We start from the raw sequence: 55,089 nt of genomic DNA, 5'->3' as shown, positions 1-55,089 counted from the left end.
CGGCGTGGAGAGGAGGGGAGCCCCTGTCCAGGCATTCGTCCGGTTCGACGACAAGAAGATCAGGCTGCGGAGCCAGGTCTACGAGCCTGACTACATCATCGTCCAGGACAGCACGCTCATCGCCGACGTCAATGTCTTCCAGGGCCTGAAGCCCGGGGGAATCGTCATCGTGAACACCGAGAAGCCCCTGAAGACGAAAGTTCCCCCGGGAGTGAGGGTGATCACGCTGGACGCGACGAGCATCGCCCTGAAACACCTCGGCGTTCCCATCACCAACACGACCCTCATGGGTGCATTCGCCGCGGCGAGCGGCGAGATAAGCCTCGGGGCACTCGAGGAGGCTATCCGCGGGAGGTTCAAGGGGGAAATGGCCGAGAAGAACATCGCGGCAGCGCGCGAGGCGTACGAGTTCGTGAAGGGGGTGGCGTAGGAAATGGCGCTCGGGCTAGGGTGTTCCTCGCGGCCGGGGACGTCCCGCGCAAACAGGACGGGGAGCTGGCGGACGTTCCGCCCCGTCTTCTCGCGCGAAAAGTGCACGAAGTGCAGGCTCTGCGTCCAGATATGCCCGGAAGGGTGCATCGTGGAGACCGCGGAGGGGTATTTCGAGCCGGACTACGATTACTGCAAGGGATGCGGCCTGTGCGCCGAGGAGTGCGCCGGCGAGGCCATCGAGATGCAGAAGGAGGAGAAGTAGGATGATGGAGATCATGGAAGGGTCGCACGCCGTGGCCCACGCGGTCCGGATGTGCAGGCCGGACGTCGTCGCCGCGTACCCGATCACGCCGCAGACCCACATCGTGGAGGCCCTCGCCGAGATGGTCGCCAACTGCACGCTGGACGCGGAGTACATCACCGTGGAGAGCGAGTTCTCGGCCCTCTCTGCCTGCCTCGGGGCGTCCGCGGCGGGCTCGCGCGTCTACTCGGCCACGACCTCACAGGGTCTCGCGCTGATGTTCGAGGTCTGCTTCAACACCGCGGGGTTACGGTTCCCCGTCGTCATGTCCATCGCGAACAGGGCGCTCGGCGCGCCCCTCTCAATATGGAACGACCAGCAGGATTCCATCTCGCTGCGCGACTCGGGCTGGCTCCAGTTCTACGCGGAGGACTGCCAGGAGGCAACCGACCTCCACTACATCGCCTACAGGGTCGCGGAGGACAGCCGCGTCCTCCTCCCGGCGTTCGTCTGCTTCGACGGGTTCATCCTCTCCCACGTGTACGAGCCGGTGGACATGCTCACGCAGGAGCAGGTCGACAGCTACCTCCCCCGCTACAAGCCCGTCCACAAGCTGGACAGCAAGGACCCGATCTCCATCGGTCTCTTCGCCTCCCCCGATTACTACATGGAATTCAGGTACCAGATCGACAGGGCGATGAGGGAATCGGCCCGGGTGATACAGGAGGCCGGCCGCGCGTTCGGCGAGATGTTCGGGAGGGATTACTCGGGACTCGTCGAGGAGTACCGGATGGACGACGCGGACTGCGCGATCGTCGCCATGGGGTCCATCTGCGGGACGGTGAAGGACGCGATCGACGAGATGAGGAAAGAAGGGACGAGAGCGGGGCTCCTCAAGATACGGGCATTCCGGCCGTTCCCCGCCGAGGAGATCAGGAAGGCACTCTCCGGCGTCTCGGCCGTCGCCGTCCTCGACAAGAATATCTCCCTTGGGTCGAAGGGGGCAGTGGCCCTCGAGGTGAGGGATGCACTCTACGGGAGCAACATCCCCGTCCTCGACTACGTGATTGCGCTCGGGGGGAGGGACGTGGCCAAGAAGGACGTGAAATCGGTCGTCAAGATGGCAATGGAAGGGAAAGGAGACATCTTCTACGGTCTCCGCGAGGAGGTCCTGAAATGACGGGAGAAGAACAGTGTCCCCTCTTCGAGGCCGGGCACAGGGCGTGCGGGGGGTGCGCCGCGGCACTCGCGGCACGCGCCATCCTCGACGCGGCGGGGCCGGACACGATCATCGTCTCGGCGACTGGGTGCATGGAGGTATTCTCCACTCCCTACCCCGAGACTGCATGGAGAGTCCCGTGGATCCACTCGCTCTTCGAGAACAACGCGGCCGTCGCATCCGGGATATCCGCGGCGCTCAAGAAGCAGGGGAGGAAGGAGAAGGTCATCGCCCTCGGAGGGGACGGGGCGACCTTCGACATCGGGATGCTCTGCCTCTCGGGCGCGTTCGAGCGCGGCCACGACTTCGTGTACATCTGCTACGACAACGAGGCCTACATGAACACCGGGATCCAGAGGTCCGGGGCAACCCCCTACGACGCGAGCACGACGACGAGCCCGGCGGGGAGGTGCTCGACGGGGAACCGCAGGCCGAAGAAGGACCTCCCGTCAATCCTCGCGGCGCACGGCGCACCCTACGTCGCGACGGCCTCGATCGCGTACATCCCCGACCTGAAGAAGAAAGTAAAAAAAGCCCTCGACACGGAGGGGCCCTGCTACGTCCAGGTCCACGCGCCCTGCTGCACCGGCTGGGGTTTCGAGGGCGAAAAGACACTCGCGATCGCGAGGCTCGCGGTCGAGACAGGGCTCTTCGTCATCTTCGAGATGGAGAACGGGCAGCTTACCCGCGCAAAGAAGGTCGCGAGGAAACCCGTCGAGGAGTACCTCTCGCAGCAGAGGAGGTTCCGGCACCTCTTCACCCCCAAGAGGAACGACGCGGAGATCGCAAAGATACAGGCCATCGCGGACAGGAACGCGGAGAGGTTTGGAATCGACATCACTGTGAAGAAATAAAATTTTTTATTCCGGGGCACCAACCCCCTCTACGGGGGTATCCCGCACATTCCCGAGAGTGGAATGAATGCTTCGGGCGCGCGTGTTCTCTTCATGGACGACGAGGAGGGCATACGCGAGATCGTGAAAATATACCTCGCGAGGCTCGGGTACCGCGCAGAGGTCGTTGCCGACGGGGAGGCCGCGAGGGAATCCTACGAGAGGGCGCTCCGGGAAAGCGATCCCTTCGCGGTCGTCATCCTCGACCTCTCCGTGAAGTCGGGCCCGGACGGGATCGAGACGCTGCGCCTGCTGAAGGCGATCGACCCGGGCGTGAGGGCGATCATCACGACTGGTTTTACCGACGACCCGATCGTCTCGCGGTACAGGGAACTCGGGTTTTCCGCCGTGGTCCCTAAGCCATTCCAGATGCAAAGGCTGGACGAGGCTATCCGCGCGGTCCTCTCGGGGGATTCCCCCGCGTGAGGAGGAACGGGGCGAGCATCACGAGTGCGACGACGACCCAGAACTGGGCAAAGAGGAAGAGGAGCTCCTCGCGTTCCCTCTCGTAGAACCTGACTTCCGCGACCCTCGTCGCGTTCCACGAGATCGAAAGCCCCCCGTCCGGCAGGGTCGAGACGGCAGCGCCGGGGCTGACCGCGCCGAGGGCAGGGTTCCTCGCGTCGAACCCGGGCGGGAGGACAACGGAGACGCGGCGTGGCCGATCGAAGACGGCGAGGAAGTCCCGGTCGCGGACCGGCCCCTGGAAAGAGAGGGTGTAGTTCCCCCGCGGGAACCGGATCGCGGAATCTCCCTTCCACGTGAACGTGCACGGCGAACAGTCCCCCGCGAGGGTGACGTTCTGCGGCCTGAACGGGACCATCTCCCCGAGGAAGCCCGGCTCGGAGAACTCGTAGCCCGTCGCGTCGGAAAGGTCGAGGGACGCGGTGTACGCTGTCCCGTTCGGGAGGATCCGGAACTCCGCCACGTCCGCGGCGAGCGACTGGATCACGAGGAGAGTCGCAGCGCAGAGAGCAAGGAGGGCAGGTCCGCGTCGATCTCGACAGGTGCGGGACATTGGCGTATCACTGTCTCAGGGTCCTTGAGGAGGTGGCCGGTCACCACGCACACGACCGTCTCGTCCCTCCCTATCACGCCAGCCTCGGCGAGTTTCTTCACCCCCGCGACAGACGCGGCGGAGGCAGGTTCCACCCCGATCCCCTCTTTCCGCGCGAGTTCCCGCTGCATCGCGAGGATCTCGTCGTCCGTCACGGCCTCCGCGCACCCGCCCGTCTCCCTGATCGCGACGAGCGCCTTCTCGGCATTCACGGGCGCGCCGATCCGGATCGCGGTGGCTACCGTCTCGGGACGGGGTTCAGGTTCCACGGCGGGGAGACCCTCCCGGATCGCCCTCACGACCGGTGCCGAGCCCGCGGCCTGTATCCCGGTCATCATGGGGATCCTGTCGAGGAGACCGAGCGCAAGGAGCTCGCGGAACCCCTTGTAGACCGCGGAGATGTTCCCCGCGTTCCCGACGGGGAGGACGACCCTGTCAGGAACGGACCCTAGTTGGTCGAGCACCTCGAATCCTATGGTCTTCTGCCCCTCGAGCCGGAAGGGATTCACCGAGTTGAGGAGGTAGAGGCCGTGGGTGGTGCAGAGCTCCTGGACCATCTCGAGTGCCCGGTCGAAGTTTCCCCTTATGGAGAGCACGCGGGCGCCGTGCATCAGCGCCTGCGCGACCTTCCCGAGCGCCACCTTCCCGGCGGGGAGGAGGACGACGGCGGGGATCCCCGCCTTTGCGGCGTACGCCGCGAGGCTCGCCGAGGTGTTCCCCGTGCTCGCGCACGCGACGGAGTTTTTCCCCAGCTGGAGGGCCATGCTCACGCCCACCGTCATCCCCCTGTCCTTGAAGGACCCGGTGGGGTTCATGCCCTCGTGCTTCGCGTAGAGTTCCGGCACCCCGATCTCCTGCCCGATGCGGGGGAGGTGGTAGAGGGGGGTTCCCCCTTCCCGCAGGGTGACCGGGGGAATCGAGACCGGGAGGAGCTCCCTGTAGCGCCAGACGGAGAGGGGCCTCTTCTCCCACGCGCCCCTCTCGACGTCGAGCTCGTCGAGATCGTACTCCACCGAGAGGAGGTGGCCGCAACGCCCGCAGGAATAGACGACTTCGTCGGGGGGATACGTGGCCCCGCACCCGACACACACGAGACTGTACATGTACATGGAGATAGTCGCTCTCCACGGGTAAATAGGAGGCGGATTGGCGGGGAGGGCACGTGCCCACCTGCGGGCGGGGGGCCCCAAAAAAACCCGTCACCCGCGCGAGCCGCCGGCCGGGGGGAGATCGGACCGCCGGTCTCTCCCCACCGGGAGCGCGGCCCGGACCCTCTCGACGAACTCCCTGCGCAGCTCACAGGAGTAGACCCCTTCCTCCGCCCCCGCGGAGATGACGGGGGCCCCCGTCGGGTCCGCGACGATCGTCCCCCCCTTGTACACGTCCACGGGTGTTGCACCCGTCGTGTTGATCCCCGCGACGTACACCTGGTACTCGAGGGCGCGGGCCCGAACGAAGAGCTCCCAGTGGGAGAGCCGGGAGGCAGGCCAGGCTGCGGGGACGAGTATGCCGTCCACCCCCGCATCGCTGTAGAGCGAAAAGAGGGACGCGAATCGAAGGTCGTAGCAGATGGCAATCCCGAACGTCATTCCCCCGAGGGGGAACGTCGCGATCGACTTCCCGCGCTGGTAGTATCGGTCCTCGCCCGCGGGGGAGAAGAGGTGGCACTTCGAGTACTCCGCGAGGATCTCTCCCCTCGCGGAGATGGCAACGCACGTGTTCTCCGGGCGGGGTCTCGCGTTCTTCCTGAGCGACCCGAGCACCGCGATGGAATACTCCTCCGCGAGTGCCTGGAGCCTCGCGACGATCGGGCCTGACATGTCCTGGACGTGCCGGAGGGAGGAGGGATCCCACCCCGTCGCGAACTGCTCGGGGAAGCAGACGAGATCGCCCCCTTCCCGCGAGGCCCTCGCGATGCAGTGTTCTGCCTTCGCGAGGGTCGCGTCAGGGTCTTCCCACACGCTCCGGATCTGTGCGCAGCACAGGATCATAGGTGCTGAAGATCTCTCCGGAAGACACCATGAGCCTTCCCCCGCCCCGGGATACTCCGCCAGCCGGGAAGACCAACCGGGAAATGCGCTCGCCGGGAGGCGTGCGGGAGGCGTTTGGAAAAAAGGGAGATCGGGGAGCGGGCCGCGTCACTCGTAGATCGACGGCTCGTCGACCCGCCGGTACGTGACTATCTCCTCGGGCGAAAAGTGGAGCGATATCTCGCGGGCAGCGCTCGCGGGGGAGTCCGAGGCGTGGATGACGTTCCTCCCGGTATCGAGCGCGAGGTCGCCGCGTATGGTGCCGGGCGCGGCCTCCGCGGGATTCGTCGCCCCGATCATCCTCCTCACGACCGCGACCGCGTCCCTGCCCTCCCAGACCATGAGGAAGCAGGGGCCGCTCTCGATGTAGTGGCGCAGGGACGGAAAGAAAGGTTTGTCGATGTGTTCCCTGTACTGCTCGAGGATCTTCTTCTCCGGGACCTTCTCGAACCGCGCCGCGACGAGCTTCAAGCCCTTCCTCTCGAGCCTCCTGATCACCTCGCCGACGAGACCGCGCGCGACGCCGTCGGGCTTGACCATCACGAACGTCCGGTCCACGCCCGGTCACTCCTTGCCCATGGCCTTCCGCCCCGCGCGCGTCCACGGGACGTTCCTTGGGGTCCTCCCGAGGCGGAAGTTGTTCTGGCACTTCGAGCTGCAGAAGTAGAAGACAGACCCGTCCTTCCGGACGAACATCTTCCCCGTGCCCGGCTCGATGAGCTCCCCGCAGAAACTGCAGTTCTTCTGTTCGACCATGGGACTCCTCACCGCCTCGAGAGCTTCTTTGCCTCGCGCTCGGTCTCGAGGAGCATCAGGATGTCACCCTCGCGGATGGGGCCCACCGTGTTCCGCGTGATGATCCGGCCCTTGTTTGGCCCGTCGAGGATCCTGCACTTCACCTGCATGGCCTCGCCGTGCATCCCGGTGGGGCCGATCACCTCGATAACCTCTGCGGGTGTTCCTTCGTCAGCCATGGATCCATCTCACGCCTTCAGCTCGCTGACCTGCTTGATGATCTCGTCCACGAGTTCCTTCGCCTTCCCGGGCTTGACGATCGCCGCCGCGGCCGACCCCACGTCGAGCCCGCTCGCGGTCCCGATGTCGTTCTGCTTGTTGATGAAGAGGTACGGGATCTTCTTCTCCTCGCAGAGCGGCGGGAGGTGCATCACGATCTCCTCTGGCTCCACGTCCGCCCCGATGAGGACGAGCGTCGCGATACTTCGCTCGACCGCCTTCGTTGCCTCGTTCGAACCTTTCTTGATCTTCCCCGTCTCCCGTGCAATCTCGAGGGCCTCGAGTGCCTTGTTCTGTATCTCTTCAGAAACCTGGAACTTGACGTATGACTTTGCCATGACCCACCTCATTCAGGAGTCGCGTCTCCTTCATCACTCATCAGTCAGTACCGACGATGCAGCCATATGAATTCGACAGGTGCAGGCATAAATGTTTGGAGGAGGGCGGTCCACGACCGGTTTTTCGCGGGAGGATTCCCTATTCGAGGGCGTAGATCGAAACGCCGTCGCGGTCGTAGACGGCGGGGAGACCGGCATCCCCGAGCCGCACCGCGTACCTCTCCCTCTCGGGCTCACCCACGTACACGTGGGTCACGTTGTACTTGCGCATCAGGGTCGCGGTGGATGCGGGGTCCTCGTAGATCGCCCTCACGTCCGCCTGCCGCGTCCCGTACCACCCGCCCTCGTTGCCCCGCCACATGTACTCGTGGAAGGGCCACCCGATGATCGTCGGGATCCCGGTGAATGCGGAGACCCTCCCGAAGTACGTGTAGTCTCCCCCCTCGGCCTCCACGATGCCCCCGACATGGGGGAGCGATCGCAGGAAGGCGATCGCCCGCGCGTCCCCGGGGTGCGCCGAGTCAAGGTACGCGAGGCCGTCGAGGGTCCCCCCCTTGTAGGGGGGATCGAGGGAGACCGCGAGCGGGGCGGCGACGAGGAGGACGGACACCGCAACCAGCGCGAGGTTCCTCGCCCACTGGGGGACGCGCCCCTCCGGGACGTGCCTGCCGATCGCCCCGGAGAGCATGGAGAGCGAGGAGGCTCCCATCAGGATCCACGCCGCGATGTACAGCTTGAAAACCGTGTTCATCCTGTAGTACGCGTCGCCCATGTTGTCCTTCAGGTAGACGACCTCGCAGGCGATGACGATCGCAAGGCCGAGTGCCGCGAGGACCTCCCCTGCCCCGCGCCTCTCCCCCGAGACGATGCCTGCGAGGGCCCCGGCGAGGGGGACCGCCGCGATCGCCGCGGATACGTACCCGGCCAGCGCGAGGGAGACCGGGACGGCGAGGAGCAGGGGCATCCTCCTGATCTGCGGGGCGAAAAAGAGCACCATGGGGAGGAGGAAAAACCCGTGGACGAGGAGGAACTCGGGCGGTGCCGTGGGCGAGTGGACGAGGCCCACGCCCATGATCCCCTGCGATCGCATCTGCGAGATGAAGGGGAGGTACGCGATCCCCGCGACTACCGGCACGGAGAAGAGGAATGACCACGGCGAGAGGAATATTCTCCCTGCGCATTCCCGCACTGCGCCCGCGATCGGGATACGCGTGGCATTAAGGGTCGCAGGGGGGTTCCCCGGCGGGGGCGACCCGCGCGACGCAACCCCCACGAGGATCCCGAATACGACAGTGGCAGGGGCATAGACGAGGACGTCCCACGTGTTGGTGGGCGGCATCGAGCCGAGCGAGAGCCCGCTCGTGAGGACGAGGATGATCCGGCTCCCCACGCCGAGGTCCCCGTATCTTTGGAGGGTGTAGACGAGGAGGAAAACGAGGAGGACCTGGTTGAAGATGCCGACGACGTGGGGGTGGACGTCGCCCCAGAGGAAGGAAAAGAGGGGGTACTCGTTGATGGTGTTCGATATCGTCCGCGTGCTGTCCCACAGGACGGATCCCGCTGCCTTCCCCTGGATAACCTGCCAGAAGAAGGAGGGGTTCGGGAGGATCAGGACTGCGGGGAGGACCCACGGGAACCTCGGGGCGAGCAGCCGCCCGAGGGCATAGAGCACCACGGCAGAGTAACCAAAGACGGTCGGGAGCACGAGGTTGAACGCGACGTGCGACGGCACGCCGCTCGCGATCCCCATCACCCCGAACATCCAGTAGCCGAGGTAATAGTACACGTCGAGGAAGCCCCCCGCAAACCACGGGTCGAGGGGCGGGACGACGGGGGTCCTCATGACGGAGGCGAGGAAGGCGTGGTCCATGAATTTCTCCGCGTACGAGATGCTGGGGTTCGCGAACCGGACGCACAGCATCGACGAGAAGAAGATCGCAAATACAGCGAGGTACGGCCACCCCTCCCGGAGAATCTCCCGCGAGTATTTTTTCCCCCACGCGGAGAGGAGAAAGAGCGCGGCGAACGGGACGAGGGCGAGGGTTACCGGCAGGCGGAGGAGCCCGCAGTACCAGCTCGAAAGCGAGAAGAGGAGGGCGGAGAGGGGGAACGAGACCGCGCAGGCAAACCCCGGGAAAGTTCCCCGGACTGAGGGCCATAGGGAGAGCTGGAGGAAGAAGACGAGGACGAGCCACGAGAGAACATAAAGGACCTGCGTGACCGGGTCAGTCAGTCTTCATCCCCCCGAACCTCTCCGAGATCGCGGTCCGGATGCTCCCGAGCACCCACCCGCCGAAGGAGTAAATCGAGACGGCACCGCCGCCGAGCGTGACGAGGTTCTTGACGAGGTGATCGACGATCGCGATCATCAGCGCGCCCTGTGCCGGGACGCCCCCGAGGGTGAAGGTGAGCGCGAGCGCAAGTTCGTAGGTCCCCACGCCGCCGGGGGTCAGGGGGACAGCCTTGACGAGGTTTCCGATCACGATACCGAGGACGACGGTGGCAAAAGGCACGGTAATCTGGAACATCATCACCACGCAGACGCATACCAGGACGTCCATCACCCATATCACGGTGGAACCGGCGGAGAGTGAGAGGAGGGCACGGGGCGAGAGGGATGCCTCGCGCACCTGGTGGATCACCCCGAAGATCGCCTGCATCACGCGGTTCTTGGGAAAAGTTTTCCTCGTGAGGACGAGGAACAGGAAGAACGCGAACCCCCCGGCAATCGGGATCGCGACGGTCGTGTAGAACCAGCCGGGTGCATTGAGGACAAATGGGAGGGAGACTGCCCCGAGTGCCGCCACAAGCAGGATGTCAAAGACGCGCTCCACGACGATCGACGACAACCCGCGGGACGCGGACGTCCCGAACTCGTGGCGGAGGATGAATATCCGCACGAGGTCGCCGAGGCGGGCGGGGACGACGAGGTTTGCCGTCTGGCTCACGAAGATGCATGCGACCGAGAACGTCGTCCCCGCGGGCACCCCGAGGGAGGAGAGGATGCCCCTGTACCGAAGCCCCCGAAGCCACCACGACCCAAGACAGATCGCGGACGCGAGGACGAGGTAGTGCCACACGGCGTGCTCCGCGGTGACGAGGAGATCGTCCCATATCGTGGAGACCATGAAGGCCACGATCCCGACAGCGAGGAGCGTCGAGACGAGGATCGCGCTAGCCCTTCTCCACATGCAACTGCCACCACAGGCGGAAGATGGCCCGCCCCATCTCCCAGACGTCCCTCCGCCTCACGGTCGTGCCCCGCCCCTCTCTCCACCGCACGGGGAACTCCCTGACCGAGTACCCCTTCCTCTGTGCCCTGACGAGGACTTCCGTGTCCCAGAACCAGTGCGTGTCCCGCACCTCCGGCAGGAGGGCAAGCAACCTCTCCCGCCTGAACGCCTTGAAACCGCACTGGTGGTCGTGCACCCGCGACCCGAGGATACGGCGGACGAGAAAATTGTACACGCGGCTCGCGATCTCGCGGCTGCTGCTCCTCGCGATCTTGCTTTCCGGCAGGAGACGGGACCCCGTCGCGATGTCGTGGCCCTCCCTCACCGACCCGACGAGCTCGGGGATGTGCGCGAGGTCCGTCGCGAGGTCAACGTCGAAGTAGCAGACGATGTCGCCCCTCGCGGCAGAAAAGGCCCTCGAGAGGGCTCTCCCCCGGCCGAGGCGCGTGTCGCTGTGGAGGAGCCGGACGCGGTTGTCCCTCCTCTCCCACTCTTCCGCGACGGAGGCGCTCCCGTCCGTGCTCCCGTCCTCGGCCACGATGAGCTCGAAGGGATACCCGGCTGCCTCGAGGGCCGCGATCGCGGAGGGGATCGCGCGGGAGAGACTCTCCCTGTCGTTGTAGACGGGGATGACCACGCTGACGAGGTTCGCGGGGGACCCCTCCATCAGCCCGCCTCCCTCCCTACGAGTTCTGCGACCTCCGTCCCGGCAGCGACCGCGCCCTCCATGCTCCTCTCCGGGTAGTTCGGCCGGGAGAACATCCCCGCAAAGTAGAGGCCCGCGGCCCTGTACGGCAGGATCTTCTCCGCGTATCCCGTCACGTAGAGCGGGCCGGCATACTGTTCCACCGCGAACCTGTGCCAGTGGATCTCCCCCCGCGGTATCCCAAACCTCGTGCAGAAGTCCGAGAGCATCCTCTCGTCCGCTTTCTCAGGGAGCTTCCCGTGGAAGTAGGATGCGAGGTAGACGAGGTGCTCGCCGTACCTTTCCCGGGGGACGAGGTTCGTGTGGACGATCACCGCGCCGTAGGGCGCGGGATCCTTCATGTTCAGCCAGTAGACTCCCCCGGCAGGGTCCCGTCCGAGTCCCGCGAGCACGCACGCTGCCCCCTGGTACGGCACGGGTTCCACGTCCGGGACGGACATCGGGGGGAGCGCCTGGGGAGGCACGGTCGAGATGACGGCATCGTACCGGCGGTCGTTCACCCGCCAACCCCCCGCTTCCCTCGCGAGCTTCTCGACGGGGTCGCCGAGGCGGATGGTGCAGTCCCTCCCCACCCGCTCCGCAAGGGCACTGATCACCGCGTGGAAACCCCCCTTCAGGTACCCGAGGCGCTCCCCCGAGAGGCCGCGGTGGGACCGGATCGCGATCCTGCTCACGAGCCAGGCCGCGGAGATCCTGTCCCTGTAGTCCCCGAACTTGCTCGCGAGGAGCGGCTCGAAGAACGACTCGTACGTCCGTTCCCCAAGTGCTCCCACGATGAACTCGCGGGCCGTGACCCCGTCGAGCGAGGCGGCGTCGATCGACCGTGACCGGAGCGTGAGGAGGGCGAGCCTCGCCTTCTCCCAGAGCGTGAGGTAGGGGTACGAGAGTATCTGGCCTGGCGTGGTGAGGGGGTACACCTTCCCCCCCGCGAAGTACCCCGTCGACCCGCTGAACCACTCGAGCCTGTCACGGAGCCCGAGCGTGCCGAGGAGCGAGAAAAACCGGTTGTCACCCGAGAAGCAATGGTGGTAAAAAGACTCCACGTGCGTGTCCCCGACCTCGTAGGACGCGAGGCATCCCCCGAGCCTGTGGCGTTTCTCGTAGAGGTCGACCTCGTGCTCCTTTCCGAGGGAGAGGGCCGCGGTAAGACCGGTGAGCCCGCCGCCGATGATGCATACCTTCATGCAGCGTTCCTGTTACAGGTTGGGAAATTGGGATGAAAAAGGCTCCGCATTGGAAATTGTCTCTTTTAATCAGTTTTGGCGGGACCGCCCCCAAGGAAAGTATTTGAACTCCCGAGAGAAAATCATAATATTCCAAGAAATTAAACGTCCCTTCGGGATAAGCGGGCTGGTGTAGCGTTTTCATGAAAATGTTTTTCATCGGGTTCGGCCAGGCGGGCGGGAAGATCGTGGACATGTTCCTCGAGCAGGACAGGAAGCTCGGGAGGAACAGTTTCAGGGGAGTCGCGGTGAATACGGCGCGGACGGACCTCATGGGCCTCCGCCACATCGACATGAAGGACCGGATCCTCATCGGCCAGACCGTCGTGAAGGGCCACGGGGTCGGAACCGACAACGCGGCGGGTGCCCGCATCACGATGGACGAGATCGACAGTATCGTGAGCGGCATCGACAGGAGGGGAACGCACGACGTCGATGCGTTCATGATCGTCGCGGGCCTCGGGGGCGGGACGGGATCGGGGGGGACGCCGGTCCTCGCCCGCGCGTTGAAGAAGATCTACAGGGAGCCCGTGTATGTCCTCGGGATACTGCCCGCCCCGGAGGAGGGGAGACTGTACTCCTACAATGCCGCCCGGAGCCTCACGACCCTCGTCAAGGAAGCGGACAACACGTTCATCTTCGACAACAGCGCGTGGAAGAACGAGGGGGAGAGCATAAAATCCGCTTTTTCCCGCTTGAACGACGAGATCGTCCGGCGGTTCGGCGTCCTCTTCCGGGCTGGGGAGGTGGGTTCCGCGGGCGTCGGCGAGATGGTCGTGGACTCTAGCGAGATCATCAATACCCTGCGGGGCGGGGGGATCACGTCGGTGGGGTACGCGATCGCCGAGGTGGTGACAAGGAAACAGAGGCCGTCCGTGAGCACCCTCCTCGAGGGCATCAAGGGCACCCTGAGGAAGAGGGACGCGACAGAGGAGGTCCTCCTCGGGGAGGACCGGACCGCGAAGATCATCTCGCTTGTACGGCGGGCAATGCTCGGGAGGCTCACCCTCCCGTGCGACTACAGCACCGCCGAGAGGGCGCTCGTCCTCGTCGCCGGCCCGCCGGACGAGCTTGACCGGAAAGGCATCGAGAAGGCGAAGAGCTGGGTCGAGGAGAACATCGCGGGCGTGGAAGTCCGCGGCGGCGACTACCCGGTGAACAGCAACTACGTGGCCGCGGTCGTCGTCCTCGCCACGATCGGCAACGCGCCGCGGATCAGGGAGCTGATGGAGATCGCCAAGATCACGAAGGAAGACGTGGCGAAGTCACAGGAGAAAAAACCCATTACATTTGACGAAGAGATAGAACCGTTATTCGAGTGATACCATGCGATTGAAACGGGCAATACCTGCAATACTCTTCCTGTGCATCCTCGTCCCCGGCATGGCCGCCATGTCCGTGGGAAATATCGTCATTTCGCCTTCGGGCAGTCTCGTGTCGGGCCAGACACAGGTGAGGGCGACCTTCATCATCGATTTCCCGCCGAGCGGGGGCAAGACCTTCGACGATTCGAACACCCTCCAGCTTGTGAGCGAGATGGAGAAACCCGTGTGGACCTATGCCCTCGTCATCGACGGGGTAGAGAATCCCTCGATGACGGAGGTCGGGCAGCCCGTCACCATCAGCGGCTGGCTCCTCTCCTACCCTGCCAAAAGGGAGGTCTCGATGAAGGTGACGATGGAAGCGACCGCACCCGTCGTCGAGGGAACCGGGGAGAAGATAGTCTTCGGCGTGAAGGAACTGGACAGCAAGGGGAAATCGATCGCCTCGTCAGAGGTGGTGAAAAAGGCCCTCGTCATCAACCCCGCGCAGATCTCCGCGTCGATCCAGCAGGCCCGGGAGAGACTGGCAGCCCTCAAGTCGAAGGTAGATTCTGCGAGGGCAGCCGGATTAGACACCTCGGCCGTCGAGGCGAAGTACAACGAGGCAGAGGACCACGTCAAGAACGCGGAGAAGACGAGCGACTATTCCCGTGCCCAGAACTCCCTGAACAGCGCGAACGCCGCGATCGCGGACGCGGAGGTGATCCTCTCCGAGATATCCGTGAAGAAGGAGATCGATGACGCGGATGCCCGGGTCGGCCAGGTGAACGAGATCATCACGGACCTCCGCGTCAACAAGAGCATGGGATCGGACGCCCGCCTCACCCCCATCATCCTCGCGCACGATAACGCCGCCGGCCTCGTCTCCGCAGCGAGGGACGCGCTTTCGGCGAAGGATTACGACCGCGCGAGGGCGAAGGCATCCGAGGCGAGGGCGAAGGCAGACGAGGCGCTCGCGGAGGCGCTTTCCCTCAAGGAGAAGGTCGAGTCAAACCCGCTCTACGGTGTCGGTTCGGCGCTCGCGGGAGCGCTCCTCGGGGGGATAGCCATCGTGGGGATAATCGCGGTGGTCGCCGTCGTCGCCGTCGTCGGGTACCTCCTCTTCCGGCGGCGGAGGAAGTGGGACGAACTCGGCTGAGACACCCCATTTTTCGGGAAAATTTTCCGGAAATTTTTTTGGATCCCCTTTTCAGTCCGGCAGCGGGATGCCCGCCCTCTCGTAGACCGACGGTTTCGCGAAGACGTCGATGTTGATGCTCCCGAGCTTCCCGTCCCTCTTCACGTAGTACTCGGGTATCCTGTTCTCGTTGTCGTAGATGGAGAACCAGTAGCAGAGCTTGTACGTCTCCTTGGTGTACCCGGAAAGGGAGGGGTAACTGGCCTGGTCGTGGGTGATCACCATGTCGGGATCCACTCCATAGACCGTTGCCTCGTCGACGAGCCTCCCGTAGAAATGCATCTTGTTCCATTTCTCGCCCCTGTAGTACCACGGGAGCGGCCAGTAGTTCTCCGAGGCGACGACGACGGAATCGGACGCGTCGATCAGCCTCATGACGGTGCGGAGGTCCTCGGAGTTCTGGACCTGCACGATGGGCTCGTTGACGTCACCGGGCGCAAAAGAGACGTGGAACGTCATGAGGACGAGGAACGCGCAGCCCGAGAGGGCGATGACGGCCTTCTTCTTCGTCATCAGGTACACGGAGACGAGTATCGCGGGGAGGAGCTGGTGGACGATCAGCCAGGGGACCTTCTCCCCGATGTAGGCGTAGGCCGCGAGCGTGGAGGCGAACCAGAGGATGCAGAAGAGGAAGAAGAGCTCCTGCCTGTTCCAGGGTTGGCCCGGTTCCCCGCTCCACCCCGTGCTGCCCCCCCGGAGGATACCGCGGGCGCGGCCGGCGATCCACGCGAAGGGGTTGTGCCGGTCGGTGAACTGGATGATCGAGAAGATGGCGAGTGCGAAGATGGGGACCTCGTAGAGGAGGAAGAGGAGGACGTAGAAGAACCACGGGCCGCATATCCGGCACTGCCCGTGCATCGCGGTCCAGTGGGCGTATGCCTTCTGGGCCCCTGTCCAGAGGACTTCGGGGTGGGCGCCGAGGGAAGAGTAGAAGAGCGATATCACGCCGAGGGCAACGAGGGCACCGATTGCACCGTCCCTCTTCCACGCCCGCGGGAACGGGACGTCGCGCCTCAGGGCAATGTAAATCCCAAAGACCGCGAGGACGAGGAGGAAGAGCGGCATGTCCTCCTTGAGGCACATCCCCGCCCCGGCCGCGAGCCCCGCGACGATGGCATAGGCGGTTTTCCCGCGCTCGAGGTACGCGAGCAACGCGACGAGGAGGAGGAGCGAGAAGAAGAGCTGGAAAATGTCGTGCCGGAGGAACCGCGAGAAGTAGACGAGGTCAGGGGAGACGGCGACGAAGAGGGCGGCAATGAGGGCCTGCCTCCCGTCGAGGTACCCCAGGCGGTACACCGCGTAGACGAGGGGGACGATGGCGGTCCCCGCGAGGGCGGGGAGGAGCCGCCCGGCAGCGTCGGACTGCCCGAGCAGGGAGAAGATCCACGCCGTGGCATAGTAGAGGAGCGGCCCGTGGTACATCGGGTCGTAGACGTAGGTCCCCTTCGTGAGGAGCTCGTAGGAGAACCACGCGTGGATCGCCTCGTCGTGGTGGAAGAGCTTGTAATCGAGGAAGAGGAACCGGAGGATGAGGGCAACGAGGAAGACCAAAAGAAACAGGGCATCGGGTGACGTGACCGGGTGGATCTTCCGGAAAATCCCGGTCGCGGCCAAACCGCTCCCTCAGCTCTCGAGGACGATCTCGATGCCGATGTCCTTGGGGACCTGGGTGCGCATCAGCTGCCGGAGGGCCCTCTCGTCCGCGTCGATGTCGATGAGCCTCTTGTGCACCCTCATCTGCCAGCGATCCCACGTCGCGGTGCCTTCCCCGTCGGGGCTCTTCCTGATGGGGATGACGAGGCGCTTCGTCGGCAGCGGGATCGGGCCGGCGAGGTTAACACCCGTCCGCTCCGCGATCTCGCGGATGCGGTCGCAGACCATCTCGATCTTCTTGTAGTCCGTCCCCGTCAGGCGAATCCTGGCCTTCTGCATGTTACCACACCAAAAAAGTGCGAAGAATGGGCCCTATTCCTCACCGCATCTGCTTTGGAACGATCCCGATGCACATGCCGGCAGCGATGGTGGAGCCCATGTCGCGGATGGCAAACCGCCCGAGCTGCGGGATCTCCTTCACGTTCTCGATGACCATTGGTTTCGTGGGCTTGATCTGGACGATCGCCGCGTCACCGGTCTTGATGAACGAGGGGTTCTCCTCCTTGGTCTGGCCGGTCCTCGGGTCGAGCTTCTTCTTGAGCTCGATGAACGTGCACGCCGTCTGTGCCGTGTGGCAGTGGAACACCGGGGTGTATCCCACCGTGATGGCACTCGGGTGCTGGAGGACGACGATCTGGGCGGTGAACTCGTCGGCTACTGTCGGAGGTGCATCGGCCGGCCCGGTCACGTCGCCGCGGCGGAGGTCGCCCTTCGCGATACCGCGCACGTTGAACCCGACGTTGTCACCCGGCAGGGCCTGCGGGATCTCCTCGTGGTGCATCTCGATGGACTTGACCTCTCCCTCCTTGTTGGCCGGCATGAAGCTGACCTTCATTCCCTTCTTCAGGATGCCGGTCTCGACGCGGCCCACGGGGACGGTCCCGATACCGCTGATGCTGTACACGTCCTGGATGGGGAGGCGCAGTGGCTTGTCCACCGGTTTCTCGGGCTCCTTCAGTGTGTCGAGGGCCTCAAGGAGCGTGGGACCCGTGTACCACGGCGTCTCCGGCGCCTTCTTGGCGATGTTCACGCCCGCGAGTGCGCTCGTCGGGATGAAGAGGATCTCTGCGGGCTTGTACCCGACCATCTGGAGCAGTGCAGAGAGGTCCTTCTTCACCTCCTCGTACCGCTTCTGGTCGTACTTGACCGCGTCCATCTTGTTGATGGCCACGATGAGCTGCGCGATCCCAAGCGTCCTCGCGAGGAACACGTGCTCCTTCGTCTGCTCCATGATCCCGTCCGGCGCGGCGACCACGAGGATCGCGGCGTCAGCCTGGGACGCGCCCGTGATCATGTTCTTGACGAAGTCCCTGTGGCCCGGGCAGTCCACGATCGTGAAGTAGTACTTCGGCGTGTCGAACCTCTTGTGCGCGATGTCAATGGTGATACCCCTCTCGCGTTCCTCCTTGAGGTTGTCCATGACCCATGCGAACTCGAAGGTGGCCTTGCCCTTGGCCTCGGCCTCCTTGCGGTACGCCTCGATGATGTGCGCGGGCACGGTCCCGGTCTCGAACATGAGCCTCCCGACCATCGTGGACTTCCCGTGGTCGATGTGTCCGATGACCGCCAGATTCAGGTGAGGCTTTTCTGCTGCCATGTCATTCCTCCGATAAAAATGAGCCTGTCAGAGTTCAGCCCATTTATTCGAGTATAAATTATTGGAAATGGATACGTATTAATCATTTCGATTGACGGGATTTCGTGGGATTTCCCGGGAAAAGGAAGGTATTATCGACAGAATCATAATGCGGGGGAGCAAATCCCCTCCGGGATAATGAAGACCCTGCAAATGCACAAGGATGGAACGGGGAACCGCGCCACTGTGGAGTGCGCCACGGGCGAAGTCTCTGTCTACCGCTACTGTGCCTTCTGCGAGCACTGCAAGGGCATCAGGGTGGGTTCCCGGTTCTATCCAACGCCACAGGAGAAGGTGCTGCGCGACCTGAAGAGGGGGACCGTGCCGGACGAGGCCCTCCTCTCCGCGCAGCTCCAGTTCAACCAGCTCGTCAGGGACGGCGACTCCATCGACTGCGGCGACGAGAAGGGGACGGGATTCGTCCCGCGCTACAGGATCTGACGCGTCACTCCCCCGTGGAGAGGGCGGATGGCGGAAGCGCGCGGAGGATCTCCTCGCGGAGCTGGTCGAACTGGATCTCCTCGAGCTGGTCGGAGAGCAGCCTCCCGCTCCACGCCCTCCTGTAGACCCACTGGACGACCTTCTCGACCACGTCCACGACCGCCTCGGGGGTTCGCACGACCACGAGTTCGCGCCCGATCTTGGGGTGCCTCCCCCTCCGTCCCCCGACGGCGACGAGGTAGTGCTCTCCCGATGACTTGAGGAGGTGGAAGGGGCAGGACCGCACGCACGTCCCGCACTGGACGCAGCGGGACGCGTCGAGCACGGAGATACCTTTCCTGATGGAGATCGCGCCCTCCTTGCAGTACTCGACGCAGGTCCCGCACCCCGTGCAGAGCCCGGGTGTCCTCACGGGTGCGATCCGGCCGACGATCCCTATCTCGTTGAGGAGGGGACTCGTGCACGCGTTGGGGCAGCCGGAGATCGCGATCCGCACCTTGACGGGCATCTCCCGCCCAAACAGCCTCGCGTCGATCGCCTTGGCGAGGCCCACCGTGTCGATGTTCCCGAACATGCAGCGGGAGATCCCGGGGCAGGCGGTCACGTTGACGATCTCGTCCCTCTCGGAACCGAGGGGTGTACCATTCTCCTCGAGGGCCCTCGCGATCTCCTCGAGGCGGGACGGGTCGATGCCGGGAATCTCGACCGTCTGCCGTGTGGTGAGGTGGAGGGCGCGGGCACCGAACTTCTCCGCGATATCCGCGAATCCTCTCAACATGTCGGGCGTGACGACACCCGCGGGGATGCGGGTGCGGACCGTGCAGTACTGGGGATCCCGTTCGGTGATGACACCCCCGCGCATGTGGATGGCGATCTCCCTGCGCATGGAGTGGTACTCTCCCGGCCCCGGGAAAAAAGGTGCGCGTCGCGTCACCACGCGAGGGCGAGGGCCGCGAGGACGGCGGCCCGCGTGAGCTCGTGCGACGCACCGACGACGTCGCCGTTCACGCCCCCAAAGAGCCTCCCGGCGACGAGCTGGAGGATGAGGGGGCAGCCGACCATCGCCGCGGCGACCGGGAGGAACGCGGGGAGCGGCACGGGGAGGAGGAGGAGCGGGAGGCAGAGGATGCCCGCGAGGACCGGGAAGTAGGGGCGCGATCGGGACTGGATCGCGGCGTGGAGGCCGTCCCGGAACGGTTTTCCCGTCGTGGAGAGGAGCGCCATCGAGAACTTCGCGCCCACTTCCGCGACGAGGAGAGCGCAGGGGGCGCAGGCCGCCGAGGCGAGGGACGAGAACGAGACGAGGGTGACGCTCATCCCGAGCGCGAGTGCACCGGCCCCCACGTTCCTGTCCGTGAGCGCCGCGATCCTCTTCTCGCGCCCGCCGTGTGCCATGAGCCCGTCCCCGAAGTCCATGAGGCCGTCGAGGTGGTTGCACCCCGAGACGAGGAAGACGGTGCCGATCCCCAGCGAGGCCGCGAGGAGGGGGGGCGAGACGAGGAGCGCGACCGCGGCCGCAATCCCCCCGGTGACGTACCCCGCGAGGGGGTACATCCACGAGCGGGCCGCAAAAGCGTCGAAATCCCTCGGCTTCCCGAGGGGGAGGATGGTCGTGAACTGGAGGAGCGCGACGGCGGAATTCAGCCACATTCGCTGTAGAACCTCGATGTGCAGCCGGCGATGAGGCCGGCGATGGCATCGTCGAGGAACGGCCCGAGCGACCGGATCACGCCGGGTTTCTTCTGGTCGTACCGCGTGAACTCAAACCGGGCGTACGTTCCCCCGATGCACTCGGCGATGGCCATGCCGATGATCTCGTCGGAGAGGAGGAACACGGGGTCGTCCCTTATCTGCGAGCCCTCCCTGTCCTTCCAGAACAGCTCTTCCTCGAGGAGGATGGCAGCGAGCAGCAGGGACGCGACGTTGGGATCCCCCATGTACCGCTCCAGCATCCGGCCTATCCTCGGCCGGGCCTCCTCCGCGGGCACGCCGTGCGGCACGTACAGCTCCATCGCGGCGTCGAGGATGTCCCTGAGGGACACGCCCTTCCCCTCCAGCCTCCCGGCGATTCCGAACATGGATCCTCCCCGTCCCGGGCAGCCGTCCGCGTCCGCTCACCGTCGGGTGGCGTGCCTTCCCCGGGACTTTCCAAGGAGATCTGTTTCGACACCCCCCGTAATGAGGGTTGTGCAGGGCCTTTCCCCGCCCCCTTTTCCCCCTCCCATTCCCCGCCACGGCATGCCGGTATATTGAAGGAATGGCGCAGGAAACAGAAGGAGAGGGAAGGATAGCGCCCATGCCGTTCGTCACAGACACGTTCTCGCTCGCGCCAAAAAGGCCGCTCTTTGCGAGTATCCTTGCCAACACGGTCCTCTCCACCGTCCCGGGGATATCGGGCGCGGGCCCGAGCCCCGAGAAGACCCTCCTCACCCCGGTCCTCGACGCGGAACTCGTCCTCCGCGGGAAGATCACGAGCATGCCGGCCCGGCCCGACACGCCGACCGGCTGCCCCACCCCGGCATCCATCACGCGGGCGATGGTGGAGCTTTGCGGGATCATCCCCCTCTTCGTCAACGCGGGGCTCGTCCACCGGCCGACCGTGCCCTGCCTCGACGTCTACGGGGAGCCGGGGAGGGACCCGCGCGCCGGGGACGCCGTCCCGCTCGCGCGGGAACTCTTCGAGAAAGGGTGTGCCATAGGCAATTTCCTCTCGCAAGCGTTCGACCTCCTCGTCCTCGGCGAGTGCGTGCCCGGCGGGACGACGACCGCGCTCTGCGTGCTGCGTGCCCTCGGGTACCCGGCGAAGGTCAGCTCGAGCTACGTGGAGAACCCGGTCGGGATGAAGGAGGCGGTGTGGGCCGAGGTCTCCCGGAGGATCGGCCGGCCCCTCCCCCTCCCGCCCCTCGAGGCCGCGCGGTGCTGCGGGGACCCGATGATCCCCCTCACTGCAGGCATCGGGAAGGGTTTCCGGGGCACGCTCGTCCTCGCGGGCGGGACCCAGATGCTCGCGGTCGCCGCGCTCATGCATGCCCTCTCCCTCCCCCGCCCGGTCATCGCGACGACCGTCTACGTGAGAGACGATGCGTCCGCCAATTTCAGCGAGATCGCCGCGCGCATCGGTGTGCCGGTCGCTTACGTCGACCCGGCGTTCGGCGACCTCGGGCACGCGGGCCTCGCGCGGTACTGCATCGGCGAGGTGAAGGAGGGGATGGGCGCGGGGGGCGCGATGTTCCTCGCGGCGATCATGGGCCACTCTCCCGGGGAGATCAGGGACAAGATCCTCGGCACCCTCTCTTCCTACGCGTGAGGGAGGGGAGAGAGGCATTTTCACCTCCGGGGGGCCACATTCAAGGAGGAAGGATGCTCCCCATATTCGTGGTCAACAATCACGGGCAGTTCAACCACCTCATCCTCCGGATGTTCCGCGACCTCGGGATCGGCGCGCGGATGGTCCCCAACACGACGCCCCCCGAGGAGGTCGCGGGTGCCTGCCGCGGGATCGTGCTCGGCGGCGGCCCGGACATCGCCCGGTGCGGGAACTCCCCCCTCTTCCTCCACCTCGGCATCCCGGTCCTCGGGATATGCCTCGGCCTCCACGTCATCGCGAGGGAGTTCGGCGGCGCGGTCGCTCCCGGGAAGGCCGGCGGTTACGGGCCCGTGGAGGTCGAAATCGTGCAGGAATCGGAGATCCTCGAGGGATACCCCGAGAGGATGATGGTCTGGGCATCCCACGCAGACGAGGTCACCGCGATGCCCCGCGGTTTCTCGCTCCTCGCGCGGTCCGCGGTGTGCGCCCACGAGGCCATCGCGGATCCCGAAAAGAAGATCTACGGCCTCCAGTGGCACCCGGAGGTCAGCCATACCCGGGACGGGTGGAGAGTCTACCGGAATTTCGACGCGATATGCAGGGAACACGGGACATGAGCGGCGAGAACGGCCTGCCTGACGCACGGGCCCTCGCCTCGCTCATCGAGGGAATGGGTTTCGAGTGCACCCGCTGTGGGGACTGCTGCAGGGCAGGCGAGGGGGATGGAAACCTCGTGATGGTATCCCCGGAGGAGATCTCCGCCATCGCCGCGTATTCCGGGATGGATCCCGGCGAGGTCTCGGAACCGTACCCGGAGGAAATCCCGCTCCCGGGGGGCCGCACGGTCACGTTCGGCCGGGTCCTCCGGCGCCCCCGCGGTGACTGCCTGTTCTTCTCCGGCGGGGGGTGCACGGTGTACTCGGCTAGGCCCGCGATCTGCAGGACGTACCCCTTCGCGCTCGAGGGGGGGCGCCTCCGGGTGTACCCGTGCCGCGGGCTCGGGAGACCGATCGGGAGGGGAGAAGCCCTCCGGATCGCGCGCGCCCTGCTCTCGAGGGCGGCCGCGGAAGAGGAGGAGTTCTCGAGGGTCCGCGAGGCGTTCTCCCGGCTCCCCGGGGACCCGGGGAGGTACGTCGTCGATTCCGCGGGGGTGTACCCGCTGTGACGGGGGAACTGCGGATCGTGGGGACTGCCCACGTCTCCGCGAAAAGCGTGGAGGAAGTCCGCTCCGCGATACGGGAGTTTTCTCCGGACGTCGTCGCAGTCGAGCTTGACCCCGCCCGGTACGCGGTCTTGAAGAAGCAGGCGAGGGACCCGGCCGTGGACGAGATCCTCGAGGCGAGGAACTTCACGCAGGTCCTCGTCCAGTGGATCCTCGCGTACCTCCAGAGGCGCATCGGCCTCGACATGGGGGTCGAGCCCGGCGCGGAGATGAAGGCCGCGATCGAGGAGGCGGAGGCGCGGAACATCCCCGTCGCCCTGATCGACAGGGACATCGGGATCACGCTTCGGAGGTTCTGGAGATCCCTCTCGTTCCTCGAGAAGGCGAGGCTCCTCTACGCCCTCGCCGCCTCGATGGCGAGCCTCGACCCCGGGGATATCGACGTCGAGGAATTGAAGAGGGAGGACGTCCTCTCCGTCGCGATGGAGGAGTTCAGGCGCTTCTCCCCGAACGGTGCCCGTGCCCTCATCGACGAGAGGGACTCGTACCTCGCGCACAACCTCATCGCGCTCCGGGAGAGGCACCAAAGGGTGCTCGCGGTCATCGGCGCGGGCCACGTGGCCGGCGTGAAAAGGCTGATCGATTCCCCCGCCGGGATCATCCCCGTCAACGAGCTGACCGCCGACGTGAAACCGAGGCCTTGGGGGAAGATCCTCGGCGCCGGCGTGACCGCCCTCTTCGTCCTCCTCCTCCTCGCGATCGCGTTCTCGGGCGTGGGAACCGGCGTCCTCCTCTCCGCGCTCGTCTACTGGGTCCTGCTCCACGGCGTTCTCGCCGCCGCCTTCACCCTCGCTGCCCGCGGGCACCCCCTCTCCGCCCTCACGGGATTTGCGGTCTCGTGGTTCACGGCGTTGAACCCCCTCGTTGCCGCGGGCTGGTTCGCGGCGCTCGTCGAGGCGAGGGTGAGGAAACCCGCGCCGTCGGATTTCCGGAGGGTATTCGAGGCAGAGAGCATCTCGGAGATGATGCGGATACCCCTCTTCCGCGTCGTCCTCGTCGCAGCCCTCGCGAATATCGGGAGCACGCTCGGGACGGTCCTCTACTTCATCTTCATATTCCCGATGCTGGGCATAGACCCCGCGGTCCTCGTCACGCACGGATTCCAGAACATGTGGGGTGCGATCACGGGGCTCGTGCCGGGGTAAGTTCCGCCCGGCACCCTCCCGGGTCTATTCCCCGCGGGGCAGAAAGGTATTAGAAGAGACCCCGTGATCCTTCCACTGTATGAAGGGAGAGGACCTCTTTTCCATGGTCGCGGTTCTCGCCGCGCTCCTTTCCACCATCGCCGTCCACGCGGGTGCGGGGTGCGGGGAGATCCCCGCGGGGGAGTGGGTGTTCATCGGCGAGGAGGGACTCGACCTCTCGGCGGCAGGGGTGGAGGCAGGATCCGTCCTCGCGTACTACGGGCCGGGCGGGAGCACGTCGGGCGTGCCCTCGGCCCGCGTGACGGTCGCCGACCCCTCGTCGTTCTACGTCTCGCCCGCCACGTTCTCCGGGAAGACGGGCCCGTGGTTCCTTCTGCCGGACAACAGGCTCGTCTTCTACGTCGCGGAACCCACCCTCGAGGTGAGGGTCGTCGATGCCACGTCGGGATTCGTGGTGGGAAAGGACGCGTCGTGGGTCCCCAAGGGGGACGCGGTCGGGTTCCGGATCGACACGAACCTCTGGGTATTCTCGCGCCGGCCGGGCTGCCGCGGGGTCCCCCTCACCCTCGAGGTCTCCGGGCCCGGAGGCCTCTCCCTCTCGTCGCTCGGCGGCCTCTCCCTGAAAGACGTGGTCGTCGACTCGCCCACGTTCGAGACGGGACCGGTGTGGCAGACGGGCTCCCCGGAGTATCCCGTGGGCGAGTACAGGGTCACCGTCCGCTGCGAGGCGAACGGGATGCACGAGAACTACCCTTCGACCGGGAAGACCGAGAGCGGGACGGTCTCCTTCCTCCTCCAGAGGGTCAATCCCCTGATCGCGACACCGACAACGACCGCCACGGCGGGAGCAAGCCCCCCGGTGACCGTGCAGGTCCCTCCGGCGACCGTTCCCGGGACCCCTCTACCTCCCGGAACGACCCCGCCGGCCACCGGGGAGGCAGTTCCCGTTGCCCCGGCGGCAATGGTCCAGCCACAGGGATCTCCCACGCCCACGCGGGCCCAGGGGCTCCTCCCCGCGACCGCGGTGCTCGCGCTCGGCGCCGTCCTCGCGTTCCGCGCCGCGCGGAGGCAGGGGTGAGTGGACCGGGCGCGGCCGGGGGTCACTTTTTTTTCCTCCCGCACCGAATGGGAAATCCATGAACATTGGCACCACCATCATCAAGTCACGCCACAGCGTGCGGAAATACAAGCCCGAGCCCATCGCGGAGAACGTGATACGCGATGCACTCGAGTGTGCCCGCCAGGCACCGACGGCGATGAACCTCCAGCCGTGGCTCTTTGGTGTCGTCCGCGACAGGAGTCTCCTCGCGAGGATCGCGGAACTCACCGACCACGGGAAGTTCATCGCGGATGCACAGGTGTGCTTCGCCGTGTTCGGGGAGAAGGGTGCCAAGTACTACCTCGAGGACTGCTGCGCGGCAACCGAAAACCTCATCCTCGGGCTGTGGGCCTACGGTGTCGCAAGCTGCTGGGTTGCAGGCGACAAGAAGCCGTACGCGGAAGAGATCCGGAAGCTCCTCTCCGTTCCCGAGAAGTACACGCTCGTCTCGCTCGTTTCCGCCGGGTACCCCGCGGAGGTCACCGTGCAGAGGAAGAAGATCCTCGACGAGGTGACATTCTACGACACGTACTCGGAGGAGTAGGTGACCGGTTTTTCCGGAGGGTGGCAGGCGGTGAACCCACCCGGGAAGGACCGGAGTCCCGGCACCGGCGGGGAGGGGGGAAATCCCCGCGGCCGGACCATTCTCCAGGTTGCGCTCGACCTCACGGAGCTTGACCGCGCCCTCCAGATAGGCCGGGAGGCAATCGGGGGCGGGGTGGACTGGCTCGAGGCCGGGACCCCCCTCGTGAAGAGCGAGGGGATGGCGGCCGTCCGGGCGCTGCACGAGGCGTTCCCCGCGCACACCGTCGTCGCCGACCTGAAGATCGTGGACACCGGGGCGCTCGAGGTGGAGATGGCCGCAAAGGCAGGGGCTTCCGTCGTGTGCGTCCTCGCCGTGGCCGACGACGCCGTGATCGCCGAGGCGGTGAGGGCCGCAGACCTCTACGGCGTCAGGTTGATGGCCGACCTGATCAGCGTCCCCGACCCGGTGGCCCGCGCGAGGGAGCTTGAGGCGATGGGCGTCCACATCGTCAACGCCCACGTTGGGATCGACCAGCAGATGCGTGGAGAAAGCCCCCTCGGCGTCCTCTCCGCGATCCGCGACGCGGTCGGGATCCCGCTCGCCGCGGCTGGCGGCCTCAATGCACAGACCGCGCCGCTCGCGGTCGCCGCGGGCGCGGACATCGTGATCGTGGGGAGCGCCATCACGAAGTCTGCCGACGTGACGGCGTCGGCGAGGGAAGTCCGCGCCGCGATCGACAGCCCCGCCGTCCCGCGGCAGGAAAGGGAATCCCCCGAATCCGCGATCCGCAGGATCCTCTCCTCCGTCTCGACCCCCCACGTCTCTGACGCGATGCACCGGAAGGGGGCGATGATAGGGATCGTTCCCCTCTGCGGGGAGGCCCGGATGGTGGGCAGGGCCGTCACGGTGCAGGGATTCGCGGGGGACTGGGCAAAGCCCGTGGAGGCGATAGACATCGCGCAGCCGGGCGACGTGATCGTGGTGAACAACGACGGTGCCACGCACGTGGCGTGCTGGGGCGAGCTCGCGACGCTGAGCGCGATGGCGCGCGGCCTCTCGGGGGTCGTCGTCGACGGCGCGGTCAGGGACGCCGACGACATACGGCGCCTCGGTTTCCCAGTCTTTGCGAGGGCGGTGACGCCCAACGCGGGGGAACCCAAGGGATTCGGGGAGATCAACGCGGAGGTCAGGTGCGGCGGCCAGACAGTCCGGCCCGGCGACTGGATCGTGGGGGACGCAAACGGCGTGGTCGTCGTTCCCCGCGAGCGCGCGGCCGAGGTGGCGCGGAGGGCGCTCGAGGTGAAGAAGACGGAGGAGAGGATACGCGAGGAGATACGGCGGGGCAGCACGCTCTCCCGGGTATCCGACCTCGCCCGCTGGGAAAAGAAGTAGGGGTGGCCCTTTTCACCGGAAGACGGCGCTCTCGAGGAGCCGCGCGCCACCCTTCTGGAGTGCCTCAATCGCTGCCTCGACGTTGTCGACCCTGAGGATCAGGACCGCGCACTCCTTCCCGGTGTAGGCGTAGGCGTACTCGATGTTAATCCCGCCCTGGCCGAGGATCCTCGCGATCTCGTAGAGACCGCCGGGCTCGTCCCTCATCTGGACGGCGATGACATCGGTGAATGCCACGTTGAAACCGATCTTCGAGAGCTTCTCGTATGCCTTCTGCGGGTTGTCCACGAGTGCCCGCACCACCCCGAAACCGTCCGCCTCCGCGATCGAGAAGGCGAGGATGTTTATCCTCTCTTCCTGGAGTGCCTTGGCGATTGCCGCCAGCCTGCCGGGCTTGTTCTCGGAAAAGACCGATATCTGCTTGATGATGTACCTGTCGACTCCCATCTTCAGAACTTCCTCCTGTCGATGACCCTCTTTGCCTTACCCTCGAACCGGGGGAGGGAACCCGGCTCGACGAGTTCCACGGACACGCCCACGTTGAGGATGCTCTTCAACCTGTGCTCGACCTTCTTCTTGACCTGCATCAGGTCCGGGATCTTGTCAGAGAACGCCTCCGGCGAGAGCTCCACCTGGACGAGCATGTCGTCGAGCGCCCCCTTCCTGTCGACGATGATCTGGAAGTGCTTGCCGACCTCGGGGATGGTCATCAGGGCGTACTCTACCTGCGAGGGGAAGACGTTGATCCCGCGGATGATCAGCATGTCGTCCACCCTCCCGGTGATCCTCTGGACGCGGGGGTGCGTCCTCCCGCAGGGACAGATGCCCTCCTCGAGAGAGCTTATGTCCCCGATCCTGTACCTGACGAGGGGCATTGCCTCCTTCTGGAGCATGGTGAAGACGAGCTCGCCGCGTTCCCCGGGCGGGAGCGGTTCCTGCGTCTTGGGGTCGAGGACCTCGACGTACGCGAGGTCTCCCCAGACGTGGAAGCCCTTCTGCTCCGTGCACTCGCAGAACAGCGGGCCGTAGAGCTCGCTCGTCCCGTAGATGTCGTATGCCTTGATCCCGAGCCACTCCTGGATGCGCCGGCGCATGTTCTCGGACCACGGTTCGGCGCCGAGGATCCCCACCCTCAGCTTTGTGTCGTGGGGGATGCTCACCCCCATCTTCTCCGCGACCTCCCCGATGTGGAGGAGGTAGGACGGCGTGCAGGCGATCGCCGTCGCGCCGAGGTCCTGCATCAGCTCGATCTGCCGTTCCGTGTTCCCCACGCTCGTCGGGAGCACCGTCGCGCCGATCCGCTCGGCCCCGTAGTGGAGCCCGAGCCCGCCCGTGAAGAGGCCGTACCCGTAGCTCACCTGGATCACGTCACCCCGACCGAGCCCGCAGGAGACGAGGGCGCGGGCGAGCGAGATCGTCCAGTTCTCAAGGTCCCTCTCCGTGTACCCGACGACCGTGGGCTTTCCCGTCGTGCCGGACGAGACGTGGTACCTGACGAGGTCTTCCTGGGGCACGACGAAGAGCTTGTCGGGGTAATTGTCGCGGAGATCCTTCTTGTACATGAAGGGGAGTTTCCGTATGTCCTCGAGGGCCCTTATGTCGTCGGGGTGGACCCGCGCCTCCTCCATGCGGCGGTGGTAGAATGGGGAGAAACTGTAGAGCCTGTACACGAGTGTCTTCAAGAGCCGGTACTGGAGTTTCCTCAAGTCCTCCTGCGGCATGTACTCAATCCGGGGGTCCCACGCGCCCGTCACACGCTATCCCCCCTCCTGTCGATGACCCTCTTTGCCTTCCCCTCGAACCGGGGAAGCGATCCCGGTTCCACGAGTTTCACGGTCGTCCGGAGATCGAGCGCGTCGCGGAGTTCCTTCACAACCTTTCTCTGTATCCTCGCGAGGTCCTGGAGCTCACCGGAGAAGTACTCCCTGTTGACCTCCACCTCGATCGTCAGCTCGTCGAGGTGGTTGACCCTGTCCACGTACACCATGAACTGGTTCCCCACCTCCGGGATGCCGAGGAGCACATGTTCTATCTGGGATGGAAACACGTTGATCCCCCTTATCACAAGCATATCATCGCTCCTGCCCATGATACGTGCGATCTTCTGGCCCCGGCCGCACGCGCACCCGTCTCCAAGGAGCATCGTGATGTCGCCGGTCCTGTACCTGACGAGGGGCATTGCCTCTTTTACGAGCGGCGTGACGACCATCTCCCCCTTCTCGCCCTCTCCGAGGACTTCCCCCGTCGAGGGATCGACAATCTCGACGAGGTAGCAGTCGTGCCAGATGTGGAGGCCGTCGCGTTCGGTGCACTCGAATGCGACGCCCGGCCCGAACAGTTCCGAGAGCCCGTACGAGTCGTACGCCGTCACGCCCAGCTTGTTCTCGAGTTCCTTCCTCATGGACTCGGACCACGGTTCCGCCCCGAAGAGGCCTGTCCGGAGCGAGTCAAGGCCCGTTCCCATCTCCTCTGCGACCTCGGCGAGGTGGAGGGCGTAGCTAGGGGTGCAGTGGATGGCGGTCACCCCGAAGTCGTGGATCATCTCGATCTGCCTGCGGGTGTTCCCCGTGGCGCTCGGGATCACCGTCATCCCGATCAGCTCTGCCCCGTAGTGGAACCCGAGCCCCCCCGTGAACATCCCGTAATTGACCATGTTTTGGAATATGTCCCTGTCGGTGAGCCCGACCATCGTCATGTTCCTCGCGATGAGGTTCGCCCACGTCCTGAGGTCCTTCTTCGTATAACCGACGACGGTGGGCTTCCCGGTCGTCCCGGACGTGGTGTGGATGCGCACGACCTCGTGGATGGGGACCGCGAAGAACCCGAACGGGTACCCGTCGCGGAGGTCCTGTTTGCGGGTGAAGGGGAGCTTTTGCACGTCCTCGAGCGTCTTTATATCCGACGGTCTTATCCCCGCCTCCCGGAACTGCCTCCTGTAAAACTCCACGTTCTGGACATGGACGAGCGTCTTCTTGAGCCGCTTGAGCTGGAGGCGCTCGAGCTCCTTTTTCGGGAGGGTCTCGTGTTTCTCGTCCCAGTACATGTTCACCATACCCCGAGAACCGCTATTTTTGGCCATTCCCGCATTCTCTCACCAGTTATCCCGTCGTGTCATCCCGCCGGGCACCCGGAAAACATCCCGCGGGGGACGGGATTCGTCACACTCTCATAAACTCGTGCCGGGGGGTGAAAAATATTGCCAAGTCATGGCATGGCATTCCCGCCGCGCCTGAAAGACCCCGCGGGATACCGTGGTATTTATGCCCGGGAAAGGATTACAATAGGCTGGAAGCCTCGTGCGCGAGACAGGCATGGAAAAGAACGGCGACGGGGAGGTCCCGTGGTTCCTCGTGTCCGGATTCGGGGCGCACATCAAGGCAACGCCCCGTGCCCTCGTCGTCCAGAAGAAGGGCCGCGTCGACGAGATACCGATCGCCGGGATCCGGCACCTCCTCGTCATGGGAGGGCACACCCTCCACACGTCCGTGGTCCAGCGCCTCCTCTCCGCGGGGTCATGCATCTCGTTCTTCAGCGCCGACGGCGAGCCGCTCGGGTTCCTCGAGCCCTTCGGGTTCCGCCACGATGAGGTCGTGAGGGAGGCGCAGGCACAGGCATTCCCCCACTCCTACGCTCTCGCACTCGCGAAGGGGAGTGGCCACGCGCGGATCCTCTCCCTCACCCGGTTACAGGAGAGGCTCGGCCGGCCCCTCTTCTACGAGGGCGAGCTCGAGATACTCGAAAAGAGCCTCGCGGAGCTCGAGTACCTCGTCAGGCTCGAGGAGGTCCGGAGGGTGCACAGGCTGATATCCGACATGTACTACGAGGTCCTCGCGCGGACCGTCCCCCCCGGCCTCGGGTTCCGCCGCCGGCTCCCGCGGCCCCACAGGGATCCCGTCAACGCGATGCTCTCCTTCGCGCACGGTATCCTCTTCGGGAACGTGTGCGTCGCGGTCGTCGGGGCACACCTCGACCCGGACGTCGGTTTCCTCTCGAAGGGACCGGGGGCGCTCGTGCACGACCTGTGCGACCCTTTCCGGCCCGCGATGGTCGATGACCCCGTCTTCTCCATCGCGAGGGAGGGGCTCTCGGGCGACGACTACGAGTGCGGGCAGGACCGGTGCATCCTCTCCGACGACCTCATCCACGAGATCCTCGGGAGGCTCTCCCGCACGATCCGGCAGGAAACGATTGATTCCCACGTCCTCGCCCTGAAGAACTCACTCCTGAAGAAGACGGAGTTCGTCGTGAAGGTCCCGGAGGACGGGTCACTCCGCAGGGTAAACGACCGAGAAGTCGGGGAATGACCTGAAGGGGACCTCGCAGATCTCCATGTCACGGATGTGGGCCCGCGGGCACCCGTAGATCATCGAGACGAACTTGTCGAGCGTGAGAGGGTCTCCGCTCGCGGTGATCTTCACGGTCCCGTCGGGCAGGTTCATCACCTCGCCCCTGATGTTGAGCTTCCCCGCGATGTGGCGGACGCAGTTCCTGAGTCCGACCTTCTGCACCCTCCCCGCGATCCGGACCTCGATGGTCTTGCTCCGGGTCGGCTCCCACGACGCTCCCACAGGAGTGATCCCCGGTGTATCTGCCACGCGAAACGTTATCTGCATTTCCATCCGCGCCCGGCATTTGTATCGCGACATATGGTTTATGAAAGGCGGGAAAGGGAGTGCTCCTCCCGAAATTCCGGGTGCAAAAAAGGTGACGCTACCGGTGGATGAACTCCATTATCTCCCCGTACAACCGGCGCGCCGTCTCTTCCGACTCGGATTCGACCATCACGCGGACGAGCGGCTCGGTCCCCGAGGGACGGACGAGGGCCCACGAGTCGCCCCTGTTGATCCTGATGCCGTCGGTCAGGTCGAGGTTCTCGCCGGAGAAGTGCTCCCTCAGCCGGGCAATCAGCCCCTCGGGGTCCTTCTCCCTGAACTTCTCCTTTATGAGGGAGAACCGGGGCATCTTCCCGGCGAGGGTGGAGAGGGATTCGCCGGAACTTGCGAGGAGGGAGACCATCGTCACCGCGGTCATGGCCCCGTCCCTGCAGAGCTGGTGCCCGGGGAATATCAGCCCGCCGTTCCCCTCGCCCCCGAAGACGACCGGTGTGCCCTGCGCGGCGAGCGCGATCATTGTCCTCGCCACGTAGATGCTCCCCACGGGGGTGTAGACGACGCGGCAGCCGTGCCTGCGGGCCACGACCTCTGCGAGGCGGGACGTGCTCACGGGCGTGACGATGACCCCCTTCCTCCCCCTGCAGACGTGGTCCGCGACGAGCGCAAACTCGAGGTTCTCCTCGATGAAATTCCCCCTCTCGTCCACGAAGACGGCGCGGTCCCCGTCCCCGTCGTGGGCGACTCCGAAAGCCGCGCCCGTCTCGACCACGAGCCTCGCGAGGGGCTCGAGGCCCTCGGGGGAGGGTTCGGGGAGCCTCCCGGGGAATGTCCCGTCCATCTGGGAGTTGAGGGTGATGACGCGGCACCCCATCCGGCTGAGGATCTCGGGGGTCGTGGCCGCCGCGGCACCGCAGCCGGGGTCCACGACGACGGTCATACCTTCCCCGGTCCCCGGGGGGTGCGCTTTTGCGACCGCGTCCACGTACTCCTCCACGAGGTCGGGTGCGGCACGTTCGCGCCCGACCGCGTCCCACGCCACCATCCGCGCGGATTTCCCGAAGATGAGGCCCTCGAGGGCGAGGCTCCCCTCGTCGTCCATCTCGGTCCCGTCGGCTTCGACGACCTTTATCCCGTTGTACTCCGGCGGGTTGTGGGAGGCGGTGACCATCGCTCCCGCGTCGAAGTGGGCCCTGACGATGTACTGGAGGGCAGGCGTGGGCAGGATGCCGCAGTCGACCACGTCGCAGCCGGCGGCAAGGAGGCCGGACTTAAGCGCGCTCGCGAGCGCGGGGCCTGATGTACGCGTGTCCATTCCCACGGCAACTGTCCCGGGGCGCATGGTCCCGAGGGCAAGGCCGATCTCGAGTGCGAGTGCGGGGGTCATCTCGGTCCCCGCGACCCCCCTCACGCCGTTCGTCCCGAACAACCGCTTTTCGAGCTTCTTCGTCGTCACGCCCTTTCACCCCGCGCCCGCGAGGGCATCCCTCACCGCGGCGTCGATGCGCGCGGAGAGCCGCGAGACAGCCGCGGGGACCATCCCGGCGGACGGGCATCCCACCGCGAAGAGCACCACGTCTTCGCCGCCGAAGTAGAGGCCCTGGTGGAGGTGAACCCTCGTCCTCACCGCCGCCGCTCCCGGCCGCACTTCCTGCATCTCACCTATCAATGGGAAAAAGCGGTCATAAAACTCTTTTCTCCCCGCGGGGGGGAGGAGACTCGCCCGGGTGGGAAAGGACCCGGTCGCGACGACGTGGCCCTCGGCCCACACCTCGCGGGCGAGCCCCTCGGGGGAGAAGTACTCGGGGAATATCCCGAGATGGTCGAGGACGTCGCCGGGACGTGGGTTCTCGAGCACCACGTTCTCTGCGCCCGGGAACGGGCCCGTGATCACCTTCGGGAGGGGGAGCGACTTGTACCCCTCGACGAGTGCAAACCTCGTCCCGGAGAGGGAGAGCACGTCGAGGACTTGCCGGAGGGATGCGTCATTCCTGACGATGACCGCCCTCCCGCTGTCGATCCCCACCGATGCAGTCGCGCCCGCGTCGAGGAAGAGGGTCGTGTCCTTCCCCGCGGGGAGCTCGAACCGGTGGTGTCCCAGGTGCTTGACGACTGCCACCTGCCCGGTGCCCGAGAGGAGGGGGACGAGCGACCGGATGAGCGTGGTCTTCCCGGAACCCGAGGGCCCGCAGACGTGGATGACCCTCACTCTCCCTCCCTCCCCGGGGCGTCGCCGGCGCCGGGCGGGGGAGATACTCGCGGGGAATCCTTGCCGGCCGATCCTGACTCGCCATCCCCGTTCCCGGTCGCTTCGTGGCCTTTTTCGGCCGACTCCTCCTGCTCAGCCCTCGTCCTGAGGATGTGGGCCGCGGCTTTCCCGACGCTGCGCATCACCTCGGTGATGCGGTCCTCGATCTCTATCTCGTCGTCTATCTCTATCGACGTCCTCTCCACCTCGAGGAGGAAACGCGCGACCTCGCTAGCCTCAAAGAGGAGGTCGTCGAGCTCCTCGCTCGTGAAAAAGCCGCACAGCGCGCCGTAGAAGAAGGTCGCGCCAGACTTGTAGACCTTCTTCTTGAACGAGTTGCGGGCCTGGTTGACCGCCTGCGGGGTGTACGGCTCTTTCATGAAGGGCACGAGCCGGGGGAGATTCTGCCCGATGAACGTCATCTCGGCGCCATTCCTCGTCCTGAAATCCGTGCAGAGCCGCGCGATCGCCCACTCCCTCGCGGTGATGTAGGTCCTCTTCCGCAGGAACTGGTTCACCTTCTGGTAAGTCGCCCCGTCGACCTTCTTGAACTTCCTGTACTTGTTCACGTCCGCCTCTCCGAAGTGCGAGCGCATTTCAGGTTTCCGCCTCCGTGGATCCATCCATTTTTTGATCAGGCTCGGTAGACAATCTGATTTCCTAGTATATAGCATTATTTAGTTTATCTTTCGGGAGGACCCTCTCGAAGAAACCCACCCGCGCGGACGCGGTGCTCTCCGCGGGCGCGGGAGATCTCCGTTTGCTCCCGCCCCTGTCTCCCGCGATGGCGGGAACGGGGGCAGGAGTTGCAGTCCGGGAAAAGGATCCCCTCGCGTCACCTGACCACGCGGGGACGTGGCCCGGTGACCTCGCCCCCGGGGACGGCACGGGATGGGAGATGCCCACATTCCTGGATTTCATCCGCGGGAATATACTCTCAATTCGCGATCGAACCGGGTGCAGACCCCCGCGGTCGTGCACGCACGAAGGGTCGCCGCGGGTATCCTCAGTTATATCGCATTATACGGTTTATGCAGAACGGTGGGATACCCCTCTGCGGGTAACCGGATTGCGATCCCGGCGTCGGGGACACGGAGGATCCGGGGGCGTTCCGGGCGGGTGCCCTGGGAACGGGGAAAGGATACATTTCCCGGCGGGAGAGAACATCTCCCGGAGAGCAACGCAAACATCCCATTTCTTTCGGCTTTTTTCCCCGTGGGCGGGCGATCTCGCGGTCACTTTCCCCGCCCGGGGGTGAACGGAGCAGTGGTTGCGGAGCGGAGAATCGCTCCCGGACCGGGGACGTCTCCCCGACCTGCCATTCACGTCGACCCAGTTGCACGGGAAAGCAACCCCTCCCCGTAGCAACTGCAGAATTGAATTCCGGGTGACGCCGCCCCGGGGCGCAAGGCGCTTGGGTCCATTCCCTTGCGAAACACTCGCGTAAAACAATCCGTCCGCGTGGCCAGCCCCGGGGATTCTTGCGGGAATCGACCCTCTTCACGCGACCGTGAGCGCACGTATAAAACTGGAAAGGGGGAATAGACCCAGTGTCCCCTCCCCTGCATTGAAAAGCGGATGGACGCGGGGCGATGAAAGGGAAAGACCCGCGAGAATACTCCATTACCGGTAACGCGGAGGGCGAAAGGACATCGTCACAATGTTTTCAAGACGGGGTAATGCAATGCGAAGAGGGGAGATGCCCTGGCAGGTACTGCGCGGTACGGGAGAACCGGGACGACATGCATGTTCGGAACGGGACACGCCCGTGGACGCTCAAAATCCCGGCGTGGGGATTTTGGGCTCGGGAGGGCTGCCGAGAGTGCAGGGAACGAATCGCACGTTCAAGGAATATCCACGAGGGAGGAGGGAACTCTCGCCTCCACTCCCGGAATTGAAACGATCCCCTCCTCGTGCGTGCCGGCGATTGCGATGGTACTCGATGCGAGGGGTTGGAATTCCCCTCTTTTCCTGTAGAATCAGGTAAATTCCATCCTCCTGGTTGCATCGTCTTTCAAAGAAAGGGACATAATTCGATATTTGGATAAGGCATTCCTCGTGGCTGCCGGGACCGGGGGATGGCGGGATGCCGAAGATTCCTGGGTCATGGCGACGGCGAGGATGGACTCGCGCGGGAGGGCTCGTTCCCGGAGCGGGAATAAAAGTGGATTGGAACGGGGGGATCGTGTCATGTCCGGCGGCCATGGAGGTATCCGGGATGCCGTGGACATCCATCCCACGGGTGTCATTGGCAGGCATGGCACTTTCCTCCCGCCAGGCTGTGGGGAAGGAAGCATCGATGAAAGGGAAGGGTTCGTTGTCGCACTCCAGCAATGCATCCCAAAACTCGAATCGCGTGGATACTCCGCGCGCTTGCGGACACGATGGGAACGGCTCCACGGTGACGCGGTGAATCACCGGGTGTTTCCCTATCGACCACCGGGAGAGAACCCGGACTCTAAACCTCCCCGAACACGGAATAGAGGAATTAAAAAGGAGGTCTCGGTCCACCGGGACAGTCCCTCGCGATTCAATCGCTCCCGGGAGAGTCGTAAGAAGCCTCACATGTATCATTGGGGGAGTGGTTGACGGGGAGACAGTGTTCCCAAGGCGCGGGTGAGATATCCCTCGGCCACGCGGGATCTGAAATTACGGATTAATGGGAACAATACCCTAAACGGCCTCGATCCCTCTTTCCCGGCCACATGCCCGACACGCCCCTCTCTCTCGCGGAACGGTGCATTCACTCGCGGGGGACATGGGGTATCCTGCCGGGATGAAAACCGGTGCGTCCACGCGGGGCTTGCGGGAGGCACGCGCTTTTTTGAGGCGGCTTAGGCACCGTGCGACCCTCGGAAATCCTGGACGTGGCAAGGGTTTTCTCCGGGTTTCCTGTGATGTTCCACGGTTCTGAACCATCCATCCTATTTAGACTGAAATTTCGAAGAATTTCTATGTTCAATGTCCTTTCATCATTCTTCGACGAGATCGGGCGGTATCGTGGGAATAAAGGGGCAGGATTTTCGAGATTTTCCCCCACGGCTCACCCCGCAAAAACTGCGGGCATGCGGGTACCAATCGGTGCTTAACGAGCGTTCCCGGTGACCGGCACGGCCCGCCCGGGCGGGGGGAGACCAGTACCGGGGGAATGACGTCGCGGCGGGGCGGGGGAGGTGGTACCGGCAGGGGGATTCCGTGGGGAGCGGTCCTGCGGCCGGATTCCGCGAGGGAGCTTGCGCAGAATGGAGATTCTGCGCAAAAGGTTTATAATTCGAGCAAAAAAAGAATAGAACATGCCTGGGGGATTTTTCTCGGAGTGGCTCGGGAGGTACCGTCACTACCTGAGAATGCGGAATTACTCCCCCAGGACCATCCAGAGCTACGAGCAGGTCGTGAAGCACTTTGCCTACTTCGTCTGGCTCAAGCGGAACGTCGATCCCAAGAAGATCGATTTCTACTGGGAGGATCTCTCCAAGGCGCGGACCGAGACGGACGTGGAAGTGGAACCTGCACTCCTCGAGGATTACCTCTCCTTCCTCAACGCCCGGCGCACGTACAGGCCCAAGACGCTCCACAGGATAATCTCCACGCTGAGCTCTTTCTACCGTTTCCTCTACACCCAGGGGGCAGTCAGGACGAACCCCCTGATAGGCGTGGAACGCCCGAAGATAAAGGGGCAGGAACTCCGGTACCTGAAGCACAGCCAGGTCATCCGGCTCATCGAGTCCATCGAAGACCCGCGGGACAGGCTGATCGTCCGGACGATCTACGCGACGGGGGTGAGGGTCTCGGAGCTGTGCAGCATGAACATCGAGGACATCGACTTCGAGGACGGGACGATCAGGGTCCGCGGGAAGGGGGGAAAGATCCGGATAGTCTTCGTCGACCCCGAGACGCTCGCCGAGATGGACAAGTTCATCGGTTCCCGCATCGAGGGACCCCTCTTCCCCGGGCAGATGGGCCGCCACATCTCCCCCCGGTCGGTCCAGCACATCTTCCGGAAGTACGCGCCCGAGGGGATCACGCCCCACAAGATACGGCACAGCTACGCGAGCGAGCTCTATAGGCGGTCGAAGAACCTGCGCGTCGTCCAGGAGAACCTCGGGCACTCCTCCATAAAGACCACGGAGATCTACCTGCACACCGACCTCGAGGAGCGAAAGAGGGTGTACCAGGAGTACTTCCCCCTCGCGGGGAACAGCGCGAGGGAGAGGGGGAAGGAGGAGGACAGGAAGGCATCGTGAGCCGCTCGCTCCCCGAGTGGTGCCCCCCTCCCCGCGAATTCCCGCCGGTTTCCCGGAGATGCGATTTTGCACGCGCAGCGTCCCCCTTGTTGCCCCATGCCGGCATTCGGTCTCGACCTTTCCCCGCCGGGAAAGGACCCGCGTTCGCATTTCATAAACTTCATAATGCTATATCATAAGGTGGTAATCATTTCGGGCCTAGATGCGGCGTCCTTTCCCCCTCCGGGACGAGCGGGCAGAAAATTCCGCGCGAAAAATATAAAGCGACGAATGAAATTCCCTCCAAAATTTTTCGTTATTTGACTTATATCCCGGAAAAAAGCGATTTCGACAGTCCTTTTGCCCGCACGGACGTTGCCCGGCGATCAGGGTTCAGGGACGTACCACACCGAATCCCCGCATCTCGCTAGGCTCTTATGGGATGAGAGCGATATCGTTTTTGATTACACGATCCCCTGGCACACCTCTTTCAAAGGGCCAGGAGGACGTGCGACGGGAGAAGGCCGCGTGGAGCAGGGGATCACCATCCCGGGGGAATGGGAGCAGATCCTTGGGTTCGTGAAGGATCGCAAGGGTGCGACGATCTACGTGGTCGGAGCCGCCGACAGGGGGAAGACGACATTCTGCCGCTGGCTGGTCTCACGCCTCGCGCCGACCGCCCTCACGGCGTTCCTCGACTGCGACATCGGGCAGTCCACGGTCGGCCCCCCGGCGACGATCGGCCTTGCGCTCTACTCGGGGAACGCGGAGACCCCCCTTGCCACCCACCTCAGGTTCGTCGGCGCCGTGACCCCGAGCGGCCACATGGTCCAGGAGCTCGCGGGAGCGCTCCGGCTGCGCGAGAAGGCGAGGGAGGAGGGCGCGGCGTACATCGTCGCCGATTCGCCCGGATGGGTCGTCGAGCCCGCCGCACAGGAATTCCACATCCGGATGATCGACCTCCTCCTCCCCGAGATCGTCGTGGGATTCGAGAAGGGTCCGGAGCTCGAGGGAATACTCGTGAATTTCCGCCGCCACCCGAGGATGAGGATATTCGAGTGCCAGAGTCCCCCGGAGGTCGTCGAGAGGAAGAGGGAGTGGCGGAGGATGTACCGCTTCCAGAAGTTCTCCGAGTACTTCTCGGGCGCGGTGCCCCACGCGCGGTTCATATCCGGCCTCGGCGTCCACGGCAGGATACCTGATTCCTTCTGCGAGGAGGCGTGGCGCAACCTCCTCATCGCCCTCTGCGACCCGGAGATGATGGTCATCGTGCTCGGCCTCGTCGACCGGCTCGACCTCATCACGGGGACACTCTCGTTCAGGGCCCCCCCGCACGATGCCCACAGGGTCGCGTCCATTCACGTGGGCTCGATCCAGGTCGATCTCTCCCATCCTCCGGGAAGGGTTCCACAGGGTACCCGGACGACCTCACCGCATCAATCACCCTTGCTCGATGGAGGGGCCCCCTCACCTCGAGCTCCAGTGTCACCATCGTCTGGTGGAGAGCAAGCCCCGGAACGCCCCTCTCATGGTGGACCCGTGTGACGACGGCACCCTCCCGGGCCACGATCGCGAGGAGCGCGGGGAGCGAGGACCCCTCGTCCCCGAGGACGACCCGGGCCTGGACCATCCTCCCGGACTCGTAGAGCCCTTTCCTCATGACCCGTTCGAGGAGGAACGTGTCCATGTTCCCCCCGCTCACCACGACCACGACCTTCTCCCCCCTCCCCAACCGGACTGCCCCCGAGAGGAGCGCGGCGAGGGCCGCGGCACCCGCGCCCTCGGCGAGGACCTTCTTCCGCTCGAGGAGCGCGAGCACGGCTCCTACAATCGCGTCCTCCTCGACGAGGACGATCTCCTCCACGTGGTCCCTCACCACGGGAAAGGCGAGTTCCCCGACCCTCTTGACCCTTATCCCGTCCGCGACGGTGGGCCGCGCCTCGACGGTGACCGGGTGGCCTGCAACGAGGGCCTCCCTCGCCGAGGGGCACGCGGCCGCCTGGACCCCGATGACGCGGATCTCCGGGCGGAGTGCGTGCAGCGCGGTCGCGATCCCCGCGATCAGCCCGCCACCCCCGACGGGAACGACCACGCACCCGGCGTCCGGGAGGTCCTCGAGGATCTCGAGTCCTATCGTGCCCTGGCCGGCGATGACGAGGGGGTCGTCGTAGGGGTGGATGAAGGCGAGGTCCCGTTCCCTCGCCATCCGCTTCGCCACCTCGATGCTCTCCTCGAGGCTGCAGCCCGAGAGGAAGACCTCTGCACCGTACGCCCTCGTCGCCTCCTGTTTCGCGAGGGAGACCCATTCGGGCATGACGATTGTGGCCGGGATCCCCGCGATGGCCGCGGCAACGGCGACACCCTGGGCGTGGTTCCCGGCAGAGGCGGCTATTACCCCCCTCTTTACGACACCGGAGTCCCCGGAGAGTATCCGGTTGGTCGCGCCCCTCACCTTGAACGAGCCTGCCTTCTGCATGCACTCGAGCTTCAGGTACACCTCTGCCCCCGTCATCGACGAGAACGTGGGGGAGTAAACGAGGGGTGTCCGGATCACCTTTCCCTCGAGGATCCTCGCCGCGGCCCTGATGTCGGAGAGGGAGACCATGCGGGGATCTCATCCGGCAAGACCATTAACCTTGCACAATTGCCCGTGCCCGGGCCATTCCCGGGTGTCCCCTATTCCCTGTTGGAATGGGAGTCCTCTTCCCGCTCCCCCGGTCCCTATAAGATCCCCGGGAGAGAGAAATGTACCTAGGACGGAGCATGCGGTACGTGGTCACAGGCGGCGCGGGTTTCATCGGGTCGCACCTCGCCGAGGAGCTCGTCTCCTCCGGGCACGAGGTGACCGTGATCGACGACCTCTCCTCGGGCAGCGCCGACAACATCGGCAACCTGACAGGGAACACCCGGTTCAGGTTCGTGTGGGGATCGGTCCTCGATGCCGGTCTCCTGAAGAGGGAATTCGAGGGTTCCGACGGTGTCTTCCACCAGGCGGCGTACGTCTCTGTCCCGGGTTCAATCGCGGATCCCGCGAGGAGCCATGAGGTCACGCTCACGGGGACTCTCGCGGTCCTCGTCGCGGCGAGGGAGGCAGGGGTGAGGAAGGTCGTGCACGCGTCTTCTGCCGCGGTCTACGGCAACCTGCCCGGAGTCCCCAAGAGGGAGGACATGCCGCTTAACCCCCTCTCGCCCTACGCCGTCGCGAAGTGCGCGGGGGAGTACTACTGCAGAGTCTTCTCTCACCTCTACGGCCTTGAAACGGTCTCCCTGAGGTACTTCAACGTCTACGGGGAGAGGCAGGACCCCCACTCGGATTACGCCGCAGTCATCCCGCGGTTCATCGCGAACCTCCGCGCCGGGAGGCCGCCCGTCATCTACGGCGACGGGGAGCAGACGCGGGACTTCGTGTACGTGAGGGACGTGTCGAGGGCAAACGTGCGCGCCATGGAGGGCAGCGCGGAAGGGGTGTTCAACATCGGGTCCGGGAGGGGGACGCGCATCCTCGAGCTCGCGGAGATCCTCATCGCCCTCACCGGGTACAGGGGCATGCCGGTCCATGCCGCGGGCAGGCCTGGCGAGGTGCGGCACTCCGTCGCGGACATCTCGCGCGCACGGGAGTGCCTCGGGTGGGAGCCCGCGTACACCCTCGAGGAGGGCCTTTCCCGCACGCTCGCGTCGGCGCGGTGACGGGGGAGGAGCATCACGGGGGACGCCGGGAGAGGCGTGCCGCGGTGAGGAACCCGCCGGCGACCGCGAGGGCGAGCGCGAGGGGTGTCGGCCCTGCCCCCTGCGCGGGTGTCGGTGTCGCGGGGGGATGGGTTTCGCGCGTGGTCACCGTTGTCGTGGGAGGGGTCGTTTCGGGCGCAGGACTCTTCACGAGGATACCCCCGACCGGCTCGACGAGGGCGTAGATACCCCCCGTCCCTGCCGGGGCGGTGACAGAGCTCCCCGCGACCGCAGAGGGGAGGAGGGTCCAGTTGCCCCCCGAGAGGATCGCGACAACCGGGTTCCTCGCTTGGGGGGCACCGCGGAGCGCGAAGGTGATCTCGCCCGCCGGCGAAAGGACGGCCTCGTAGGGGACTATCGCGTAGGGGCCCGCGAGGACGTGGAAGTCCCCGCGCACGCCCTGTCCCGGAACGGAGAGGACGCTCACCGACGTGCCTTCCGGCACCCTCACCGAGACGACCCCGTCGGCAGAGGAGAAAGAGGCCGTCCCGTTGGTCGCCGGGGCATTCCCGGTTCCCACGGGAATTTTCTTGTGGAGGACCTCTGCCCCGTCCACGACGGCCGCGACCGTCACCGTGCCGGACGGGAGGCCATCGACCACGAACCATATCCGGGAGTTTTCCGGCCCCTTCTTCGTGCCCGTCACCTGGAAGCGCGCGACGATCGTCCGCGCCGTGGGGAGAGTCGTTCCCGAGAGCCGGAAGTAATCGTACGTTCCCGCGGTCACGTCGTGGGTCTTCGTCGTCGTGAACCTCCCATCTGTCGATTTCCCGGACACCGCCACGATGGTATCGCCCTTCCTGACCTCGAGCCGGTTCTGCGAGGTCCCTTCCAGCGTGGCCGTGATGTTCCCTTTCGCGAGAGTGAACGGCATCTCGAACTGGCTCATCTGGAAGTAAAACTCGGTGTTCGGGGAGACGCTGTACACCGATTCCACGAGGAGAGAGAACCGGGCCCCGTCGGGAAGCCCGGTGATCTCCACGGTGACGGGGTGACCATTCTGGATCGCCTCCGGCCGGGCGGTGATCGAGAGGGAGGCGGCGGGGACGGCGAGGGAGACGAGCGCGAGGGCGAAGAGGGCGAAAATCCTCGCGCTGCCCACGGCAGCGGTATCCGGTCGTTCCATACCGGATCCTTGAGGCACCACTCAAAAAAAAGTTCCCGGTTTTCCCGCCCGCCCGGTCATTCCCGGGGGGACTCCGGGGATTCTCACGGCAGCCCGTCAGTCTCTGAGGGGTTTTTCCCGCGCGCTCCCCCGCGCGATCTCATTGGGGGAAACTCCCGTGCCTGCGGCTAACTTACGGCAGGACAGGTGCGGTGGTCTTCGGAAAAACCCCCGACGATCCAGAGGCGCAGCAAAGGACGGGTACCGCGGAAAGGATGCGCAAAGAGATCCTCCCGTACCCCACCGTCCCGGTGAGGACAAGTCCGGGCGGGTTTGCGATCGGGTTTAGGAGGACCGACCCGGCGATGCCCGCGGGAACGAGCCTCCTCTCCCCCCTGCGGGCGGAGAGGTACGACCCGAGCATTGCGCCCGAGAGGACGTGGCACATCGCGTACATGGGTTGCATTCCCCTGCAGGGCACGGCGGGCCGGGACGTAACGCCTCCCCTCCATACCCGGACCGCGGGACCGGGAGGGTATTAAATGGGGGCCCGCGTATTCCTGTACGGGAGATGTCAGGATGCATGCCACCGCACTGAGGCCGAACGCGCACCTGCTGGTCATGCTCGCGTTCCTCCTCGCGGCCGCCCTCGTCCAGGCCGCGGCGGGAGAGGCGCAGGGAGGGGGCGGCGAGGCACCCGCGGGGACAGCCGCGGGGTGGAACGCCCTCGGGAGCACCTACGCGAGCCAGCTCCGCTGGGATGCTGCCGTGGATGCCTATTCCCGCGCCATCGCACTCGATCCCGGGTTCGCGCGGGCCTACTTCAACAGGGGGAAGGCGTACGCGGCGCTCGGCCACTACGACGAGGCGATCGCCGACTACGAGAGGGCGATGGCGCTCGACCGCGCGCTCTCGGCCGTCGTCGAGCCTTTCCTCGAGGCGGCCGCGAGGAACCGCGGGACAAGGGGAGCGGGCCAGGCACTCCTCAGGGGTGCCATGTACCAGGGCGGCCAGTTCCTCGCCGTCGACAACACGCGCGGCAGGTCCGACGTCGTCGTCGCCCTCGCGCCGGAGCGGCAGCGGGGAGCGGTCCTCGCGGTGTACGTGGCGAAGGGGTACGCGCAGCGGTTCGACCAGGTCGTTCCGCCGGGGATCTACGACGTCTACATCATGACCGGGGAGGGCTGGGATCCCGCGGGGAGGTCGTTTGCCACCACGACGGGCCATTTCAGGTGGACGCTCCCCGCCGTCTTCTCGGGGGCACGGCACAGGGGCTTTACGATGACGTTCATCGACTGGGAACCGCCGGCCTCGTGGTGGGTCCACGCGGTCCAGCCGATACCGCCCGAGCAGTTCCCCCTCGTGTGAGGGGGCTAAAGCCCTTTTATCCCGTCCTTTTCCGGGACCGGTCCTCCCGGATCGCCGTGTCCCCGCGCCGCGGCGGGAAAAAAAGGGAGAGTTTCTTTGGGGTTCTTACCCCCGGCGTCGCCCCGCGGCGGGAGCGAGGGCGCACGCGGCGAGCGCGAGCACGGCCAGCAGCGCGGCAAGCGGAGACTTCGTCGGCATCGCCGTGGGTGCCGCGGGGGAGAGCGTCGCGTCCAGGGGAGTCTGGACATCCCTCTGGACCTGGACACTCGCCTTCCAGTCCGCGTACCCGGGGTGGGTCAGGAGGACCGTGTGCATCCCGGGCGCGACCGAGTGGACGACGAGCGGCGTGATCCCCATGTACTCGTTGTCGATGTACACGCTCGCACCGGGCGGGCTGGACTGGACAGAGAGCGACCCCGTGCCCGCGACGGGGGAGGGCGTCGGGGTGACCGAGAGGGCCTGGGAGATCCGCGTCGTCTCCCCCGACTTGACCATCACGTTCCCCACCCAGTCCTGGAACCCGGAGAGGGATATCCGGACCTCGTGGTACCCGGGCGAGAGACCTGACGCGAGCTGGGGGGAGGGCCCGTAGTACGTCCCGTCGACGTAGACGCCCGCGCCCGAGGGAACCGAGGTGACGTAGATCGAGCCCGGCGCCGGCGCAACCGGCGAGAGCGACGCGAAGACCTGCGTGTTGCGCCCTGCCTCGACGGTCGTCGTCGTGCTCCACGCCTGGTACCCTGGCTTGGTCACCTGGACGGTGTGGGTGCCCGGGACCACGTTGTGGAACGTGCAGGGTGTCACCATCGACTGCGCACCGTCGAGGACGGCCGTCGCACCGGACGGCGACGAGGTGACCGTGATGCTGCCGTAGCTCTGGAGCGGCTGGAGGTACGCGTTCACGGCGATGGTCTCGCCCTCCCCCGGGTTCCCGGGCTGGTAGCTCGTCCACTCCTGGTACCCGGAGAGGACGAGCCTCACGGTGTGGCCGGGTGTCCCCGTGGTGGAAACCTCCACGGTGACGGGCGTCGTCCCCCTGTAGGTGTCGTCGAAGTAGACCGCTGCGCCCGAGGGGCTCGAGGTGATCCTGTAGTAACCTTTCGCGCCGCCCGGCATGGGCATAAGTGTCGCGCTGATGTGGATCGTCTCGCCCTCGAACGGGTTACCCTCGTGGACCGTGGTCCACTCCATGTACCCTGTCTTCGTGACGCGGATGGTGTGGGTGGGATTCCCCGTCGTCGAGACCGGGATGGTGACGGGTGTCGTCCCCCTGTACGTATCGTCGAAGAACACGCTCGCCCCGGAGGGGACAGAGGTGATCTCGAAGTACCCTGTCCCTCCCCCGATCATCGCGGTTCCATGGCCGGCGAGTGCGACCACCGCGAGTGCACCCACGAGAAGAAAAGGGGCTGCGCGTGCAGAAAGTGATGCCATCGGAGATCTCCTGTTGCGTTCATAACTGGATGACACGGGGGATTATAAAAATCCCCCGTAGTTTTTGAAAGGGACATCCTCCCCGCGTACCCGGGCGGGCTCCAAAGTGGGATTTAATAGCAGGGAACGTGAAAAGATGAGAGGACATACCGGCGAGGCGACCGGTATGCAACGTGCGAGAACCCCCGTGGTGTAGCGGTCAATCATGCAGGACTTTGGATCCGGCGACACCAGTTCGAATCTGGTCGGGGGTATACCCACTTTTCACCGTCCACCCGTGCCGTGCCGCTAGCCGCCGAGAACGATGAGGACCGCGCCCGCGACCATCACCGCGGCCCCGGCCCCCCGCTGCACGAGACTCTCCTCCCCGAGGAGGAAACCCCCCGCGAGGACTCCGAAGAGGACCGAGAGCCTCTTCACCGCGATGACGTAGGGGACGAGCGAGAGCGTGTACGCGGTGTTGACCGCGACCGCCTCCACGACGAGGACCATCCCGAGGAGGAGGAGCGCCCCGCACTCCCGCACGCCGCGGCGGGTGGCACGGGGCGTCCCTCTCCCGCGCCCGGCAATTGCCCGCGCGATCTCCCACGCGACGAAGATGCAGGCGAGCGACCCGTAGACGGCGGCGGAGCCGAACACGGGGTCAGAGTACGCGACGACGAGGCGGTCGTAGTTGACCGAGATGCTGTAGAGGAACGCGACGAGGAGCATGTACCGGACGCCCCTGTCCGAGGAGAGCACCCGGAACGGGGCGGTCCACGCCCTCCCCGGACTGCCGGTCCCGTGCACCCCGAGCAGGTACGAGCCGGCGACGACGAGGCAGATCCCGGCGGAACCGGCGGGACTCGGGGTCTCGCCGAGGATCGCGAATGCCGTAAAAACGAGGAAGACCGGGGTGAACGAGAGCATGGGGAGGCAGAGGGAGAGGTCGGAGATCGAGAGCGCCCTGTAGAAGAGCACTGTCGCGGCCGCGTTGATCGCAACCGTGGCGAGGACCGCGGCCGGGAACCCCGGGGCGACCGGGGGGATGCCCCTCACGAGGGAGATCGCGGCGAGGGCGAGTGCGGCCGCAAGGAAGGTCCCCCCGGCGAGCCGGGCAGGGTGGAACCGGGCGAGGAGGGACTTTGCCCCTGCCGAGTAGGCCGCCTGCGCGAGTGCACCCGCGAGCGCGAGGAGGAACCATGCCATCGGACAGTCCCTTTTCGCCCTGTCACCCGCTCGGCGGGCCCCTGTCCTCGTCCAGCGTGAAGCGCCAGGCGCAGAACATGTCACCGGGGTGGGGATCCGGCGGCGCGAAGATGCACTCGACCCTGATCCGCGGGTCTATCTCGCGGGCAAACCCCGTGAATTCTGCCCTGTGCATCTCCCTGCACGCGTACTCGCCGAGTCCCCGCCGGAGCCTCGCCTCCTGCGAGGGGCAGTGCGGGACCCGGATGGAGACCGTGCCCTCCCCCTCCTCGATGTCGTACCCGACGATGAGCGCCCACGGGAAGAGGCGCAGCGCGCGGACGAAACCCCGCAGGCCCCCCTCGCGGATCGAGAAACGCCCTTTCAGGTCGCGGGCCGCCATCCCCGCGACCCTCCCCCAGACCTTCTCGTTGATCCGTTCCGCGGCGGGCTGGCCGAACTCCTCTGCGACGTAGATGAACCAGAAGGCATCGACGACCCTGTAGTGCCAGAGGAGGAATTCGAGGTAGGAGAGGAGATCCTCTTTCTCCATCTCCCTGAGCCGGTCGAGTTCCATGTGGGAGGGTGGGACGATCCCTGCACATCAGGCTTTTCGTGGACCTTCCCCGCGCGCGACCGCGGCCCGGGGCCGTTCCCGTGCCCCGGCAGGAGAGACCGCACCCTTAATCCTCGCCGGGAGACGATATTTACGTGCAGGGATGTGCACCGAAAAGGAGGTGCTCCGGGCGAGGGCGAGGGAGGCGCGTGCGGCCCTCTCCGCGGAGGAACGGAGGGAGTTCAGCCGGGTAATATGCGAGAGGGTCGAATCGCTCCTCGACGGGCAGGAACCGGTCCTCCTCTACGCATCAAAACCGCCCGAGGTGGAGACAGGCCCGCTCATCTCTGCCCTCCTCTCGGGGGAGAAGGCCGTCGTCGTCCCTATCATCGAGAGGGAGAGAAGGACGCTCCGTCTCTCGTTCCTCCGGGACCCCGCGCACCTCTCCCCGAGCACTTTCTCGGTCCCCGAGCCGATCGGCCACGAGATCCCCGCGGATCCCCTGTGCGTGCCGGTCGCGGTGGTGCCCGTGATCGCCTTCGACAGGCGGGGGCACCGGCTCGGGTACGGCGCGGGCTACTACGACCGCTTCCTCTCAAGGAACCCCCACATGCGCAAGATCGGCATCGCGTTCTCCTGCCAGGAGGTCGAGGCGATCCCCGCCGACGAGAGGGACGTCTCCATGGACGTGATCGTGACGGAGAGGGAGATCATCCGGGTGTGAGGGGAGGGGCATCAGAGGTATTCCGCCCCGTTCATGTACGGCCGCAGGACCTCGGGGACCGCGACCCTCCCGTCCTCCTCCTGGTAGTTCTCGAGGATCGCCCGTATCGTCCGCGAGGTCGCGATCGCCGTCGAGTTGAGGGTGTGCACGTACCGCTTCGCCTCGAAGTCCCTCGGGTCTCGGACGCGGATCCGCAGCCGCACAGCCTGGTACGAGGTGCAGTTCGAGCAGGAGACGACCTCGCGGTACCTCTCCTCCCTCGGCATCCAGACCTCGATATCGTACTTCTTCGCCGCGACCGTCCCGATGTCGCCCGTGCAGATCGAGACGACCCTGTAGGGGAGACCGAGCCTCCTGTACATCTCCTCGGCGTTCGCGAGGAGCTCCTCGTGGATCTCCCACGAGTCCTCCGGGCGGCAGAACACGAACTGCTCGACCTTGTGGAACTGGTGGACCCGGAAGAGCCCCTTCGTGTCAATCCCGTGGGACCCTATCTCCCTCCGGAAGCAGGGAGAGATCCCGCACAGCCTCAGCGGGAGGTCCTTCTCCTCGAATATCTCGTCCTGGTACATCGCGCAGAGGGGGTGCTCGCTCGTCGCGATCAGGTATGCGTCGTCCCCCTCGATCTTGTACATGACGTTCTCGAAGTCCGAGAGGTCCGTCACGCCCTCGTAGGACGCGCGGTTCATCATGTAGGGGGGGATCACGGGGACGAAGCCCTTCCCGACGAGCAGGTCGACGGCGAACCTCTGGAGCGCGAGGTCGAGGAGGACGAGGTTCCCCTTCAGGTAGTAGAACCCGGCCCCCGCCACCCGGGCGGCCCTCTCGAAGTCTGCCCACCCGGACTCGGCGGCGAGCTCGCCGTGGTTCCGGAGCGAAAAGGAGAATGTGCGCGGGGTCCCCACCCTCCGGACCTCGAGGTTCTCCGAGTCGTCCTTCCCGACCGGGACGCTCTCGTGGAGGATGTTCGGGAGTCGCATGAGGATCCTCCTGATCTCGCCCGAGAGTTCATCCATGGTACCCTCGAGCTCCTTTATCTTCCCGGGCAGCTGGGAGGCCTCCTGCAGGAGGTCGCGCGTGTCCCTGCCCGCCTTGCGGGCCTCGTTGATCTCGCGGGAGATGGTGTTGCGCCTCTGCCGCAGCCTGTCGATCTCTGCCTTGAGGGTCCTCGCCCTCCTGTCCTTCTCGAGGAGGTCGTCGACCATCCACGCGTCGTCTCCCCTGCCCCTCTTCCGGAGGTCCGCGCGGACCGCCTCCGGGTTCTCCCTCACGAACCGTATGTCCAGCATGGTGCCCCTCTCGCTTCACCCGATGGGTAATCCCCACGTACTATGGTCGCGGGGGGCATTGCCTTTGCGGGTGGTGACTCGAGGGGGCCAGGGGCACCCGCGGCGGGCCAGCCCGGCAGGCATGCCCCTGCGGGTGAACCCGGCAGGCGACATGATAGAAATATTTATATATAACAATACACTAACTTTAAGTAAACTTTGGAACCGATTCTCACCAGGAGTCCTTGAACATGGCAGAATCCGATACGATAGAAGTCATCGTGAAGGAGGCGGCGAGGGACGACGCGGGGAGGGGCATTGCCCGATTGAGCATCGAGGCGATGCGGAAACTCGGCCTCGTCTCCGGCGACGCGATAGAGATCCAGGGCAAGAAGAAGGCGACCGCGATCGTCTGGCCCGGGTTTCCCCAGGACACCGGCCAGGGGATTATCCGGATCGACGGTACCATCAGGAGCAACGCGGGGACAGGCGTCGACGAGCGGGTCAAGATACGGAAGGTCGAGGTGGGGTACGCGAAGAAGGTCGTCATCAACCCCACCCAGCCGATCCGGCTCGTGGGCGGCGAGCAGTACCTCTCGAGGATCCTGCGGGGACGCGCCGTCATGGAGGGCCAGACGGTCCGGGTCGACGTGATCGGGAACCCGCTCACGCTCGTCATCTCGAAGGTCACCCCCAAGGGGATCGCCATTGTCACCGAGGATACCCAGATAGAGCTCAGGGAGACGCCCTACCAGCCCGAGGAGAAGAAGAAGGGCGAGGTGACCGACGTCCACTACGAGGACATCGGCGGCCTCTCGCGCGAGCTAGAGCTCGTGCGGGAGATGATCGAGCTGCCCCTCCGACACCCCGAGCTCTTCGAGCGCCTCGGGATAGACCCGCCGAAAGGTGTCCTCCTCTACGGCCCGCCCGGAACAGGCAAGACGCTGATCGCGAAGGCCGTGGCAAACGAGGTCGACGCGCACTTCATCTCGATATCCGGCCCCGAGATCATGAGCAAGTACTACGGGGAGAGCGAGGGGAGGCTGCGCGAGGTGTTCGAGGAGGCGCAGGAGAACGCCCCCGCGATCATCTTCATCGACGAGATAGACTCCATCGCGCCGAGGCGGGAGGAGACGAAGGGCGAGGTGGAGAGGAGGGTGGTCGCCCAGCTCCTCTCCCTGATGGACGGCCTCAAGACGAGGGGGCAGGTCATCGTCATCGCGGCGACGAACATCCCGGACGCGATCGACCCGGCGCTCCGGAGGGGCGGGAGGTTCGACCGCGAGATAGAGATCGGGATCCCCGACAAGAAGGGGAGGCTCGAGATCTTCCAGGTCCACACGCGCGGTGTCCCGCTCGCGGACGACGTCCGCCTGGAGGACTACGCGGAGACCACGCACGGCTTCGTCGGCGCGGACATCGCGCTCCTCGTGAAGGAGGCGGCGATGCACGCCCTCCGCAAGGTCCTCCCGAAGCTCGACCTCGACAAGGAGATCCCGGCAGATGTCCTCGAGCAGATCAAGGTCACGAGGGAGGACTTCGACGAGGCGCGCAGGCACGTCGAGCCTAGCGCGATGCGCGAGGTCCTCGTCGAGGTCCCGGACGTGACGTGGAACGACATCGGGGGACTCGACGACGTGAAACAGGAGCTCCGCGAGGCCGTCGAGTGGCCCCTGAAGTACCCGCAGGTCTTCGAGAAGCTCAAGACCAAGCCGCCCAAGGGCATCCTCCTCTTCGGCCCGCCGGGGACGGGCAAGACCCTCCTCGCCAAGGCCGTCGCGAACGAGAGCGAGTGCAACTTCATCTCGGTCAAGGGCCCCGAACTCCTCTCCAAGTGGGTGGGCGAGTCCGAGAAGGGCGTCCGCGAGGTCTTCAGGAAGGCGAGGCAGGCCGCGCCCTCGATCATCTTCTTCGACGAGGTGGACGCGCTCGTCCCCAAGAGGGGGATGTACGCGGGCACGTCCCACGTCACCGAGAGCGTGGTGAGCCAGATCCTCACCGAGCTCGACGGCCTCGAAGAGCTCAAGAACGTCACCGTGATAGGCGCCACGAACCGGCCCGACATGCTCGACCCCGCGCTGATGCGGCCGGGCAGGATGGAGAGGCACATCTACGTCCCCCCGCCGGACGCCGAGGGCAGGAAGAAGATCTTCGAGGTGTACCTCGGGACCGAGGGGAACCTCGTCACCGCGGACGTGAAGATCGACGAGCTCGTCGCGCAGACGGAGGGCTACGTGGGCGCGGACATCGAGGCCCTCGTCCGCGAGGCCAAGCTCTGCGCGATGCGGGAGTTCATCAGCGTGATGGGGGAAAAAAGCGAGCAGGAGATCTCCGACGCCGTCGTGAACGTGAGGATCTCGCGGAAACACTTCGACGAGGCGCTCAAGAAGGTCAAGGGCTCGATGGACAAGGAGAGCCTCGAGGCCGCGGAGCGCATGGCGTGGGAGATCCTCTACAACTCCGAGCAGAGGGCCATTCTCGAGAACGCGGTCGCCGCGCTCAGGCAGGCCGAGATAAGGACGGGGAAAACCTACGACACGGAACCGCTCCGGAAGGCGACGTTCGCGAGGAAGAAGGACTGGAACGAGATAAAGAGGCTCACGCACCAGCTCGAGCAGGAACTGAAGGCTTAAAAGACCACGGCCCGGGGGACCGGTCAATTCCCCCTTTCCCCACGGACAGGGTAGAAGGGAAGGGTGAAGGCATGGCGGAAAGGAAGGACGAACCCGGCAGGACACTCGAGGAGATCATGAAGCAGCTGTTCGCGGCCGCCCGGGAGGGGAGGATCCAGCCCGTCTTCATCGGGGTGAACGTCTTCGTCTCCCCGGGCGGGGAGTACCCGCCCCACCACCGGCACGCGCGGGGTGCGGGGACGGAGCCCGGAATAGAGGTCCACAGGCTCGGGAGGCGGGTCCTCCTCGTCACGGAGATGCCGGGCCTCTCCCCGGAGAAGATCCACGTCCTCTTCAGGGGAAACAGGGTCTTTGTCTGGGGGAAGGAGGCGGGGAGGCACTACAGGGCGACGGCGAGGGTCCCGCCGCCCCGCGCGGGCACCGAGGAGGTCACCTACCGGCACGGCGTGCTCGAGATCTCCTACGAGTCGCTCGAGGAGAGGGGCGACGGCAGGCCGCGGGCTCCCGGCAACGCCGGCTAAAAGGGGTTGCAGGGGCATCCGGTTCGCGCACATTTTTACATTCCGTGCCCTTACCTCTAGGGTGAATACCAAAAACCCTCTAGGGCGATTACCGAAAAACCCAGTGGTGTACTCATGCCGAAGACGACAATTTCCCTGATCAAGGCGGATATCGGGAGTTTCCCGGGGCATTCCCGCACGCACCCCGTCATCCTCGAGAAGGCTGCAAAGATGCTCAAAGAAGAGGAGGGGAAGGTCCTCACCGACTCGTTCGTCACCCACTGCGGGGACGACCTCGAGCTCGTGATGGTCCACACGCGCGGCGTGGACAACGAGGAGATCCACGCGCTCGCGTGGAGGGTGTTCAAGGAATGCGCGAAAATGGCAAAGGAGATGAAGCTCTACGGGGCAGGCCAGGACATCCTCTCGGACGCGTTCTCGGGGAACGTGAAGGGCATGGGACCCGGCGTCGCCGAGATGGAGTTCGAGGAGCGCGGTTCTGACCCTGTCCTCCTCTTCATGGCGGACAAGACAGAGCCCGGCGCGTGGAACTTCTACCTCTACAAGATCTTCGCGGATCCCTTCAACACGGCGGGGCTCGTCATAGACCCCGCGATGCACGAGGGGTTCGTCTTCGAGGTCCACGACGTCATCGAGAAGAGGAAGATAGAGTTCAGGACGCCGGAAGAGGCCTACAGCCTCCTCGCCTACATCGGCGCACCGTCGCGGTACGTCGTGAAGTCCGTCCGGAGGAAGGACGGCGTGATCGCGGCCGTGACGAGCACCCAGCGCCTCTCCCTCATCGCGGGCAAGTACGTCGGCAAGGACGACCCCGTCATGATCGTCCGAGGGCAGAGCGGGCTGCCGGCCGTCGGGGAGATCCTCGAGCCGTTTTCGATCCCCGTCATCGTCGCGGGGTGGATGAGGGGATCGCACCACGGGCCGCTCATGCCGGTCGGCCTGCCGGACGCGAACTGCACGCGTTTCGACGGTCCCCCGCGCGTCGTCTGCCTCGGCTTCCAGGTCTCCAACGGGAAGCTCGTGGGCCCCGCCGACATGTTCGACGACCCCGCGTTCGACAGGGTGAGGGCCCGGTGCAACGAGCTTTCCGACGTCCTCCGGGCGCATGGGCCGTTCGAGCCCCACCGGCTCTCCCTCTCCGAGATGGAGTACACGACCCTCCCCTCGGTCGAAAAGACCTTAAGAGACCGCTGGGTCCCCATCGGGGAGTGAATCGGGCGGGATTCTCCCCCCGTTTTTCCCCGCGCGCGGGGAGACGCTCGACAACCAATAAATACCGGCAGTCACCACTAAGTGGCAGATGGTGAACGGTATCGTACTGCCAATCAAGAAGGTCTTTTCTCTCGTGGACTCGAGGATAATCGTCGAGATTAAGGACGACCAGCGGAAACTCCACGGGAAACTGGTCGCCGTCGACGAGTACCTCAACATCCACATGGATGATACCACGGAGTACGTGAATAACGTGCGGGGCAGAACCCTCGGGACCGTCGTCATCCGCGGCAACAATATCCTCTCCATCCAGCCGCAGGCGTGAGCACGCGGGAACGGGCAGTCCGAGACATGACGAAGACCCCCGAAGATGCGCTCCGGGTGATCCAGTCCCACCCCGAGGGAGTCCTCCAGAGCGACCTCTGGAAGATCCTCGACGTGGACAGCCGCAAGTGCTCGCGGCTCGTCAAGAAGCTGCTCGACGAGGGACTCGTCGAGCGCGTCGAGTTCAGGAAGGAGGGGATAAAGACATTCGTCCTGCGGGCGGTCCGCTGCCCCGTTGACCCGTCCCTCCTCCTCGCGGGGGACGAGCTCGTCCCGTGCATCGCGTGCGACCTCGAGTGCCGGCCCGAGGAGTGCGCAAGGCTCCTCGACTGGATGTACGAGCTCGCGATCTCAGAGGCAGAGAAGTGAGGGGGAGGAGCCCCGGCCGGGGCAATCCCCCGGAAGCTGAACTTCAGAAGCTGAAGTGCCGGTTCACGATCTTGAGTGCGCAGTAGTCCCCGCACATCGTGCAGGCATCCGCGTCGGCGGGCATGCGCTCCTCGCGGATCCGCCGCGCCCTCTCGGGATTGAGCGCGATCTGGAACTGCCTCTCCCAGTCGAGGTCACGGCGGGCGTGGCCCATCTCGAGGTCCGCGTCCCTCTTCTTGAGCTTGATCATGTCGCCCACGTGCGCCGCGATGCGCGCGCTGATCACCCCCTCGTA

The 55,089-nt window shown here is 65.3% G+C and carries 57 protein-coding genes, 1 tRNA gene and 1 pseudogene (2 of these 59 only partly in view); 27 read left to right on the top strand and 32 right to left on the bottom strand.

What is annotated here, in order from left to right; translation table 11 throughout:
- The 5 genes from QFX32_06805 to QFX32_06785 form a co-directional block, all read left to right on the top strand.
- Positions 1 to 430 carry the 3' portion of a pyruvate ferredoxin oxidoreductase subunit gamma gene (locus QFX32_06805; GenBank protein ID MDI9633750.1) on the top strand. Its footprint begins 113 nt before the window's first position, so only the last 430 of its 543 coding nucleotides appear in the window; the start codon falls outside the window, past its left edge; its stop codon occupies positions 428 to 430.
- 3 nt (positions 431 to 433) lie between these two features.
- Positions 434 to 694: a 4Fe-4S binding protein gene (locus QFX32_06800; protein ID MDI9633749.1), complete on the top strand. Its 261-nt coding sequence runs from the start codon at positions 434 to 436 to the stop codon at positions 692 to 694.
- Position 695: 1 nt separating this feature from the next.
- Positions 696 to 1,853, top strand: a complete 1,158-nt coding sequence (locus tag QFX32_06795) for a transketolase C-terminal domain-containing protein (GenBank protein MDI9633748.1) — start codon at positions 696 to 698, stop codon at positions 1,851 to 1,853.
- Positions 1,850 to 2,746 carry a thiamine pyrophosphate-dependent enzyme gene (locus tag QFX32_06790; GenBank protein ID MDI9633747.1) on the top strand — a complete coding sequence of 299 codons (897 nt, stop codon included), beginning with the start codon at positions 1,850 to 1,852 and terminating at the stop codon, positions 2,744 to 2,746. Before QFX32_06795 ends, QFX32_06790 begins: the two co-directional genes overlap by 4 nt.
- A gap of 93 nt (positions 2,747 to 2,839) precedes the next feature.
- Positions 2,840 to 3,211, top strand: coding sequence for a response regulator (locus QFX32_06785; GenBank protein ID MDI9633746.1), 372 nt, complete (start codon positions 2,840 to 2,842; stop codon positions 3,209 to 3,211).
- Here QFX32_06785 and QFX32_06780 read toward each other — a convergent pair.
- The 11 genes from QFX32_06780 to QFX32_06730 form a co-directional block, all read right to left on the bottom strand.
- Positions 3,174 to 3,737: a DUF5803 family protein gene (locus QFX32_06780; protein ID MDI9633745.1), complete on the bottom strand. Its 564-nt coding sequence runs from the start codon at positions 3,735 to 3,737 to the stop codon at positions 3,174 to 3,176. The two genes, QFX32_06785 and QFX32_06780, sit on opposite strands and share 38 nt — an antisense overlap.
- The gene (thrC, locus tag QFX32_06775) at positions 3,734 to 4,945 is read right to left on the bottom strand and encodes a threonine synthase (protein MDI9633744.1); all 1,212 of its coding nucleotides are present in this window, start codon (positions 4,943 to 4,945) and stop codon (positions 3,734 to 3,736) included. The genes QFX32_06780 and thrC overlap by 4 nt, the downstream gene beginning before the upstream one ends.
- A gap of 96 nt (positions 4,946 to 5,041) precedes the next feature.
- A complete protein-coding gene (locus QFX32_06770; GenBank protein MDI9633743.1) occupies positions 5,042 to 5,833 on the bottom strand; it encodes a nitrilase-related carbon-nitrogen hydrolase in 792 nt (263 codons plus the stop codon).
- A 147-nt stretch (positions 5,834 to 5,980) separates the two neighbouring features.
- Entirely contained in the window at positions 5,981 to 6,430 is a 450-nt protein-coding gene (ndk, locus tag QFX32_06765; GenBank protein MDI9633742.1) for a nucleoside-diphosphate kinase, read from the bottom strand.
- Between the two features lie 6 nt (positions 6,431 to 6,436).
- Positions 6,437 to 6,628 carry a 50S ribosomal protein L24e gene (locus tag QFX32_06760; protein MDI9633741.1) on the bottom strand — a complete coding sequence of 64 codons (192 nt, stop codon included), beginning with the start codon at positions 6,626 to 6,628 and terminating at the stop codon, positions 6,437 to 6,439.
- A gap of 8 nt (positions 6,629 to 6,636) precedes the next feature.
- Entirely contained in the window at positions 6,637 to 6,846 is a 210-nt protein-coding gene (locus tag QFX32_06755; protein ID MDI9633740.1) for a 30S ribosomal protein S28e, read from the bottom strand.
- Positions 6,847 to 6,855: 9 nt separating this feature from the next.
- Complete coding sequence (rpl7ae, locus tag QFX32_06750; GenBank protein MDI9633739.1) at positions 6,856 to 7,224, bottom strand: 50S ribosomal protein L7Ae; 369 nt, start codon at positions 7,222 to 7,224, stop codon at positions 6,856 to 6,858.
- Positions 7,225 to 7,363: 139 nt separating this feature from the next.
- Positions 7,364 to 9,457: a DUF2298 domain-containing protein gene (locus QFX32_06745; GenBank protein ID MDI9633738.1), complete on the bottom strand. Its 2,094-nt coding sequence runs from the start codon at positions 9,455 to 9,457 to the stop codon at positions 7,364 to 7,366.
- Positions 9,450 to 10,415, bottom strand: a complete 966-nt coding sequence (locus tag QFX32_06740) for a lysylphosphatidylglycerol synthase transmembrane domain-containing protein (protein MDI9633737.1) — start codon at positions 10,413 to 10,415, stop codon at positions 9,450 to 9,452. Before QFX32_06740 ends, QFX32_06745 begins: the two co-directional genes overlap by 8 nt.
- Positions 10,399 to 11,124: a glycosyltransferase family 2 protein gene (locus QFX32_06735; protein MDI9633736.1), complete on the bottom strand. Its 726-nt coding sequence runs from the start codon at positions 11,122 to 11,124 to the stop codon at positions 10,399 to 10,401. Before QFX32_06735 ends, QFX32_06740 begins: the two co-directional genes overlap by 17 nt.
- On the bottom strand, positions 11,124 to 12,347 hold the full coding sequence (locus QFX32_06730) for an NAD(P)/FAD-dependent oxidoreductase (protein MDI9633735.1): 1,224 nt from the start codon (positions 12,345 to 12,347) through the stop codon (positions 11,124 to 11,126). Before QFX32_06730 ends, QFX32_06735 begins: the two co-directional genes overlap by 1 nt.
- Positions 12,348 to 12,529: 182 nt before the next feature.
- On the opposite strand from QFX32_06730, the gene QFX32_06725 reads away from it, so the two are divergent.
- Together QFX32_06725 and QFX32_06720 are read left to right on the top strand one after the other, a co-directional pair.
- A complete protein-coding gene (locus QFX32_06725) occupies positions 12,530 to 13,708 on the top strand; it encodes a tubulin/FtsZ family protein (protein ID MDI9633734.1) in 1,179 nt (392 codons plus the stop codon).
- 4 nt (positions 13,709 to 13,712) lie between these two features.
- Positions 13,713 to 14,846 (top strand): hypothetical protein, encoded by a 1,134-nt coding sequence (locus tag QFX32_06720; GenBank protein ID MDI9633733.1) that lies wholly within the window; start codon positions 13,713 to 13,715, stop codon positions 14,844 to 14,846.
- 51 nt (positions 14,847 to 14,897) lie between these two features.
- On the opposite strand, the gene QFX32_06715 is transcribed toward QFX32_06720, so the two are convergent.
- Genes QFX32_06715 through tuf form a run of 3 tightly spaced genes read right to left on the bottom strand, consistent with a single transcriptional unit; the run spans position 14,898 to position 18,135 of the window.
- A complete protein-coding gene (locus tag QFX32_06715) occupies positions 14,898 to 16,499 on the bottom strand; it encodes a TIGR03663 family protein (protein MDI9633732.1) in 1,602 nt (533 codons plus the stop codon).
- 9 nt (positions 16,500 to 16,508) lie between these two features.
- Complete coding sequence (rpsJ, locus tag QFX32_06710; protein MDI9633731.1) at positions 16,509 to 16,817, bottom strand: 30S ribosomal protein S10; 309 nt, start codon at positions 16,815 to 16,817, stop codon at positions 16,509 to 16,511.
- Between the two features lie 40 nt (positions 16,818 to 16,857).
- Positions 16,858 to 18,135 (bottom strand): translation elongation factor EF-1 subunit alpha, encoded by a 1,278-nt coding sequence (gene tuf / locus QFX32_06705; GenBank protein ID MDI9633730.1) that lies wholly within the window; start codon positions 18,133 to 18,135, stop codon positions 16,858 to 16,860.
- A 177-nt stretch (positions 18,136 to 18,312) separates the two neighbouring features.
- Here tuf and QFX32_06700 point away from each other — a divergent pair, with 177 nt between their 5' ends.
- Positions 18,313 to 18,615: a hypothetical protein gene (locus tag QFX32_06700; protein ID MDI9633729.1), complete on the top strand. Its 303-nt coding sequence runs from the start codon at positions 18,313 to 18,315 to the stop codon at positions 18,613 to 18,615.
- A gap of 4 nt (positions 18,616 to 18,619) precedes the next feature.
- Here the strand turns inward: QFX32_06700 and QFX32_06695 are convergent, their stop codons facing one another.
- From QFX32_06695 to QFX32_06685, 3 genes are read right to left on the bottom strand one after another with little or no spacing between them, the layout of a single operon-like run.
- Positions 18,620 to 19,501, bottom strand: coding sequence for a 4Fe-4S binding protein (locus QFX32_06695; GenBank protein MDI9633728.1), 882 nt, complete (start codon positions 19,499 to 19,501; stop codon positions 18,620 to 18,622).
- A gap of 44 nt (positions 19,502 to 19,545) precedes the next feature.
- The gene (gene cobS / locus QFX32_06690; GenBank protein MDI9633727.1) at positions 19,546 to 20,265 is read right to left on the bottom strand and encodes an adenosylcobinamide-GDP ribazoletransferase; all 720 of its coding nucleotides are present in this window, start codon (positions 20,263 to 20,265) and stop codon (positions 19,546 to 19,548) included.
- A complete protein-coding gene (locus QFX32_06685; GenBank protein MDI9633726.1) occupies positions 20,256 to 20,693 on the bottom strand; it encodes a phosphatidylglycerophosphatase A in 438 nt (145 codons plus the stop codon). Before QFX32_06685 ends, cobS begins: the two co-directional genes overlap by 10 nt.
- Before the next feature lie 218 nt (positions 20,694 to 20,911).
- Here QFX32_06685 and QFX32_06680 point away from each other — a divergent pair, with 218 nt between their 5' ends.
- The 7 genes from QFX32_06680 to QFX32_06650 all read left to right on the top strand — a co-directional run bounded on the left by QFX32_06680 (position 20,912) and on the right by QFX32_06650 (position 27,306).
- Positions 20,912 to 21,922, top strand: a complete 1,011-nt coding sequence (locus QFX32_06680; protein ID MDI9633725.1) for a TIGR00303 family protein — start codon at positions 20,912 to 20,914, stop codon at positions 21,920 to 21,922.
- 53 nt (positions 21,923 to 21,975) lie between these two features.
- A complete protein-coding gene (locus QFX32_06675; protein ID MDI9633724.1) occupies positions 21,976 to 22,539 on the top strand; it encodes a GMP synthase subunit A in 564 nt (187 codons plus the stop codon).
- Positions 22,536 to 23,087: a YkgJ family cysteine cluster protein gene (locus QFX32_06670; GenBank protein ID MDI9633723.1), complete on the top strand. Its 552-nt coding sequence runs from the start codon at positions 22,536 to 22,538 to the stop codon at positions 23,085 to 23,087. The genes QFX32_06675 and QFX32_06670 overlap by 4 nt, the downstream gene beginning before the upstream one ends.
- On the top strand, positions 23,084 to 24,289 hold the full coding sequence (locus QFX32_06665; protein MDI9633722.1) for a TraB/GumN family protein: 1,206 nt from the start codon (positions 23,084 to 23,086) through the stop codon (positions 24,287 to 24,289). Before QFX32_06670 ends, QFX32_06665 begins: the two co-directional genes overlap by 4 nt.
- A 79-nt stretch (positions 24,290 to 24,368) precedes the next feature.
- Positions 24,369 to 25,367: a DUF3821 domain-containing protein gene (locus QFX32_06660; GenBank protein MDI9633721.1), complete on the top strand. Its 999-nt coding sequence runs from the start codon at positions 24,369 to 24,371 to the stop codon at positions 25,365 to 25,367.
- Between the two features lie 58 nt (positions 25,368 to 25,425).
- On the top strand, positions 25,426 to 25,932 hold the full coding sequence (locus tag QFX32_06655; GenBank protein ID MDI9633720.1) for a nitroreductase family protein: 507 nt from the start codon (positions 25,426 to 25,428) through the stop codon (positions 25,930 to 25,932).
- A 99-nt stretch (positions 25,933 to 26,031) separates the two neighbouring features.
- Positions 26,032 to 27,306, top strand: a complete 1,275-nt coding sequence (locus QFX32_06650; GenBank protein ID MDI9633719.1) for an orotidine 5'-phosphate decarboxylase — start codon at positions 26,032 to 26,034, stop codon at positions 27,304 to 27,306.
- 12 nt (positions 27,307 to 27,318) lie between these two features.
- On the opposite strand, the gene QFX32_06645 is transcribed toward QFX32_06650, so the two are convergent.
- The 3 genes from QFX32_06645 to QFX32_06635 are packed head-to-tail and all read right to left on the bottom strand — an operon-like array spanning position 27,319 to position 30,349.
- Positions 27,319 to 27,753 (bottom strand): ACT domain-containing protein, encoded by a 435-nt coding sequence (locus QFX32_06645; GenBank protein MDI9633718.1) that lies wholly within the window; start codon positions 27,751 to 27,753, stop codon positions 27,319 to 27,321.
- Positions 27,754 to 27,755: 2 nt separating this feature from the next.
- Positions 27,756 to 29,027 (bottom strand): phenylacetate--CoA ligase, encoded by a 1,272-nt coding sequence (locus tag QFX32_06640; GenBank protein ID MDI9633717.1) that lies wholly within the window; start codon positions 29,025 to 29,027, stop codon positions 27,756 to 27,758.
- A 29-nt stretch (positions 29,028 to 29,056) separates the two neighbouring features.
- Entirely contained in the window at positions 29,057 to 30,349 is a 1,293-nt protein-coding gene (locus tag QFX32_06635) for a phenylacetate--CoA ligase (GenBank protein ID MDI9633716.1), read from the bottom strand.
- A 253-nt stretch (positions 30,350 to 30,602) separates the two neighbouring features.
- On the opposite strand from QFX32_06635, the gene cas1 reads away from it, so the two are divergent.
- Positions 30,603 to 31,610, top strand: coding sequence for a CRISPR-associated endonuclease Cas1 (gene cas1 / locus QFX32_06630; protein MDI9633715.1), 1,008 nt, complete (start codon positions 30,603 to 30,605; stop codon positions 31,608 to 31,610).
- On the opposite strand, the gene QFX32_06625 is transcribed toward cas1, so the two are convergent.
- The 4 genes from QFX32_06625 to QFX32_06610 form a co-directional block, all read right to left on the bottom strand.
- Positions 31,572 to 31,874 carry an acylphosphatase gene (locus tag QFX32_06625; GenBank protein ID MDI9633714.1) on the bottom strand — a complete coding sequence of 101 codons (303 nt, stop codon included), beginning with the start codon at positions 31,872 to 31,874 and terminating at the stop codon, positions 31,572 to 31,574. The genes cas1 and QFX32_06625 overlap by 39 nt on opposite strands.
- Before the next feature lie 142 nt (positions 31,875 to 32,016).
- A complete protein-coding gene (glmM, locus tag QFX32_06620) occupies positions 32,017 to 33,372 on the bottom strand; it encodes a phosphoglucosamine mutase (protein MDI9633713.1) in 1,356 nt (451 codons plus the stop codon).
- Between the two features lie 6 nt (positions 33,373 to 33,378).
- On the bottom strand, positions 33,379 to 34,125 hold the full coding sequence (gene mobB, locus QFX32_06615) for a molybdopterin-guanine dinucleotide biosynthesis protein B (protein ID MDI9633712.1): 747 nt from the start codon (positions 34,123 to 34,125) through the stop codon (positions 33,379 to 33,381).
- On the bottom strand, positions 34,122 to 34,760 hold the full coding sequence (locus QFX32_06610; protein MDI9633711.1) for a DUF5806 family protein: 639 nt from the start codon (positions 34,758 to 34,760) through the stop codon (positions 34,122 to 34,124). Before QFX32_06610 ends, mobB begins: the two co-directional genes overlap by 4 nt.
- A 2,697-nt stretch (positions 34,761 to 37,457) precedes the next feature.
- On the opposite strand from QFX32_06610, the gene QFX32_06605 reads away from it, so the two are divergent.
- Both QFX32_06605 and QFX32_06600 read left to right on the top strand, forming a co-directional pair.
- The gene (locus tag QFX32_06605) at positions 37,458 to 38,408 is read left to right on the top strand and encodes a tyrosine-type recombinase/integrase (GenBank protein MDI9633710.1); all 951 of its coding nucleotides are present in this window, start codon (positions 37,458 to 37,460) and stop codon (positions 38,406 to 38,408) included.
- Positions 38,409 to 38,996: 588 nt separating this feature from the next.
- Positions 38,997 to 39,521: pseudogene (locus QFX32_06600) on the top strand (polynucleotide 5'-hydroxyl-kinase).
- A 184-nt stretch (positions 39,522 to 39,705) separates the two neighbouring features.
- On the opposite strand, the gene ilvA reads toward QFX32_06600, so the two are convergent.
- On the bottom strand, positions 39,706 to 40,992 hold the full coding sequence (gene ilvA / locus QFX32_06595) for a threonine ammonia-lyase (protein ID MDI9633709.1): 1,287 nt from the start codon (positions 40,990 to 40,992) through the stop codon (positions 39,706 to 39,708).
- Positions 40,993 to 41,150: 158 nt separating this feature from the next.
- Between ilvA and QFX32_06590 the strand changes: the two genes are divergently transcribed.
- Complete coding sequence (locus QFX32_06590; protein ID MDI9633708.1) at positions 41,151 to 42,074, top strand: SDR family oxidoreductase; 924 nt, start codon at positions 41,151 to 41,153, stop codon at positions 42,072 to 42,074.
- 13 nt (positions 42,075 to 42,087) lie between these two features.
- On the opposite strand, the gene QFX32_06585 is transcribed toward QFX32_06590, so the two are convergent.
- Positions 42,088 to 43,239: a hypothetical protein gene (locus QFX32_06585; GenBank protein ID MDI9633707.1), complete on the bottom strand. Its 1,152-nt coding sequence runs from the start codon at positions 43,237 to 43,239 to the stop codon at positions 42,088 to 42,090.
- A gap of 172 nt (positions 43,240 to 43,411) precedes the next feature.
- The gene (locus tag QFX32_06580) at positions 43,412 to 43,675 is read right to left on the bottom strand and encodes a hypothetical protein (GenBank protein MDI9633706.1); all 264 of its coding nucleotides are present in this window, start codon (positions 43,673 to 43,675) and stop codon (positions 43,412 to 43,414) included.
- Positions 43,676 to 43,797: 122 nt separating this feature from the next.
- Here QFX32_06580 and QFX32_06575 point away from each other — a divergent pair, with 122 nt between their 5' ends.
- Entirely contained in the window at positions 43,798 to 44,586 is a 789-nt protein-coding gene (locus QFX32_06575) for a tetratricopeptide repeat protein (GenBank protein MDI9633705.1), read from the top strand.
- Between the two features lie 105 nt (positions 44,587 to 44,691).
- On the opposite strand, the gene QFX32_06570 is transcribed toward QFX32_06575, so the two are convergent.
- Entirely contained in the window at positions 44,692 to 45,981 is a 1,290-nt protein-coding gene (locus QFX32_06570; GenBank protein MDI9633704.1) for a PEGA domain-containing protein, read from the bottom strand.
- Between the two features lie 220 nt (positions 45,982 to 46,201).
- Here QFX32_06570 and QFX32_06565 point away from each other — a divergent pair.
- Positions 46,202 to 46,274: transfer RNA gene (locus tag QFX32_06565), tRNA-Gln, on the top strand.
- Between the two features lie 34 nt (positions 46,275 to 46,308).
- Here the strand turns inward: QFX32_06565 and QFX32_06560 are convergent.
- Together QFX32_06560 and QFX32_06555 are read right to left on the bottom strand one after the other, a co-directional pair.
- Entirely contained in the window at positions 46,309 to 47,208 is a 900-nt protein-coding gene (locus QFX32_06560) for an EamA family transporter (protein ID MDI9633703.1), read from the bottom strand.
- A gap of 22 nt (positions 47,209 to 47,230) precedes the next feature.
- Positions 47,231 to 47,764, bottom strand: a complete 534-nt coding sequence (locus tag QFX32_06555) for a DUF6125 family protein (protein MDI9633702.1) — start codon at positions 47,762 to 47,764, stop codon at positions 47,231 to 47,233.
- Between the two features lie 142 nt (positions 47,765 to 47,906).
- On the opposite strand from QFX32_06555, the gene QFX32_06550 reads away from it, so the two are divergent.
- Positions 47,907 to 48,467, top strand: coding sequence for a 5-formyltetrahydrofolate cyclo-ligase (locus tag QFX32_06550; GenBank protein ID MDI9633701.1), 561 nt, complete (start codon positions 47,907 to 47,909; stop codon positions 48,465 to 48,467).
- An 11-nt stretch (positions 48,468 to 48,478) separates the two neighbouring features.
- Here QFX32_06550 and serS read toward each other — a convergent pair whose 3' ends face one another.
- A complete protein-coding gene (gene serS / locus QFX32_06545) occupies positions 48,479 to 49,756 on the bottom strand; it encodes a serine--tRNA ligase (protein MDI9633700.1) in 1,278 nt (425 codons plus the stop codon).
- Positions 49,757 to 49,986: 230 nt separating this feature from the next.
- Between serS and QFX32_06540 the strand changes: the two genes are divergently transcribed.
- The 5 genes from QFX32_06540 to QFX32_06520 all read left to right on the top strand — a co-directional run bounded on the left by QFX32_06540 (position 49,987) and on the right by QFX32_06520 (position 54,794).
- Positions 49,987 to 52,368 carry a CDC48 family AAA ATPase gene (locus QFX32_06540; GenBank protein ID MDI9633699.1) on the top strand — a complete coding sequence of 794 codons (2,382 nt, stop codon included), beginning with the start codon at positions 49,987 to 49,989 and terminating at the stop codon, positions 52,366 to 52,368.
- Between the two features lie 71 nt (positions 52,369 to 52,439).
- The gene (locus QFX32_06535; protein MDI9633698.1) at positions 52,440 to 52,889 is read left to right on the top strand and encodes a hypothetical protein; all 450 of its coding nucleotides are present in this window, start codon (positions 52,440 to 52,442) and stop codon (positions 52,887 to 52,889) included.
- Positions 52,890 to 53,003: 114 nt separating this feature from the next.
- The gene (gene fbp / locus QFX32_06530) at positions 53,004 to 54,101 is read left to right on the top strand and encodes a fructose-1,6-bisphosphate aldolase/phosphatase (GenBank protein MDI9633697.1); all 1,098 of its coding nucleotides are present in this window, start codon (positions 53,004 to 53,006) and stop codon (positions 54,099 to 54,101) included.
- 88 nt (positions 54,102 to 54,189) lie between these two features.
- Entirely contained in the window at positions 54,190 to 54,426 is a 237-nt protein-coding gene (locus tag QFX32_06525) for a ribonucleoprotein (GenBank protein ID MDI9633696.1), read from the top strand.
- Positions 54,427 to 54,452: 26 nt separating this feature from the next.
- The gene (locus QFX32_06520; protein ID MDI9633695.1) at positions 54,453 to 54,794 is read left to right on the top strand and encodes an Lrp/AsnC family transcriptional regulator; all 342 of its coding nucleotides are present in this window, start codon (positions 54,453 to 54,455) and stop codon (positions 54,792 to 54,794) included.
- A gap of 43 nt (positions 54,795 to 54,837) precedes the next feature.
- On the opposite strand, the gene thiC is transcribed toward QFX32_06520, so the two are convergent.
- A protein-coding gene (gene thiC / locus QFX32_06515) for a phosphomethylpyrimidine synthase ThiC (protein MDI9633694.1) crosses the window boundary here: on the bottom strand, positions 54,838 to 55,089 show its end. It continues 1,023 nt past the right edge of the window; 252 of the gene's 1,275 nt are visible here — the last part of the coding sequence; its start codon lies beyond the right edge, outside the window — the gene reads right to left on this strand; it ends in the stop codon at positions 54,838 to 54,840.

This window comes from Methanolinea sp. (assembly GCA_030055515.1).
Taxonomy (GTDB): Archaea; Halobacteriota; Methanomicrobia; order Methanomicrobiales; family Methanospirillaceae; genus Methanolinea_A.
Note: the sequence above shows the minus strand (reverse complement) of the source record. Positions and strands in the feature narration are given on the sequence as shown.

Coding starts and splice junctions, on each gene's coding strand:
- QFX32_06800 (MDI9633749.1), top strand. CDS start 434: ATGGCGCTCGGGCTAGGGTGTTCCTCGCGGCCGGGGACGTCCCGCGCA.
- QFX32_06795 (MDI9633748.1), top strand. CDS start 696: ATGATGGAGATCATGGAAGGGTCGCACGCCGTGGCCCACGCGGTCCGG.
- QFX32_06790 (MDI9633747.1), top strand. CDS start 1,850: ATGACGGGAGAAGAACAGTGTCCCCTCTTCGAGGCCGGGCACAGGGCG.
- QFX32_06785 (MDI9633746.1), top strand. CDS start 2,840: ATGGACGACGAGGAGGGCATACGCGAGATCGTGAAAATATACCTCGCG.
- thrC (MDI9633744.1), bottom strand. CDS start 4,945: ATGTACAGTCTCGTGTGTGTCGGGTGCGGGGCCACGTATCCCCCCGAC.
- QFX32_06770 (MDI9633743.1), bottom strand. CDS start 5,833: ATGATCCTGTGCTGCGCACAGATCCGGAGCGTGTGGGAAGACCCTGAC.
- QFX32_06760 (MDI9633741.1), bottom strand. CDS start 6,628: ATGGTCGAACAGAAGAACTGCAGTTTCTGCGGGGAGCTCATCGAGCCG.
- QFX32_06755 (MDI9633740.1), bottom strand. CDS start 6,846: ATGGCTGACGAAGGAACACCCGCAGAGGTTATCGAGGTGATCGGCCCC.
- rpl7ae (MDI9633739.1), bottom strand. CDS start 7,224: ATGGCAAAGTCATACGTCAAGTTCCAGGTTTCTGAAGAGATACAGAAC.
- QFX32_06740 (MDI9633737.1), bottom strand. CDS start 10,415: ATGTGGAGAAGGGCTAGCGCGATCCTCGTCTCGACGCTCCTCGCTGTC.
- QFX32_06735 (MDI9633736.1), bottom strand. CDS start 11,124: ATGGAGGGGTCCCCCGCGAACCTCGTCAGCGTGGTCATCCCCGTCTAC.
- QFX32_06730 (MDI9633735.1), bottom strand. CDS start 12,347: ATGAAGGTATGCATCATCGGCGGCGGGCTCACCGGTCTTACCGCGGCC.
- QFX32_06725 (MDI9633734.1), top strand. CDS start 12,530: ATGAAAATGTTTTTCATCGGGTTCGGCCAGGCGGGCGGGAAGATCGTG.
- QFX32_06720 (MDI9633733.1), top strand. CDS start 13,713: ATGCGATTGAAACGGGCAATACCTGCAATACTCTTCCTGTGCATCCTC.
- rpsJ (MDI9633731.1), bottom strand. CDS start 16,817: ATGCAGAAGGCCAGGATTCGCCTGACGGGGACGGACTACAAGAAGATC.
- tuf (MDI9633730.1), bottom strand. CDS start 18,135: ATGGCAGCAGAAAAGCCTCACCTGAATCTGGCGGTCATCGGACACATC.
- QFX32_06700 (MDI9633729.1), top strand. CDS start 18,313: ATGAAGACCCTGCAAATGCACAAGGATGGAACGGGGAACCGCGCCACT.
- QFX32_06695 (MDI9633728.1), bottom strand. CDS start 19,501: ATGCGCAGGGAGATCGCCATCCACATGCGCGGGGGTGTCATCACCGAA.
- cobS (MDI9633727.1), bottom strand. CDS start 20,265: ATGTGGCTGAATTCCGCCGTCGCGCTCCTCCAGTTCACGACCATCCTC.
- QFX32_06685 (MDI9633726.1), bottom strand. CDS start 20,693: ATGTTCGGAATCGCCGGGAGGCTGGAGGGGAAGGGCGTGTCCCTCAGG.
- QFX32_06680 (MDI9633725.1), top strand. CDS start 20,912: ATGCCGTTCGTCACAGACACGTTCTCGCTCGCGCCAAAAAGGCCGCTC.
- QFX32_06675 (MDI9633724.1), top strand. CDS start 21,976: ATGCTCCCCATATTCGTGGTCAACAATCACGGGCAGTTCAACCACCTC.
- QFX32_06670 (MDI9633723.1), top strand. CDS start 22,536: ATGAGCGGCGAGAACGGCCTGCCTGACGCACGGGCCCTCGCCTCGCTC.
- QFX32_06660 (MDI9633721.1), top strand. CDS start 24,369: ATGAAGGGAGAGGACCTCTTTTCCATGGTCGCGGTTCTCGCCGCGCTC.
- QFX32_06655 (MDI9633720.1), top strand. CDS start 25,426: ATGAACATTGGCACCACCATCATCAAGTCACGCCACAGCGTGCGGAAA.
- QFX32_06645 (MDI9633718.1), bottom strand. CDS start 27,753: ATGGGAGTCGACAGGTACATCATCAAGCAGATATCGGTCTTTTCCGAG.
- QFX32_06640 (MDI9633717.1), bottom strand. CDS start 29,027: ATGCCGCAGGAGGACTTGAGGAAACTCCAGTACCGGCTCTTGAAGACA.
- QFX32_06635 (MDI9633716.1), bottom strand. CDS start 30,349: ATGTACTGGGACGAGAAACACGAGACCCTCCCGAAAAAGGAGCTCGAG.
- QFX32_06610 (MDI9633711.1), bottom strand. CDS start 34,760: ATGCGCTCGCACTTCGGAGAGGCGGACGTGAACAAGTACAGGAAGTTC.
- QFX32_06605 (MDI9633710.1), top strand. CDS start 37,458: ATGCCTGGGGGATTTTTCTCGGAGTGGCTCGGGAGGTACCGTCACTAC.
- ilvA (MDI9633709.1), bottom strand. CDS start 40,992: ATGGTCTCCCTCTCCGACATCAGGGCCGCGGCGAGGATCCTCGAGGGA.
- QFX32_06590 (MDI9633708.1), top strand. CDS start 41,151: ATGCGGTACGTGGTCACAGGCGGCGCGGGTTTCATCGGGTCGCACCTC.
- QFX32_06585 (MDI9633707.1), bottom strand. CDS start 43,239: ATGGAACGACCGGATACCGCTGCCGTGGGCAGCGCGAGGATTTTCGCC.
- QFX32_06580 (MDI9633706.1), bottom strand. CDS start 43,675: ATGTACGCGATGTGCCACGTCCTCTCGGGCGCAATGCTCGGGTCGTAC.
- QFX32_06575 (MDI9633705.1), top strand. CDS start 43,798: ATGCATGCCACCGCACTGAGGCCGAACGCGCACCTGCTGGTCATGCTC.
- QFX32_06560 (MDI9633703.1), bottom strand. CDS start 47,208: ATGGCATGGTTCCTCCTCGCGCTCGCGGGTGCACTCGCGCAGGCGGCC.
- QFX32_06555 (MDI9633702.1), bottom strand. CDS start 47,764: ATGGAACTCGACCGGCTCAGGGAGATGGAGAAAGAGGATCTCCTCTCC.
- QFX32_06550 (MDI9633701.1), top strand. CDS start 47,907: ATGTGCACCGAAAAGGAGGTGCTCCGGGCGAGGGCGAGGGAGGCGCGT.
- serS (MDI9633700.1), bottom strand. CDS start 49,756: ATGCTGGACATACGGTTCGTGAGGGAGAACCCGGAGGCGGTCCGCGCG.
- QFX32_06540 (MDI9633699.1), top strand. CDS start 49,987: ATGGCAGAATCCGATACGATAGAAGTCATCGTGAAGGAGGCGGCGAGG.
- QFX32_06535 (MDI9633698.1), top strand. CDS start 52,440: ATGGCGGAAAGGAAGGACGAACCCGGCAGGACACTCGAGGAGATCATG.
- fbp (MDI9633697.1), top strand. CDS start 53,004: ATGCCGAAGACGACAATTTCCCTGATCAAGGCGGATATCGGGAGTTTC.
- QFX32_06525 (MDI9633696.1), top strand. CDS start 54,190: ATGGTGAACGGTATCGTACTGCCAATCAAGAAGGTCTTTTCTCTCGTG.
- QFX32_06520 (MDI9633695.1), top strand. CDS start 54,453: ATGACGAAGACCCCCGAAGATGCGCTCCGGGTGATCCAGTCCCACCCC.